This is a genomic window from Pseudooceanicola antarcticus (assembly GCF_900215355.1).
GTDB classification, from domain to species: domain Bacteria; phylum Pseudomonadota; class Alphaproteobacteria; order Rhodobacterales; family Rhodobacteraceae; genus Pseudooceanicola; species Pseudooceanicola antarcticus.
Genome location: NZ_OBEA01000002.1, coordinates 499,136 through 554,486 on the forward strand (window position 1 = coordinate 499,136; position 55,351 = coordinate 554,486).

General features: G+C 66.7%; 55 protein-coding genes (2 of these 55 cut by a window edge). 34 read left to right on the forward strand and 21 right to left on the reverse strand.

Going from position 1 to position 55,351, the window contains the following annotated elements; translation table 11 throughout:
- The 4 genes from CRO50_RS06980 to CRO50_RS06995 all read left to right on the forward strand — a co-directional run.
- Window positions 1–954, forward strand: partial view of a transglutaminase family protein gene (locus tag CRO50_RS06980; protein ID WP_097145155.1) — the final stretch only. 2,466 nt of this gene lie to the left of the window's left edge; the window shows 954 of its 3,420 coding nt (coding positions 2,467–3,420); its start codon lies beyond the left edge, outside the window; its stop codon occupies window positions 952–954.
- A 120-nt stretch (window positions 955–1,074) separates the two neighbouring features.
- Window positions 1,075–3,597, forward strand: coding sequence for a circularly permuted type 2 ATP-grasp protein (locus tag CRO50_RS06985; protein ID WP_097145156.1), 2,523 nt, complete (start codon window positions 1,075–1,077; stop codon window positions 3,595–3,597).
- Window positions 3,598–3,599: 2 nt separating this feature from the next.
- Window positions 3,600–4,475, forward strand: a complete 876-nt coding sequence (locus CRO50_RS06990; RefSeq protein WP_097145157.1) for a transglutaminase family protein — start codon at window positions 3,600–3,602, stop codon at window positions 4,473–4,475.
- Window positions 4,476–4,548: 73 nt separating this feature from the next.
- Window positions 4,549–5,958, forward strand: a complete 1,410-nt coding sequence (locus CRO50_RS06995; protein WP_097145158.1) for a pyridoxal phosphate-dependent decarboxylase family protein — start codon at window positions 4,549–4,551, stop codon at window positions 5,956–5,958.
- 6 nt (window positions 5,959–5,964) lie between these two features.
- On the opposite strand, the gene CRO50_RS07000 is transcribed toward CRO50_RS06995, so the two are convergent.
- Entirely contained in the window at window positions 5,965–6,528 is a 564-nt protein-coding gene (locus CRO50_RS07000) for a TlpA disulfide reductase family protein (RefSeq protein ID WP_097145159.1), read from the reverse strand.
- A gap of 19 nt (window positions 6,529–6,547) precedes the next feature.
- Between CRO50_RS07000 and argH the strand changes: the two genes are divergently transcribed.
- From argH to CRO50_RS07025, 5 genes are read left to right on the forward strand one after another with little or no spacing between them, the layout of a single operon-like run.
- Window positions 6,548–7,939, forward strand: a complete 1,392-nt coding sequence (argH, locus tag CRO50_RS07005; RefSeq protein WP_097145160.1) for an argininosuccinate lyase — start codon at window positions 6,548–6,550, stop codon at window positions 7,937–7,939.
- Entirely contained in the window at window positions 7,918–8,115 is a 198-nt protein-coding gene (locus CRO50_RS07010; RefSeq protein ID WP_097145161.1) for an argininosuccinate lyase, read from the forward strand. The genes argH and CRO50_RS07010 overlap by 22 nt, the downstream gene beginning before the upstream one ends.
- A gap of 4 nt (window positions 8,116–8,119) precedes the next feature.
- Window positions 8,120–8,434 carry a DUF2834 domain-containing protein gene (locus tag CRO50_RS07015; protein ID WP_097145162.1) on the forward strand — a complete coding sequence of 105 codons (315 nt, stop codon included), beginning with the start codon at window positions 8,120–8,122 and terminating at the stop codon, window positions 8,432–8,434.
- A 50-nt stretch (window positions 8,435–8,484) separates the two neighbouring features.
- Window positions 8,485–9,750, forward strand: coding sequence for a diaminopimelate decarboxylase (gene lysA, locus CRO50_RS07020; protein ID WP_097145163.1), 1,266 nt, complete (start codon window positions 8,485–8,487; stop codon window positions 9,748–9,750).
- Between the two features lie 33 nt (window positions 9,751–9,783).
- The gene (locus CRO50_RS07025; RefSeq protein ID WP_097145164.1) at window positions 9,784–12,399 is read left to right on the forward strand and encodes a TIGR02302 family protein; all 2,616 of its coding nucleotides are present in this window, start codon (window positions 9,784–9,786) and stop codon (window positions 12,397–12,399) included.
- Window positions 12,400–12,649: 250 nt separating this feature from the next.
- Here CRO50_RS07025 and CRO50_RS07030 read toward each other — a convergent pair whose 3' ends face one another.
- Window positions 12,650–13,591, reverse strand: a complete 942-nt coding sequence (locus tag CRO50_RS07030) for a zinc-ribbon domain-containing protein (protein WP_097145165.1) — start codon at window positions 13,589–13,591, stop codon at window positions 12,650–12,652.
- A 171-nt stretch (window positions 13,592–13,762) separates the two neighbouring features.
- On the opposite strand from CRO50_RS07030, the gene CRO50_RS07035 reads away from it, so the two are divergent.
- The 4 genes from CRO50_RS07035 to CRO50_RS07050 are packed head-to-tail and all read left to right on the forward strand — an operon-like array spanning window position 13,763 to window position 16,663.
- Complete coding sequence (locus CRO50_RS07035; RefSeq protein ID WP_097145166.1) at window positions 13,763–14,440, forward strand: cell division ATP-binding protein FtsE; 678 nt, start codon at window positions 13,763–13,765, stop codon at window positions 14,438–14,440.
- Complete coding sequence (locus CRO50_RS07040) at window positions 14,437–15,336, forward strand: cell division protein FtsX (RefSeq protein ID WP_097145167.1); 900 nt, start codon at window positions 14,437–14,439, stop codon at window positions 15,334–15,336. Before CRO50_RS07035 ends, CRO50_RS07040 begins: the two co-directional genes overlap by 4 nt.
- On the forward strand, window positions 15,333–16,061 hold the full coding sequence (locus tag CRO50_RS07045) for a lysophospholipid acyltransferase family protein (protein WP_097145168.1): 729 nt from the start codon (window positions 15,333–15,335) through the stop codon (window positions 16,059–16,061). The genes CRO50_RS07040 and CRO50_RS07045 overlap by 4 nt, the downstream gene beginning before the upstream one ends.
- Complete coding sequence (locus CRO50_RS07050; protein WP_097145169.1) at window positions 16,058–16,663, forward strand: pyridoxamine 5'-phosphate oxidase family protein; 606 nt, start codon at window positions 16,058–16,060, stop codon at window positions 16,661–16,663. Before CRO50_RS07045 ends, CRO50_RS07050 begins: the two co-directional genes overlap by 4 nt.
- Here CRO50_RS07050 and CRO50_RS07055 read toward each other — a convergent pair whose 3' ends face one another.
- The 10 genes from CRO50_RS07055 to sucC form a co-directional block, all read right to left on the reverse strand.
- A complete protein-coding gene (locus tag CRO50_RS07055) occupies window positions 16,664–17,488 on the reverse strand; it encodes a glycosyltransferase family 2 protein (protein WP_097145170.1) in 825 nt (274 codons plus the stop codon). It abuts the gene before it with no gap.
- 125 nt (window positions 17,489–17,613) lie between these two features.
- On the reverse strand, window positions 17,614–19,008 hold the full coding sequence (gene lpdA, locus CRO50_RS07060) for a dihydrolipoyl dehydrogenase (RefSeq protein ID WP_097145171.1): 1,395 nt from the start codon (window positions 19,006–19,008) through the stop codon (window positions 17,614–17,616).
- Window positions 19,009–19,144: 136 nt separating this feature from the next.
- Entirely contained in the window at window positions 19,145–19,564 is a 420-nt protein-coding gene (locus tag CRO50_RS07065; RefSeq protein WP_097145172.1) for an MAPEG family protein, read from the reverse strand.
- Window positions 19,565–19,573: 9 nt separating this feature from the next.
- Entirely contained in the window at window positions 19,574–19,963 is a 390-nt protein-coding gene (locus tag CRO50_RS07070; RefSeq protein WP_097145173.1) for an MAPEG family protein, read from the reverse strand.
- Window positions 19,960–20,289, reverse strand: coding sequence for a nucleotidyltransferase family protein (locus CRO50_RS19900; protein WP_143516867.1), 330 nt, complete (start codon window positions 20,287–20,289; stop codon window positions 19,960–19,962). The genes CRO50_RS07070 and CRO50_RS19900 overlap by 4 nt, the downstream gene beginning before the upstream one ends.
- A 1-nt stretch (window position 20,290) precedes the next feature.
- Entirely contained in the window at window positions 20,291–21,799 is a 1,509-nt protein-coding gene (gene odhB, locus CRO50_RS07075) for a 2-oxoglutarate dehydrogenase complex dihydrolipoyllysine-residue succinyltransferase (RefSeq protein WP_097145174.1), read from the reverse strand.
- A 5-nt stretch (window positions 21,800–21,804) separates the two neighbouring features.
- Complete coding sequence (locus CRO50_RS07080) at window positions 21,805–24,765, reverse strand: 2-oxoglutarate dehydrogenase E1 component (RefSeq protein WP_097145175.1); 2,961 nt, start codon at window positions 24,763–24,765, stop codon at window positions 21,805–21,807.
- Window positions 24,766–24,868: 103 nt separating this feature from the next.
- Window positions 24,869–25,345 carry a DUF805 domain-containing protein gene (locus CRO50_RS07085; protein WP_097145176.1) on the reverse strand — a complete coding sequence of 159 codons (477 nt, stop codon included), beginning with the start codon at window positions 25,343–25,345 and terminating at the stop codon, window positions 24,869–24,871.
- A 174-nt stretch (window positions 25,346–25,519) separates the two neighbouring features.
- Window positions 25,520–26,401 (reverse strand): succinate--CoA ligase subunit alpha, encoded by an 882-nt coding sequence (sucD, locus tag CRO50_RS07090; protein WP_097145177.1) that lies wholly within the window; start codon window positions 26,399–26,401, stop codon window positions 25,520–25,522.
- 4 nt (window positions 26,402–26,405) lie between these two features.
- Window positions 26,406–27,599 carry an ADP-forming succinate--CoA ligase subunit beta gene (gene sucC, locus CRO50_RS07095; RefSeq protein WP_097145364.1) on the reverse strand — a complete coding sequence of 398 codons (1,194 nt, stop codon included), beginning with the start codon at window positions 27,597–27,599 and terminating at the stop codon, window positions 26,406–26,408.
- Between the two features lie 298 nt (window positions 27,600–27,897).
- Between sucC and CRO50_RS07100 the strand changes: the two genes are divergently transcribed.
- Window positions 27,898–28,731, forward strand: coding sequence for a glycosyltransferase family A protein (locus CRO50_RS07100; protein ID WP_097145178.1), 834 nt, complete (start codon window positions 27,898–27,900; stop codon window positions 28,729–28,731).
- Between the two features lie 48 nt (window positions 28,732–28,779).
- Here the strand turns inward: CRO50_RS07100 and mdh are convergent, their stop codons facing one another.
- Complete coding sequence (mdh, locus tag CRO50_RS07105; protein ID WP_097145179.1) at window positions 28,780–29,742, reverse strand: malate dehydrogenase; 963 nt, start codon at window positions 29,740–29,742, stop codon at window positions 28,780–28,782.
- 355 nt (window positions 29,743–30,097) lie between these two features.
- Window positions 30,098–30,379: a hypothetical protein gene (locus tag CRO50_RS07110; RefSeq protein ID WP_097145365.1), complete on the reverse strand. Its 282-nt coding sequence runs from the start codon at window positions 30,377–30,379 to the stop codon at window positions 30,098–30,100.
- A gap of 431 nt (window positions 30,380–30,810) precedes the next feature.
- On the opposite strand from CRO50_RS07110, the gene CRO50_RS07115 reads away from it, so the two are divergent.
- The 9 genes from CRO50_RS07115 (at window position 30,811) to CRO50_RS07155 (ending at window position 37,716) form a co-directional block, all read left to right on the forward strand.
- Window positions 30,811–31,659 (forward strand): HpcH/HpaI aldolase/citrate lyase family protein, encoded by an 849-nt coding sequence (locus CRO50_RS07115; RefSeq protein ID WP_097145180.1) that lies wholly within the window; start codon window positions 30,811–30,813, stop codon window positions 31,657–31,659.
- Window positions 31,660–31,702: 43 nt separating this feature from the next.
- On the forward strand, window positions 31,703–32,254 hold the full coding sequence (locus CRO50_RS07120) for an NnrU family protein (protein WP_157791728.1): 552 nt from the start codon (window positions 31,703–31,705) through the stop codon (window positions 32,252–32,254).
- Window positions 32,255–32,261: 7 nt separating this feature from the next.
- Window positions 32,262–32,465 carry a DUF1737 domain-containing protein gene (locus CRO50_RS07125; protein WP_097145182.1) on the forward strand — a complete coding sequence of 68 codons (204 nt, stop codon included), beginning with the start codon at window positions 32,262–32,264 and terminating at the stop codon, window positions 32,463–32,465.
- A complete protein-coding gene (locus tag CRO50_RS07130) occupies window positions 32,466–33,494 on the forward strand; it encodes a MaoC family dehydratase (protein WP_097145183.1) in 1,029 nt (342 codons plus the stop codon).
- 357 nt (window positions 33,495–33,851) lie between these two features.
- Entirely contained in the window at window positions 33,852–34,241 is a 390-nt protein-coding gene (gene sdhC, locus CRO50_RS07135; RefSeq protein WP_097145184.1) for a succinate dehydrogenase, cytochrome b556 subunit, read from the forward strand.
- Between the two features lie 14 nt (window positions 34,242–34,255).
- Window positions 34,256–34,660 carry a succinate dehydrogenase, hydrophobic membrane anchor protein gene (gene sdhD / locus CRO50_RS07140; protein ID WP_097145185.1) on the forward strand — a complete coding sequence of 135 codons (405 nt, stop codon included), beginning with the start codon at window positions 34,256–34,258 and terminating at the stop codon, window positions 34,658–34,660.
- Between the two features lie 16 nt (window positions 34,661–34,676).
- Window positions 34,677–36,482 carry a succinate dehydrogenase flavoprotein subunit gene (gene sdhA / locus CRO50_RS07145; RefSeq protein ID WP_097145186.1) on the forward strand — a complete coding sequence of 602 codons (1,806 nt, stop codon included), beginning with the start codon at window positions 34,677–34,679 and terminating at the stop codon, window positions 36,480–36,482.
- On the forward strand, window positions 36,482–36,925 hold the full coding sequence (locus CRO50_RS07150; RefSeq protein ID WP_097145187.1) for a DUF3052 family protein: 444 nt from the start codon (window positions 36,482–36,484) through the stop codon (window positions 36,923–36,925). Before sdhA ends, CRO50_RS07150 begins: the two co-directional genes overlap by 1 nt.
- 11 nt (window positions 36,926–36,936) lie before the next feature.
- On the forward strand, window positions 36,937–37,716 hold the full coding sequence (locus CRO50_RS07155) for a succinate dehydrogenase iron-sulfur subunit (protein WP_097145188.1): 780 nt from the start codon (window positions 36,937–36,939) through the stop codon (window positions 37,714–37,716).
- Between the two features lie 65 nt (window positions 37,717–37,781).
- Here CRO50_RS07155 and CRO50_RS07160 read toward each other — a convergent pair whose 3' ends face one another.
- Window positions 37,782–38,207 (reverse strand): PACE efflux transporter, encoded by a 426-nt coding sequence (locus tag CRO50_RS07160; protein WP_097145366.1) that lies wholly within the window; start codon window positions 38,205–38,207, stop codon window positions 37,782–37,784.
- 181 nt (window positions 38,208–38,388) lie between these two features.
- Here CRO50_RS07160 and CRO50_RS07165 point away from each other — a divergent pair, with 181 nt between their 5' ends.
- The 5 genes from CRO50_RS07165 (at window position 38,389) to CRO50_RS07180 (ending at window position 42,482) form a co-directional block, all read left to right on the forward strand.
- The gene (locus CRO50_RS07165; protein WP_097145189.1) at window positions 38,389–39,153 is read left to right on the forward strand and encodes a hypothetical protein; all 765 of its coding nucleotides are present in this window, start codon (window positions 38,389–38,391) and stop codon (window positions 39,151–39,153) included.
- A gap of 150 nt (window positions 39,154–39,303) precedes the next feature.
- Window positions 39,304–39,462: a hypothetical protein gene (locus tag CRO50_RS20085; RefSeq protein ID WP_157791727.1), complete on the forward strand. Its 159-nt coding sequence runs from the start codon at window positions 39,304–39,306 to the stop codon at window positions 39,460–39,462.
- Window positions 39,463–39,585: 123 nt separating this feature from the next.
- A complete protein-coding gene (locus CRO50_RS07170) occupies window positions 39,586–39,810 on the forward strand; it encodes a hypothetical protein (RefSeq protein WP_097145190.1) in 225 nt (74 codons plus the stop codon).
- Between the two features lie 300 nt (window positions 39,811–40,110).
- Window positions 40,111–41,289, forward strand: a complete 1,179-nt coding sequence (locus tag CRO50_RS07175) for a type III PLP-dependent enzyme (protein ID WP_097145367.1) — start codon at window positions 40,111–40,113, stop codon at window positions 41,287–41,289.
- Between the two features lie 350 nt (window positions 41,290–41,639).
- Window positions 41,640–42,482: an urea carboxylase-associated family protein gene (locus CRO50_RS07180; protein ID WP_097145191.1), complete on the forward strand. Its 843-nt coding sequence runs from the start codon at window positions 41,640–41,642 to the stop codon at window positions 42,480–42,482.
- Window positions 42,483–42,486: 4 nt separating this feature from the next.
- Here CRO50_RS07180 and CRO50_RS07185 read toward each other — a convergent pair whose 3' ends face one another.
- From CRO50_RS07185 to CRO50_RS07195, 3 genes are all read right to left on the reverse strand, one after another.
- Window positions 42,487–43,479, reverse strand: coding sequence for an aldo/keto reductase (locus CRO50_RS07185; protein ID WP_097145192.1), 993 nt, complete (start codon window positions 43,477–43,479; stop codon window positions 42,487–42,489).
- On the reverse strand, window positions 43,476–44,180 hold the full coding sequence (gene deoD / locus CRO50_RS07190; protein WP_097145193.1) for a purine-nucleoside phosphorylase: 705 nt from the start codon (window positions 44,178–44,180) through the stop codon (window positions 43,476–43,478). Before deoD ends, CRO50_RS07185 begins: the two co-directional genes overlap by 4 nt.
- 138 nt (window positions 44,181–44,318) lie before the next feature.
- Complete coding sequence (locus CRO50_RS07195) at window positions 44,319–46,298, reverse strand: methylmalonyl-CoA mutase family protein (RefSeq protein WP_097145194.1); 1,980 nt, start codon at window positions 46,296–46,298, stop codon at window positions 44,319–44,321.
- Window positions 46,299–46,635: 337 nt separating this feature from the next.
- On the opposite strand from CRO50_RS07195, the gene ccrA reads away from it, so the two are divergent.
- From ccrA to CRO50_RS07215, 4 genes are all read left to right on the forward strand, one after another.
- Window positions 46,636–47,931 (forward strand): crotonyl-CoA carboxylase/reductase, encoded by a 1,296-nt coding sequence (gene ccrA, locus CRO50_RS07200; RefSeq protein WP_097145195.1) that lies wholly within the window; start codon window positions 46,636–46,638, stop codon window positions 47,929–47,931.
- A 107-nt stretch (window positions 47,932–48,038) separates the two neighbouring features.
- Entirely contained in the window at window positions 48,039–48,317 is a 279-nt protein-coding gene (locus tag CRO50_RS07205; RefSeq protein ID WP_143516868.1) for a hypothetical protein, read from the forward strand.
- Window positions 48,318–48,623: 306 nt separating this feature from the next.
- On the forward strand, window positions 48,624–50,165 hold the full coding sequence (locus CRO50_RS07210) for an ATP-dependent DNA helicase (protein ID WP_097145197.1): 1,542 nt from the start codon (window positions 48,624–48,626) through the stop codon (window positions 50,163–50,165).
- On the forward strand, window positions 50,162–50,881 hold the full coding sequence (locus CRO50_RS07215) for an SDR family oxidoreductase (protein WP_097145198.1): 720 nt from the start codon (window positions 50,162–50,164) through the stop codon (window positions 50,879–50,881). The genes CRO50_RS07210 and CRO50_RS07215 overlap by 4 nt, the downstream gene beginning before the upstream one ends.
- 58 nt (window positions 50,882–50,939) lie before the next feature.
- On the opposite strand, the gene CRO50_RS07220 is transcribed toward CRO50_RS07215, so the two are convergent.
- The gene (locus CRO50_RS07220; protein ID WP_097145368.1) at window positions 50,940–51,815 is read right to left on the reverse strand and encodes a 3-hydroxybutyryl-CoA dehydrogenase; all 876 of its coding nucleotides are present in this window, start codon (window positions 51,813–51,815) and stop codon (window positions 50,940–50,942) included.
- 149 nt (window positions 51,816–51,964) lie between these two features.
- Between CRO50_RS07220 and CRO50_RS07225 the strand changes: the two genes are divergently transcribed.
- On the forward strand, window positions 51,965–52,801 hold the full coding sequence (locus CRO50_RS07225) for a DUF6473 family protein (protein WP_097145199.1): 837 nt from the start codon (window positions 51,965–51,967) through the stop codon (window positions 52,799–52,801).
- A 376-nt stretch (window positions 52,802–53,177) separates the two neighbouring features.
- Here the strand turns inward: CRO50_RS07225 and CRO50_RS07230 are convergent, their stop codons facing one another.
- Entirely contained in the window at window positions 53,178–54,104 is a 927-nt protein-coding gene (locus CRO50_RS07230; protein WP_097145200.1) for an electron transfer flavoprotein subunit alpha/FixB family protein, read from the reverse strand.
- Complete coding sequence (locus CRO50_RS07235) at window positions 54,104–54,862, reverse strand: electron transfer flavoprotein subunit beta/FixA family protein (protein WP_097145201.1); 759 nt, start codon at window positions 54,860–54,862, stop codon at window positions 54,104–54,106. The genes CRO50_RS07230 and CRO50_RS07235 overlap by 1 nt, the downstream gene beginning before the upstream one ends.
- A 379-nt stretch (window positions 54,863–55,241) precedes the next feature.
- Between CRO50_RS07235 and CRO50_RS07240 the strand changes: the two genes are divergently transcribed.
- Window positions 55,242–55,351, forward strand: the beginning of a protein-coding gene (locus CRO50_RS07240) for a GcvT family protein (protein WP_097145202.1). It continues 2,383 nt past the right edge of the window; 110 of the gene's 2,493 nt are visible here — the first part of the coding sequence; its start codon is at window positions 55,242–55,244; its stop codon lies off the right edge, out of view.

Below are 55,351 nucleotides of genomic sequence, written 5' to 3' on the forward strand. Positions count from 1 at the left end.
GCACCGGGGCAGGGGCCCGCGCCGCTGCCCTGGCTTACCGACCGGCTGCTGCGCAACCTGCTGACTGATGTCACCGGCAATACGCACCGGGCCGAGATCTGCATCGACAAGCTCTTCTCGCCGGACGGGCCGACGGGCCGCCTGGGCCTGGTCGAGTTCCGCGGCTTCGAGATGCCGCCCGATCCGCGCATGAGCCTGGCCCAGCAACTGCTGATCCGCGCCCTGCTGGTGCGCTACTGGAATGCACCCATGGGCGGCGAGTTCACCCGCTGGGGCACCACCCTGCATGACCGCTTCATGCTGCCGCATTTCGTCTGGGAAGACTTCATGGACGTGCTGGGCGACCTGCGCCGGCATGGCTTCGACTTCCGCCCCGACTGGTACGAGGCCCAGCAGGAATTCCGCTTCCCCTTCTGCGGCGAGGTCGAATACGAAGGCGTCCACCTGGAGCTGCGCCAGGCGCTGGAGCCCTGGCACGTGCTGGGCGAGACCGGCGCCATCGGCGGTACGGTGCGCTACACCGACAGCTCGACCGAGCGGCTTCAGGTCAAGCTGACCACCGCCGATCCGGGCCGCTACGTGGTCACCTGCAATGGCCGCCGGATGCCGATGGTCAAGACTGCCACCTCGGGCACCTCGGTGGGTGGGGTGCGCTACAAGGCCTGGCAGCCGCCCGAGGCGCTGCACCCGGTGGTCGATGTCCATGCGCCGCTGACCTTCGATATCTTCGACAGCTGGTCGGGCCGCGCCCTGGGCGGCTGCACCTACCACGTCGCCCACCCCGGCGGCCGCAACTACGATACCTTCCCCGTGAACGCCAACGAGGCCGAAGCCCGCCGCCTGGCACGCTTCCAGCCCTTCGGCCACAATCCCGGTGCCTACCTGCCGCCGCAGGAAATTTCTCATCGTGAATTCCCGATGACCCTTGATCTGCGGCGTCCGCCGGGCATTTAGAAGGTGCAGAGCGCCCGGCGATGAGGCTGGACGGCATGACACGGGGAGGACGGGCCAGATGACGAGGCCCCGACGACACCAACGGCGCAACTTCGGCACAGGCCGGGGAAGGGCAGAGCCATGACCGGCGCCGAGAACCCGGACAAGGACCTGCCGCCCGAGGAAGCGGGCTCGCAGTCCCAATCCCAAGGCCAGTCCGAGGGCCAATCCCAGGCGCAGACGCAGGAGCCGGTGCCCGAGGGCGCCGCAGAGCCCGCCCGTGATCCGCTGGCCGAGCTGCTCAGCGGCTACGCGCCCTTCGAGGGCGTGCCGGACGAGCTGATGGACGACCAGGGCAATGTCCGCCCCGTGTGGAAGGACTTCCTGGATCGGCTCGCCGCGGCGCCGGACGAAGAGATCGACCTGGCCTGTGCGCGGGGCAGCCAGTACCTGCGCGACGCGGGCGTCTTCTTCCGCCACTACGGCCCCGACAGCCACGAAGAGCGGGACTGGCCGCTGTCGCATCTGCCCCTGCTGATCGACGAGGCCGAGTGGCAGCAGATCGCCGCGGGCCTCGTGGAACGCGCCGACCTGCTGGAGCAGGTCATGGCCGATGTCTACGGGCCGGGCCAGCTGGTCGAGGGCGGGTTGCTGCCGCCCGAGCTGATCGCCGGCAATCCCGAGTGGCTGCGTCCCATGGTCGGCGTCCCGCCGCGCTCGGGGCATTACCTGCACATGCTGGCCTTCGATATCGGCCGCGGCCCCGAGGGGCAGTGGTGGGTGCTGGGCGATCGCGCCCAGGCCCCTTCGGGTGCCGGTTTCGCGCTCGAGACCCGCATGGCCACCGCGCGCTCCTTCCCGGCGCTGATGGCAGAGACCAACGTGGCCCGGCTGGCGGGGTTCTTCCGCGGCTTCCGGGATGCGCTGCTGGCCCTTCGCGCCGAAGAGGACAGCCGCGTGGCGATCCTGACGCCGGGGCCGATGAACGACACCTATTTTGAACACGCCTATATCGCCCGCTACCTTGGCTTCCTGCTGGTGCAGGGCGAGGACCTGGTGGTCCGCGATGGCCGGCTGATGGTGCATACCGTGGGCGGGCTGCGCCCCATCTCGGTGCTCTGGCGCCGGCTCGATGCCGAGTGGCTCGATCCGCTGGAGCTGCGCGAGGACAGCCAGATCGGCACCGCCGGCCTGCTCTCGGCGCTGCGCTCGGGCGGGTTGACCATGGTCAATGCGCCGGGCTCGGGCGTGCTCGAGACCCGCGCCCTGATGGCCTTCATCCCCGCCATCGCCCGCCATTTCCTGGGCCGTGACCTGGCCCTGCCCAATATCGCCACCTGGTGGTGCGGCTCGGAGGAGGCGCAGGACTACGTGCGCGAGAACGCGGGCCGCATGACCATCGACCGGGCGCTCTCGACCAGCCTGCCCTTCGATCACTCCCCGGATGCGGTGATCGGCGGCAAGCACCTGGATGGCAGCGCATGGGACCCCGATGTGCTGGCGCGCGAGGGCGGCAGGCTGGCGGCGCAGCAGATCGTCTCGCTGTCCACAGCCCCGGCGCTGTCCGAGCGCAAGCTCGTTGCCCGCCCGGCCTCGCTGCGGGTCATCCTGACGCGCACCTCGCAGGGCTGGCAGGTCATGCCGGGCGGCTTCGCCCGCATTGGCCAGTCGGGCACCTCGGCGGATGTCTCGATGCAGCGCGGCGGCTCGGTCTGCGATGTCTGGGTGGTGGGCCAGCAACAGGCCCCCGATGACACGCTGCTGGCGGCCACCACCGACGCCCGCCCCTCGCTACCGCAGTTGGCGGCCCTGCCGACAAGGGCGGCGGACAACCTGTTCTGGCTGGGGCGCTACTCGGACCGGGTGGAGCAGAAGATCCGCCTGCAACGGGCCTACCACCTGCGCATGGCCGAATATGGCCGCGCCGACATGCCGCTGATCGAGATGCTGGCAGGGTATCTCGACAGCATGGGGGTCGAGGCCGCGAAACCGCTGCCCGAGGGGCTGATGGCGGATCTCGAGGCGGCCATGGGCAGCGCCGGGCGCGTCCGTGACCGCTTCTCGACCGATGGCTGGAACGCACTGACCGACCTGAAGCGGACCGCAGACAAGCTGGCACCTCGGCTCAAACCCGGCGACGACGCGGCGCGGGCGCTCTCCGTGCTGCTGCGCAAGATCTCGGGCTTCTCGGGCCTGGTGCACGAGAACATGTACCACGCCACCGGCTGGCGCTTCCTGTCACTGGGCCGCGCGATAGAACGCGCCTGGACGACCTCGGGCGTGTTGGCGGCCTTCTCGGACCCCGCCGCCCCGGTCGGGGCCTACGAGATCGCCATCGAGGCCGGTGACGCGGTGATGACCCACCGTATGCGCTTCTCGGCCACCTTCACCCGCGAGACGGTGCTGGATCTGCTGCTGCTGGACGAGAACTACCCGCGTTCGGTGTTGGCCCAGCTCGACGATATCCTGACCCACCTCGACTGGCTCGAGAAGCTCACCGCCGACTTCTCGCGCAAGCCCTCGCCGATCCGCCGCGCGGTGATGAAGCTGCAGACCGAGCTTGCCACCGCCCGCCCCGAAGAGATTCCGCCCGAGCGCCTGGTCCAGATCGCCGCCGCCTGCGCCGATCTCTCGGGGCTGCTGGCCGAGACCTACCTGAGGTAGCCATGCTCTATTCGATCCGCCTGCGCATCAGCTACGATTACGACAGCCCCGCCGACGTGGGCCGCCACCTGCTGCGCATCATGCCGGCCTCGATCCCCGGCGTGCAGGAGGTGCAGGAGGCCCGTCTGCTCTGCCGCCCGGTGCCCGCCGAACAGCTCGAACGGGTGGATTTCTTCGGCAACACCTGCACCGAGATCGCCTATCGCACCCCGCTGGAAGAAACCGTCTTCGAGATGGAAGCCAGGGTGGAGCGGCTGCCCTCCGAGCCCGGCCTCGATGTCTCGCCGCCGCCCGAGAGGCTGGCGCAACAGATTGCCGAGGTGCCCTCGGTCGCCGGTCATGCGCCGCAGAGCTACCTGCCGGTCTCGCCCCGCGTGCGGCAGAACGCCGAGATCGCCGCCTGGGCCGCAGGGGTGGTCGAGGGGGCAGAGACGGTGCTGGCGCAGGTCATGGCGGTGACCCGCGCCCTGCACCGCGACATGGCCTTCGATGCCACGGCGACCATGGTGGACACGCCGCTGGACGAGGCCTTCGCCCTGCGCCGCGGCGTCTGCCAGGATTTCACCCATATCCAGATCTGCGCCCTGCGCAGCCTGGGCATCCCGGCGGGTTATGTCTCGGGCTTCCTGCGCACCCTGCCGCCCGAGGGGCAGGAGCGTCTGGAGGGCGCCGATGCCATGCATGCCTGGGTCCGGGCCTGGTGCGGCAAGGACATGGGCTGGGTCGAGGTCGACCCCACCAATGACATGCCGGCAGGCACCGATCACGTGGTCATCGCCCGTGGCCGCGACTATTTCGACGTGGCGCCGGTCAAGGGGTCGATGCGGCTGGCGGGCGGGCAGCGGACCTCTCAGGCGGTCGACATGGAGGCGGTCTGACGCGGGCACCGGACCGCAGGGGCGGTTGCGGAAAGCGCTTCTCAGGTGCCGGGGGATCGGTTACCGATTGCCCATGGACATGAACGACTTTGAAGACTGGTCGGCCCGCGCCGCGAAATGGGGCGCCGCCTACCGCAAGAGCCTGCGCGACCTGCCGGTCCGCCCCCGTACCGCCCCCGGAGAGATCCTGCGCCGGATTCCCGAAGCTCCGCCCGAGGCGGGTGAGGGGATGGAGGCGATCTTTGCCGATTTCGAGCAGATCATCGCGCCGGGCATGACCCATTGGCAGCACCCCCGCTTTTTCGCCTATTTCCCGGCCAATGCGGCGCCGGTCTCGGTGGTGGCGGAATACCTGGTCTCGGCCATGGCGGCGCAATGCATGCTCTGGCAGACCTCTCCGGCGGCGACCGAGCTCGAAACCCGCATGATGTCCTGGCTGCGCGCCGCGCTTGGCCTGCCCGAGGGCTTCACCGGGGTGATCCAGGACAGCGCCTCGACCGCGACACTGGCCGCGGTGCTGGTGATGCGTGAACGCGCCACCGCCTTCGGGGCCAACCACAAGGGCCTTCGGGCCTTCCCGCAACTCAGGATCTATGCCTCGGAAGAGGTGCATAGCTCGATCGACCGGGCGGTCTGGATTTCCGGCATCGGGGTCGAGAACCTGGTGAAGATCCCCTCTGCCGGGCCACGTCACGCCATGGACGCGCAGGCCCTGCGCGCCGCCATCGAGGCCGACATCGCCGCCGGGCACCAGCCCGCGGGCGTCATCGGCTGCGTCGGCGGCACTTCAATCGGCGGCTGCGATGACCTGGCGCAGGTGATCGCCGTTGCGAAGGAGTTCGACCTCTACACCCATGTGGACGCCGCCTGGGCGGGCTCCGCGATGATCTGCCCCGAGTTCCGGCATTTCTGGGCCGGGGTCGAGGGGGCCGATTCGGTGGTCTTCAACCCGCACAAGTGGCTGGGTGCGCAATTCGACTGCTCGGCTCATTTCGTCAAGGATCCCGAGGCGCTGGTGCGGACGCTGGCCGCCAAGCCCGAGTACCTGAAGACGCCGGGCGCCGAGGATATCGTCAATTACTCGGAATGGTCCGTGCCGCTTGGCCGCCGCTTCCGGGCGCTGAAACTCTGGTTCCTGCTGCGCTTCCACGGGCTAGAGGGGCTGCGCGGGATCATCCGCAACCATGTCACCTGGGCCGAAGGGCTGTGCGAGCGCCTGCGCGCCGAGCCGGGCTTCGAGATCGTGACAGAGCCCTTCCTGTCGCTCTTCTCGTTCCGCCCCGTGGCGCCCGAGGGCGTGGACCCGGACGCCCATACCCTGGCGTTGCTCGAGGCGATCAATGCGGACGGGCGGATCTACCTGACCCAGACCCGCGTCGCGGGGGATCTGGTGATCCGCTTCCAGGCGGGCAGCTTCGAGATGACCGAAGCCGATGCCGAGACCGCCTTCGAGGTGATCGCCGAATTGGCGAGAGGGCTCTAGGAGCCCTCACCCATGAAGCATGAAGGCGTCATAGACCGCGTGGGCCTCGGGTGAGTTCCAGTCGGCGCCGCCGATCAGCCGCGCGACCTCGCGGCCCTCGGGGTCGACCAGCAGGGTCACGGGCAGGCCAAAGACGGCAGAGGCGCGGGCCTGGGCGCTCTTCGGGTCGCGGAAGTGGGGAAGGGCGGCAGCACCCTCCTCTTCCAGGAACTGGGCCACCTTCTCGGGGGCATTGGGGCCGGAGGCCAGGGTGATGACGGCGAAATCCTCTCCCTCGCGGGCCTCCTGAAGGGCGGCAAGGGTCGGCATCTCTTCCCGGCAGGGGGCGCACCAGACGGCCCAGTAGTTCAGCACCACCCATTTGCCTGTGTAATCGCCCAGGCTGACCGTCGCGCCGGTGTCGTCCCAGGAGATCGTCGTATCCAGCGGTTTCGGCGCCTCGAGCACCTGCAGCTTGCGCATCTCGCCGGTCAGCAGTTCCTCGATCCCCTCGGGGGCGGCCTGAACGGGACCAGAGATTGCGCCCAGCAGGGCTGCGGTATAAACCAGCGCGGACAGTAATTTCTTCATCTTTCCTCCGAGGGTCCCGATGACCGATAGCCAAGCGAACCAGATGTGGGGCGGCCGTTTCGCCGAAGGCCCCGATGCGATCATGGAGGCGATCAATGCCTCGATCGGTTTCGACAAACGCCTGGCCCGACAGGACATCGAGGGCTCGCGCGCCCATGCCGCCATGCTGGCCGCACAGGGCATCATCTCGGATAAAGACTCCAGGGCCATCCGTGAAGGCCTTCTCACCGTTTTGTCAGAGATCGAAAGCGGCACGTTCAATTTCTCGACCGCGCTGGAAGACATCCACATGAACGTGGAAGCGCGCCTGAAAGAGGTGATCGGAGAGCCCGCGGGCCGTCTGCACACCGGGAGAAGTCGCAATGACCAGGTGGCGACCGACTTCCGCCTCTGGGTGCGCGACCAGGCCGATGCGGCCATCGGCGGCCTTCAGGCGCTGATCAAGGCGCTGCTGGTGCAGGCCGAAGAGGGGGCCGAGTGGGTCATGCCCGGCTTCACCCATCTGCAGACCGCCCAGCCCGTGACCTGGGGCCACCACATGATGGCCTATGTCGAGATGTTCTCGCGCGATCTTGGCCGCTTCACCGATGCCCGTGCACGGATGAACGAATCCCCCCTGGGCGCGGCCGCGCTGGCCGGCACCTCCTTCCCGCTGGACCGCGAGATGACCGCCAAGGCGCTTGGCTTCGACCGGCCCATGGCCAACTCGCTGGATGCGGTGTCGGACCGTGATTTCGCGCTGGAATTCCTCGGCGCTTCGTCGATCTGCGCCATGCACCTGAGCCGCTTCGCCGAAGAGCTGGTGATCTGGTCCTCGGCGCAGTTCCGCTTCGTGGTGCTGAGCGACCGTTTCAGCACCGGCTCGTCGATCATGCCGCAGAAGAAGAACCCCGATGCGGCAGAGCTGATCCGCGCCAAGATCGGCCGGATCTTCGGCGCCAATGTCGCCCTGATGACCGTGATGAAGGGCCTGCCGCTGGCCTATTCCAAGGACATGCAGGAAGACAAGGAACAGGTCTTCGACGCCGCCGACAACCTGATGCTGGCGCTGGCCGCGATGACCGGCATGGTCTCGGACATGAAGGCCAATGTCCCCGCGCTGGAAGCCGCCGCCGGTGCCGGTTTCTCGACCGCCACCGATCTGGCCGACTGGCTGGTGCGGGTGCTGGGCATGCCCTTCCGCGACGCCCACCACGTCACCGGCTCGCTGGTGGCGCTGGCCGAGAGCAAGGGCTGCGACCTGCAGGACCTGTCCATGGACGAGATGCATTCGGTCGAACCGCGCATCAACCAGGAGGTCTATTCGGTTCTGGGGGTGCATAACTCCGTGGCCTCCCGTATGTCTTTCGGGGGCACCGCGCCCGAACAGGTACGCAAGCAGGTGGCGGCATGGAAAGCACGTCTGGACTGAAACGGCTGGCGGCCGCAGGGCTTCTGGCCCTGCTGGCGGGCTGCGGCGTCGATGGCGCTCCGCAACCCCCCGGTGACGCCGCATGGCCCGGCCCCGGCCTTGACCGCTCGGGCGCCGAGACCACCGGCATCGGTGTCTCGGGCGAAACGCTCTATGGCTCCCAGGCCGAGGCTTGATCGCATGACTCCGCTCCGCATTCTCTTCCTTGCCCTGGCGGTCTGGGGCAGCCTGCATCCGCTGGCGCTGATCTTCCTCTGGTTTGCCGAGAACGGCATCAGCCTGACCGGGCTGATCGCCGCCTGGCGGTCCGGCTGGGCCAGCGCGGCGCTGTTCTGGGATCTGGTGATTTCTGCCATTGCGCTGACCGCCTGGATCCTGGCCGAATGCCTGCCCCGCCGCGATCGCATCGGCCTTCTGGCCATTCCGGCCACCTTCTGCATCGGCGTCAGCTGCGGCCTGCCGCTCTATCTTTTCCTGCGCTCGCGCAGGGTGTAAGGCCGATCCCGGCGTGGCCGCGCCGCTGAACCCGACCCAAGGAGGGACCCATGGATCACTTTCTCTACCGTGACGGCATGCTGCATGCCGAAGATGTCCCCCTGAGCGAAATCGCGGCTGAGGTCGGCACACCCTGCTACGTCTACTCCACGGCCACGCTGACCCGGCATTTCCGTCTCTTCGACGAGGCGCTTGCGGGCATGGACCACCTGGTCTGCTACGCCATGAAGGCGGCCTCGAACCAGGCGATCCTGAAGCTGATGGCCAGCCTCGGGGCGGGCATGGACGTGGTCTCGGGCGGGGAATATGCCCGCGCCATCGCCGCCGGCGTGCCGGGCGAGAGGATCGTCTTCTCGGGCGTCGGCAAGACCCGCGAAGAGATGACGGCGGCGCTGAAAGGCGGCGTGCGCCAGTTCAACCTGGAAAGCGAACCCGAGATGGAGGCGCTGAACGAGGTCGCCCTGTCGCTGGGTGTGGTGGCCCCCGTCACGGTGCGGGTGAACCCCGACGTAGACGCGAAAACCCACGCCAAGATCGCCACCGGCAAGAGCGAGAACAAGTTCGGCATCCCGATTGCTCGCGCCCCCGAGGTCTATGGCCGCATCGCCCAGCTGAAGGGCCTGAAGGCGGTCGGCATCGATGTGCACATCGGCTCTCAGCTGACCGATCTGGAACCCTACCGCCTGGCCTTCACCAAGGTGAAGGAGCTGACCCAGCTGCTACGCGACCAGGGCCACGACATCATTCGTCTGGACCTGGGCGGCGGTCTCGGCATTCCCTACGACCGTGGCAACTCTGCCCCGCCGCTGCCGGTGGAATACGGCGCGCTGGTGAAAGAGGTGCTGGGCGAGACCGGCTGCGAGATCGAGATCGAACCGGGCCGGCTGATTGCCGGCAATGCCGGGATCATGCTGTCCAAGGTGATCTACGTGAAAGAGGGCGAGGGCCGGAACTTCCTGATCCTCGACGGGGCGATGAACGACCTGATCCGCCCGGCCATGTACGAGGCGCACCACGATATCGTGCCCGTCGTCGAACCCGCGCCCGGCGCCGAGCAGAGCCCCTATGACATCGTCGGCCCCGTCTGCGAGACCGGAGACACCTTCGCCAAGGCGCGCAACATGCCGCATCTGGGCGCGGACGACCTGGTCGCCTTCCGCTCTGCCGGAGCCTATGGCGCCGTGATGGCCAGCGAATACAACACCCGCCCCCTCATTCCCGAGGTGCTGGTCAACGGGGATCAATTCGCCGTCATTCGCTCCAGACCCTCCTATGAGGAGATCATTAACCGCGATACGATACCCGAGTGGATGTAGCGCGACCCCCGCGCTGCACGCACGGGACGGAGCATGGCTGACCAGACGCGATACACCGAGACGATGCGCCGCCTTCGCTGGCCGCTGATCCTGACCTGGGCCGGGATGCTCTCGGAACGTGTGGCGCGGGCCTTCTGGCCGCTCTGGACCCTGCTGTTGCTCTGCGCCGCCGGGCTGATGCTGGGGCTGGGGCAGATCCTTTCGACAGATGTGCTCTGGGCGCTTGCGGCCCTCTCGGGCCTGGCGGCGCTGGTGCTGCTGGCGCGCGGGCTCTGGCGGCTGCGCATTCCGCGCCGGGAAGAGGCCTTCCGCAGGCTGGACGGAACGCTGAAAGGTCAGCCATTACAAACACTTCGTGACGACCAGGTGATGGGCCAGAACGACGCTGGTTCGGCCGCGCTCTGGGCGGCGCACCGCGACCGGATGGCCCGACAGGCGGCCTCGGCGCGGGCCGTTGAGCCGGATCTGAAGCTCTCGACCCGCGATGTCTTCGGCCTGCGCTACGTGGCCCTGATGCTGCTGCTGGCGGGGCTGCTCTTCGGGTCGATCTGGCGTCTGGGCGACATCGGTGGCGCGTTGCCGGGCTCGGCCCAGGCCGCCGTCGGTCCCTCGTGGGAGGGCTGGATGGAGCCTCCGCTGCATACCGGCCTGCCGACGGTCTACCTTGGCGATATCGACGGCGAGGTGCTGCATGCGCCGCAGGGCGCGTTGGTCACCTTGCGATTCTATGGCCCCGAGGGGCGGCTGGAACTGGCCGAAACGGTCTCGGGCCGGGTGGGTGAGCTGCCTTCCGCCAGTGCCCCTGCACAGGATTTCACCATCCGCCAGGCCGGGCAACTGGCCGTTGAGGGCCCCGGCGGGCGCGAATGGCGCGTGGCGCTGATCCCCGACCGTGCCCCCTCTGTCAGCATCGAAGGGCCCGGCGAGGCTGATGTGGAGGGGCTGTTCTCCATGCCCTTCTCGGCCCGTGACGATTATGGCGTGGCGGCGGGCAAGGCGCTGATCTCGCTCGATCTGGCGGCCATCGACCGGCGCTATGGCCTGGCACTTGAGCCCGAGCCGCGCGCGCCGCTTGAGATCGTGCTGCCGATGCCTCTCACCGGCTCGCGTGCCGATTTCACGGCCGCCCTGGTCGAGGATTTCTCGCAGCACCCCTGGGCCAACCTGCCGGTGACGGTCTCCCTCACGGTCGAGGATGCCCTGGGCCAGTCTGGCCGGAGCGAGGGCTACGACATGCTGCTCGACGCGCGCCGGTTCTTCGATCCGCTGGCGGCAACCCTGATCGAGATGCGCCGCGACCTGTTGTGGAACCGCGAGAACGCGCAGCGGGTGACCCAGGTCCTGCGCGCGGTGCGCTGGTACGGCGAGGGGCTATTCCCCAATGAAACCATTGCGATGCGGCTGGACAGGCTGATCGGCAAGATCGAGACGATCCAGCGCTTCCGCCCCCTCTCGGACGATCAGGTTGCGCGGGTGACGCAGGCGCTTTGGGATATGGCCATCGAAATCGAAGAGGGCGACCTGGCCGATGCCCGCGACCGGATGGAGCGCGCCAGGCAGAGGCTGGAAGAGGCGATGCGCAACGGTGCCTCTGACCAGGAGATCGCCCGCCTGATGCAGGAGCTGCGCGACGCCACCCAGGACTACATGCGTCAGCTGGCGCAGCAGCAGGCCCGCGAGCAGGGGCAACAGCAAGGCCAGCAACAGGGTCAGCAGGACATGGAAAACGCCATGCGCATGACCCAGGACGACATCCAGCGCATGATGGATCGCATCCAGGAGCTGATGGAAGAGGGCCGCATGGCCGAGGCGCAGCAGGCGCTGGAAGAGCTTCAGCAGATGCTCGAGAACATGCAGATGACCGAAGGCCAGGGCGGCGAGGGCCAGCAGAGCCCCGGCGAACAGGCCATGGAGGGCCTCGGGGAAACCCTGCGCAACCAGCAGGAGCTTTCGGACGAATCCTTCCGTGACCTGCAGGACCAGTTCAACCCCAATGGCCGCTCCGGCGAGCGCAACCAGGGCGAGCCGGGCGAGGGCCAGGAGCAGGGTCAACAGCAACAGGGCGGCCAGGGCCAGCAGCAGGGCGAAGAGCCCGGCCAGCAACAGGGCCAGGGTGGCCAGCCGGGGCAGGGCGGCGACCAGGGCTCTGCCGATGCAGAGGGGCTGGCCGAGCGCCAGCGTGCCCTGCGCGACGAGCTTGAACGCCAGCGCGGCAATCTGCCGGGCGCGGGCACCGAGGCCGGGCGCGCGGCCCGCGAGGCGCTGGAGGAAGCCGACCGTGCCATGCGCGGCGCCGAGGACGCCCTGCGAGAGGGTGACCTGGCCGAGGCCATAGACGAGCAATCCCGCGCCATGGATGCGCTGCGCGAAGGCATGCGCAACCTGGGCGATGCCATGGCGCAGCAGGACCGCGAAATGGCCGGGCAGCAAGGCGAGGCCGAGGGCGACAATCCCGGCCAGCGCAACGATCCGCTGGGCCGCAACGCGGGCACCAACGGCGCGCTTGGCAACGAACGCGAGATGCTCAGCGATGAAGAGGTGCGCCGCCGGGCCCAGGACCTTCTGGACGAGATCCGCCGCCGCTCGGGCGAGAACGCCCGCACGGCAGAGGAACGCGACTACCTGCGTCGCCTGCTGGATCGGTTCTGAGAGGCCCGCGGGACGGGGCGGCCAGCTTTCGCTGACTTGGCAGTGCCGCTGGCCTTGGGGCTTCCGTCGGACAAGCGATCAGGACGAACAGGTCATGCGTCGGGACGGTCGCTGAACGAGCTGCGGGCCCTGCGGCGCTGAGGCACGGGTCGCGCTCCCAGCGTGGCCCGCACGCGATATCTTACAGACAGCAAATGCGACTGATCGCGGGTGTTCCCCGATGCCGGCCTCACGGCGCATCCTCCGGCGCTCAGGCCTCGGAGCCGGTCTTTTCCTCGATCCAGACGATCAGCCGGCGGACGTTCACGTCCAGCCAGACCCGGCCCTCATCCACGGTGCCGACGTAGCTGCGCATGGCCGGTTCGGCCTGGGGAAAGCGCTCGGCGATGCGGGGCGCATTGAGGTAGAGCAGCACGCTGATGGCGCCGAGGAAGATCGGCAGGGTGAAGCCACGGCGGAAACTGCGCCGCGCCACGGGATCGGGGGCCTCGAAGACATCTTCCTCTTCGACCTTGTGACCACGGCTGCGGAGCGAGGAGTTGATCTCTTCGATATCCGGCAGGAGGTCGCGGCGCGAGGTCTGGCCGCCGTCTTCCGCCGGGGCCGTGGCACCACCGCGCAGGCGGGCCATGCGGGCGCGGGCCTCCCGCTCGCGGCGGTCGCTTTCGCTTTCGGGATCGGCCAGGCCCAGCTCGGGCTGGCTCTCCAGCGCGCCGCTTTCGCGCGCCCGGACACGGGCCTCATGCTCGGCTTCCTGCCGCAGGACGTCGCGGATCGAAGGGTCCAGCTCGCGGCGGCGCGGAGCAGGGGCGGCGGTGGCAGGGGCGTCGTCTTCGCCGTCGTCCGGATCGTCGAAACTCTCTTCGGCCGAAGTGGCCTGGGTCTCCGCAGCTTCCGGCACCTCGAAGGCCGGTGGCTCTGCGAACTCATCGGCCAGGACCGAAAGGTCGGGCTCTTCGCTGGCCGCCTCGGTCGCGGGCGGGGTTTCGGGCTCGGTGCGGGGGGGCGTCTCGGGGGCGCGCGGCGGACGGCGGGGTGTCACCCGCGCTGCGCCCGAGGCCTCTTCCGCGCCGGGATGGGCCTGGAACCAGGTGTCGCCGCAGTTCGAGCATTGCACATCGCGGCCCGCCTGCGGGATCACCGCATCGGGCACCTCGTATTGAGCTCCGCAATTCGGGCAGGTTAGTCGCATCTGGCCCCATCCCAGTGACGAGCCGGAACACCCGTCTGGCACCGGCCCCTTGGTTCTGGCCGCTACCATATGTGGATCGGAGGAAGCGGAAAAGTGCTATTTCCGCCCTGTGCCGCGATTGCATCGGCGGGTGCGATCCTGCAAAAGGATAAGGCAGTCGAGGGGGCCTACGTGATCGAACTGGACAATCTCGCCTATTCCTATGGCGGGGGAGAGTTGCTGAGCGACATCTCCCTGCGGCTGACGCCGGGTTCCTTTCATTTCCTGACCGGACCGTCTGGGGCCGGCAAGACCACCTTCCTGAAGCTCTGCTACGGTGCGCTGGTGCCGACCGCCGGACATGCGCTGCTGTTCGGCAAGGACGTGCGCCAGATGACCCGTGACGAGATCGCGGAAATCCGCCGAAGGGTGGGGGTGGTGCACCAGGATTGCCAGTTCCTGGATCACCTGACCGTGTCCGAGAATATCGCCCTGCCGCTGATGGTCTCGGGGCGGGATGTCTCGTCCGAGGCGCATAACCTGAAAGAGCTGATCGCCTGGTGCGGTCTCACCCACAGGGCCGATGCCCGCCCGCCCGAGCTTTCGGGCGGCGAGCGCCAGCGTGCGGCACTGGCCCGCGCGGTGATCATGTCGCCCGATATCATCCTGGCCGACGAACCCACGGGCAACGTGGACTGGGAGATGTCCGAGCGCCTGCTGTCGCTTCTGGTCGAGCTCAACCGCATGGGCAAGACGGTGATGATCGCCACCCATGACCTGGCCCTGATCCGCGCCGCCAAGAGCCGCGTGCAGGCGCGGGTGCTGCGCATCGCCAAGCGGCGGTTGCAGCTGGCGGGGGCGGACCTGTGAGCTTCCTTCAGCTTTCGACCCTGCTGCGTGGCGAACCGCAGGCGGACCGCGTGGTCCCGCCCACCGGGTTCACGGCCCGGCTGACCCTTTTCGCTGCCGCCGCCATGGCCTTCCTGGCGGTCTTCGCCCTGGCGCTGTCGCTGGCCACCGGCCGGCTGGCCTCGAACTGGAGCGAGGAGCTGGCGCGCAGCTCGACCCTGCGCATCTCCGCCCCGGCGGAACAGGTGGCGGCGCAGACCGAGGCGGCGCTGCAGGTGCTGGCCACGACCTCGGGCGTGGCGCGGGCGCGGGCGCTTTCGCGCGAAGAGCAACAGGCGCTGCTGGAGCCCTGGTTCGGCCCCGACCTGCCGGTCGACAGCCTGCCCATTCCCCAGCTCATCGAGATCATTGAGGATGGCGAGGGCTACGACCCCGACGGGCTGCGCCTGCGGCTTGCGGCAGAGGTGCCCGGAGCGGTGCTGGACGACCACGGGCGCTGGCGGCGACCGCTGGTCAAGGCGGCGGGGCGCATCCGGGCGCTCGGCCTGCTTTCGCTCCTGCTGATCGGAGGCGTCACGGCGGCGATGATCACCCTGGCGGCCAACTCGGCCCTGGCGGCCAATGCCCAGGTCATCGCGGTGCTGCGCCTGGTTGGCGCGCGGGATGACTTCATCGCCCGCGCCTTCGTCCGCCGCTTCACCTTCCGCGCCTTCTGGGGCGCCTCGCTTGGCATGGCTCTGGGCCTGGCCGCGCTGTTGGCGCTGCCCGAGGCGCAGGCCGAGGGCGGCTTCCTGACGGGCCTGGGCCTGCGCGGCTGGCACTGGGTCTGGCCGCTTGTCCTGCCCTTCGTGGCGGCATTCGTTTCCTTCCTGGCCACCGGCGGCGCAGCCCGCCGCATGTTGCGGAGACTGGCATGAGCCTTGCCTGGCAATATTTCAGATCGGTGATCTTCGTCATCCAGATGTACCTGGCCATGGCGCTCTACGGGCTGGTCTTCCTGCCCTGGACGCTCTTTGACCGCCGTGGCGCCTATGTCGGCGCCCGCAATTACTGCCACTACGTGCGCTTCACCCTGCGCCTGATCTGCGGCACCCGCACCGAGGTGCGCGGAGAAATCCCCCAGGGCGAGATCCTGATCGCCTCGAAGCACCAGAGCTTCCTCGACATCATCCTGATCGTCTCGGTGGTGTCGCATCCGAAGTTCATCATGAAGGACAGCCTGCGCTATGCGCCGGTGCTGGGCTTCTACGCGCAGCGTTTGGGCTGCGTGCCGGTGAAACGGGGCCGCCGCTCGGATGCGATCCGCGACATGATGGGCCGGGTGACCTCGGGCGATGCGCCGGCCGGGCAGCTGATCATCTATCCCCAGGGCACCCGCGTGGCGCCGGGGGTCGAGGCCGAATACAAGGTCGGTGTCGCCGCGATCTACGAGCAGACCGGCCAGAGCTGCGTGCCTGCCGCCACCAACGTGGGCCTCTTCTGGCCGCGCCAGGGCGTGCTGCGCAAGCCGGGCCTCGCGGTGGTCGAGTTCCTGCCCGCCCTGCCGCCCGGCCTGCCGCGGGAAGAGTTCCGCAACACCCTGCGCGAGGTGATCGAGGCGCGCTCGAATGCCCTGATGGCCGAAGGGGGGATGACCCGGTGAAGTTCATCGAAACACCAGAAGAGCTGTCGCAGGTCTACGGCACGCCCGCAGCCGCCGCGACGCGGAAGGTGGCCCGGCAGATGACGCCGGATTACCGCACATGGATCGAGCGGGCGCGCTTCTGCGTGGTCTCGACCGTTGGCCCCGAGGGGGCCGATGGCAGCCCGCGCGGCGATGATGGCCCCGTGGTCCGCGAGCTCGACCCCGGCACCCTGGCGCTGCCCGACTGGCACGGCAACAACCGGGTCGATACGCTCCGCAATATCGTCCGCGATCCACGCATGGCGCTGATGTTCATGGTGCCCGGCTCGAACAACGTGGTGCGGGTGAATGGCCGGGGGCGGGTGACCACCGACGCCGATCTCTGCGCCAGTTTCGCGCGTGGCGGCAAGCAGCCGCGCAGCGTGGTGGTCATGCAGATCGACGAGATCTATTTCCAATGCGCCCGCGCCGTGATGCGCGCCGGCCTCTGGGCCGGTCGGGATGAAAGCGAGGGCCTGCCCAGCCCCGGCCAGATCCTGGCCGGCATGACCGAGGGCAAGGTCGGCGGCGAGCGCTATGACCGCGAGTGGCCAGAACGCGCCGCCAAGACCCTGTGGTGATCAGCGCCGCGCGGGCTCTGCCCGTGCAAGGCGTTCTGCAATGAAGCCGTAGAAGCTCTGACCGGGCCGGGCCTCGCGGCCATAGGCGGTGTTGAGCCGTGCCTTGGCACGGAAGACCTCTGCGCAGGGCGCGCGCATCGCCTCGGGCAGATCGCCGGCGCCTGCCAGTATCTCGGAAACATGGCAGGCATAGGCCCGCGCGACCCTGTCCGAGAAATCCGTCTCTGCGGTGACCGAGCTTTCACTGAGCCTCAGCTGGTAGGCCACCGGGGCCAGGGGCGCGCTGCCCCCCAGCCGGGCCAGAAGCTCGGCGGCGTGGCGGACATCCTGCGAGGGATGAGAGGTGAAGGGGCGGGCCTGCGCACGGGCCAGCAGTGGGTGGAAGCTGCCGCCGTAGTGGCCCAGATCCTGCAGCCGAAGCCTGTCGGCCCCTTGCGGCATCCGCAGGATCTGCTGCCCCGCGTCCAGCACCGAGGTCTGCCCGAAGGCCGCGCCGTGGCGGCGTGCCAGTGGCAGCAGGGCGGCGAGGTAGCCGGGCTCCCAGCTATCATCGGCATCGAGGAAGGCGTAGAAACGCCCCTGCGCCTGGGCCAGCGCCCGGTTGCGGGCGGCGCCGGGGCCGGTGCGGACGGGGCCCAAGGGCGTGGCCGAAACCCTCAGGCCATCGGGGGCCAGCTCGCGGTAGTCGGTGCCGTCATCCGAGGCCAGCACGACCTCGACTTGATCAGGCGGCATGCCAGAGGCCATGACCGAGGCCAGCGCGCGGGGCAGGGTGACCTCTGCCCGGTAGACCGGGATGATGACCGAGATCTCTGGCCGTTCCATATCCGCCTCAGCTTGCCTGGCCACAGCATAGAGCCTGCCGCGCGCGAGGAAAGCGTGGCGTCCCGGCAAAGGCAAAACGCCCGCCCCCTTTCGGGGACGGGCGCCTTGAGACCGGGTAACCGGGATCACATGTGGATCGGGCCGTCGCCGCAGGCCAGGGCCGCTTCACGCACCGCTTCCGAGAAGGTCGGGTGGGCGTGGCAGGTCAGGGCCAGGTCCTCGGCGGAGCCGCCGTATTCCATGGTCACGCAGACCTCGTGGATCAGGTCGCCGGCTGCCGGGCCGATGATATGGGCGCCCAGCACGCGGTCGGTCTCCTTGTCGACGATCAGCTTGACGAAGCCGTCGCCGGCGAAGACCGCCTTGGCACGGGCGTTGCCCATGAAGGAGAACTTGCCGACCTTGTAGGCGCGGCCCTCTTCCTTCAGCTGCTCTTCGGTCTTGCCGACCGAGGCGACCTCGGGGTGGGTGTAGATGACACCGGGGATCACGTCGTAGTTCACGTGACCGGCCTTGCCGGCGATGACCTCGGCGACGGCCATGCCCTCGTCCTCGGCCTTGTGGGCCAGCATGGGACCGGCGACCGCGTCACCGATGGCATAGACGCCCTTGACCGAGGTGGCCCAGTGGGCGTCGGTCTTGACGACGCCGCGCTCGGTCATCTCGACGCCCAGCTCCTTCAGGCCCAGCCCGTCGGTGAAGGCGCGGCGGCCGGTGGCGACCAGCACCACGTCGGCATCCAGCTGATGCTCGCTGTCGTCCTTCTTCAGCTTGTAGGTCAGCTTGGCCTTGGTCTTGGTGGCCTCGGCGCCCTGGACGGCGGCGCCCAGGATGAAGTTCATGCCCTGCTTCTTCAGCAGCTTCTGCAGGTTCTTCTGCACTTCGCCGTCCATGCCGGGGGTGATCTTGTCGAGGAATTCGACCACCGTCACCTCGGCGCCGAGACGCGCGTAGACAGAGCCCATCTCCAGGCCGATCACGCCGGCGCCGACGACGATCATCTTCTTCGGCACCTTGGGCAGATCCAGCGCGCCGGTGCTGTCGACGATGACGCCCGCGTCGTTGTCGATCTCGAGGCCGGGCAGCGAAGAGGGCACGGAGCCCGAGGCGACGATGATGTTCTTGGCCTCATGGACCTCGTCACCGACCTTGACCTTGCCGGCCTCGGGGATCGAGCCCCAGCCCTTGAGCCAGTCGATCTTGTTCTTCTTGAACAGGAACTCGATGCCCTTGGTGTTGCCGTCGACAACGTCCTGCTTGTAGGCCTTCATCTGGTTCCAGTCGACGGAAGGCGACTTGCCCTTCAGGCCCATGGTGGCGAAGTTGTGCTCTGCCTCGTGCAGCTGGTGCGTGGCGTGCAGCAGCGCCTTCGAGGGGATGCAGCCCACGTTCAGGCAGGTGCCGCCGAGGGTCTCGCGGCCTTCGACACAGGCGGTCTTGAGGCCAAGCTGTGCGCAGCGGATGGCGGCGACATAGCCACCGGGGCCTGCACCGATGACGATCACGTCGTATTGGGCCATGGGGATCTCCTTCTAGCGTATGGCGCATCGGGCGCCGGGAGTTTTGTCGTTTCGGGCCGGGGGTGAGGGCTCTGCCCCCGCCGCTGTCGCGGCTCCCCCCAGTAATTAGGGCGCAGTATTCAGGGTCGCCGGATGATCAGAAGAGCGTGGCGAGGATCATCAGCGCGGATGCGATAAGTCCCGTCAGCCACAGCAGCGAGCGCCAGGGCACCCAGCCGAAGGCATAGGCGGGGACATAGAGAATGCGGGCGCCGAGATAGATCCAGGCGCAGGTCGCGGTGAGCGGAGAGGAGGCCTGCCCGAGGGTCACCACCGCCACGGCTATGGTGAAGAGGATCAGCGCCTCGAAGTGGTTGTCCATGGCGCGGAAGATGCGCCCGGTGCGGGCGCTGACCTGCTCGACCAGCGGTTTGCCGAGGCGGCCGGGATCGCGCGGTCCAAGGGTCTTGCTCTTGTCCAGCTCCAGGTTCGCGGTCACCGACATCAGGCCGATCTGGCAGACCTGCAAGAGGCCGGCGAGGGCGAGGACGGTGACTTCGGTGGGAAGGGTGCTCATCTCAGGGCCTCAGAAAAATGCGGCGACATACATGGTGATCGTGGCGATGAGCCCGACCATGTAGATGACGGACCGCCAGGGCGCCCAGCCGAAGGCATAGGCAGGGATATAGAGCGCGCGGGCACCGGCATAGGTCAGCGCGGCCACGGCGGTGATGGTCGAGGCGCTGTCCGACAGCAGAACCAGCACCACGGCGCCGATGAAGAAGGGGAAATTCTCGGTATGGTTGTCCAGCGCCCGGCGCAGGCGGCCGGTCTGCCTGGACAGCGGCGGCAGGTCGTCGCGCGGGCTGGCATTGGCATCCGAGCCGACATCGCGGGTCAGCAGTGTCTGTGACCACATGACGAGGACGAGATGTTCCAGGGCGACGAGGGCGAGGGCGATGAGTTCTGGGGTCATGGAGCTGGTTCCCTTTGGAAAATCAAAATTCCATCACGTTGAACACCAGGTTTGACGAATTCGTCATCGTCCAGCGCGACCTGCAAGTCTAAAGGCGCAAACCCATCTAGAAGTAGTCGCAAGCCTTCACGCCAAGCTTCTGCGTTATCAATCCAGTGCATTGATGCGATCTCAGAGTCATCTCCAAGTTCGATTGCAATATCCAGATCGCTTTCGTCGCGCGCCTCATTTCTTGCTCTAGACCCGTAGATCCAGGTTCTGGTCACGACCGAAGTTTGCTCACTCCAGTGTCGAAGTTTCGCAACTACCTCGGTCGTGACCTGCATCTTACAGATCCATCAGCAGGCGGCGGGGATCTTCCAGCGCTTCCTTGACGCGCACGAGGAAGGTCACGGCGCCCTTGCCGTCGACGATGCGGTGATCGTAGCTGAGGGCCAGGTACATCATCGGGCGGATCTTGATCTCGCCGTTGATGACCATCGGACGGTCCTGGATCTTGTGCATGCCGAGGATACCCGACTGCGGGGGGTTCAGGATCGGCGAGGACATCAGCGAGCCGTAGACACCACCGTTGGAGATGGTGAAGGTGCCGCCCTGCATTTCCGCCATCGACAGCTTGCCGTCACGGGCGCGGGCGCCCTTGTCGGCGATGGCCTTCTCGATATCGGCGAAGGACATCTGGTCGGCGTCGCGGATCACCGGAACCACCAGGCCCGTGGGCGTGCCGGCGGCAATGCCCATGTGGACGTAGTTCTTGTAGACCACGTCGGTGCCGTCGATCTCGGCGTTGACGTCGGGCACTTCCTTCAGCGCGTGGACGCAGGCCTTGGTGAAGAAGGACATGAAGCCAAGCTTCACGCCGTGCTTCTTCAGGAACAGGTCCTTGTACTCGTTGCGCAGGGCCATCACCTCGGTCATGTCCACCTCGTTGTAGGTGGTCAGCATGGCGGCGGTGTTCTGGCTTTCCTTCAGGCGGCGGGCGATGGTCTGGCGCAGGCGGGTCATCTTGACCCGCTCTTCGCGGGCAGCGTCATCGGCAGCCACCGGCGCGCGGGGCGCGGAGGCCGGTGCGGCGGGCGCGGACTTGGCTGCGGACAGGGCCTTGGCCACGTCTTCCTTCATGATGCGGCCATCCTTGCCGGTGCCGGTGACCTGGTCGGGCGACAGACCCGCTTCGGCCATGGCCTTCTTGGCAGAGGGCGCGTCCTCGACATCCTTGCCACCCGAGGCGGCAGGGGCCGCGGCGGTCGCGGCCTCGGACTTCGGAGCGGCGGCTGCGCCACCCTTGCCCGAGGTCATCTCGGCCAGCTGGCCGCCGGCCTCGACGGTTTCGCCTTCCTTGGCCAGGATCTTGGTCAGGGTGCCGGCGGCAGGCGCGGGGACCTCGACCGAGACCTTGTCGGTTTCCAGCTCGCAGAGCATCTCGTCTGCCTCGAAGCTTTCGCCTTCCTTCTTGAACCAGGTGGCCACGGTGGCCTCGGTCACGGATTCACCCAGGGTGGGGACCATGACCGGAAGGGTCTCGCCGCCGGATGCGGCGGGCTCTTCGGAGGGGGCGTCGACGTGGCGCGGCGCGGGCTCTTCCGGGCCTGCGTTGCCCTCTTCGGCGATGTAGCCCAGCAGGGCGTCGACGCCGACGGTTTCGCCTTCCTTGGCGACGATGTCACCCAGCACGCCAGAGGCGGTGGCGGGGACTTCGACTGTCACCTTGTCGGTTTCCAGCTCGCAGAGCATCTCGTCGACGGCGACCGCATCGCCGGGCTTCTTGAACCAGGTGGCGACGGTGGCTTCGGTAACGGATTCCCCAAGCGTGGGGACGCGGATCTCGGTGCTCATGGGACTTAGTTTCCTTCGATGGTCAGCGCTTCGTCGACAAGCGACTCTTGCTGGGCTTTGTGCTGTTTGGCCAGGCCGGTTGCGGGCGAGGCAGAGGCGACGCGGCCCACGTAACGCGGGCGTTCATGGGTGGCGCCGATACGCTGCAGGCACCACTCGACGTTGGGTTCGATGAAGGACCAGGCGCCCTGGTTCTTCGGCTCTTCCTGGCACCAGAGCATCTCTGCCCCCTTGAAGCGCTCGAGCTCCTTGACCAGCGAGATCGCCGGGAAGGGATAGAACTGCTCGATCCGCATCAGGTAGACATCGTCGATGCCGCGGGCGTCACGCTCTTCCAGCAGGTCGTAGTAGACCTTGCCCGAGCACATGACGACGCGCTTGATCTTGTCGTCCGCCACCAGCTTGGTGTCCGAATTGCCCATCTCGGCATCGTCCCACAGGACGCGGTGGAAGCTGGAGCCGGTGGTGAATTCGCTGGCCTTGCTGACCGCCAGCTTGTGGCGCAGCAGGGACTTCGGCGTCATCATCACCAGCGGCTTGCGGAAGCTGCGGTGCAGCTGGCGGCGCAGGATGTGGAAGTAGTTGGCAGGCGTCGTGCAGTTGGCAACGATCCAGTTGTCCTGGCCGCACATCTGCAGGAAGCGCTCGAGGCGTGCCGAGGAGTGCTCGGGGCCCTGGCCCTCGTAGCCGTGCGGCAGCAGCATGACGAGGCCCGACATCCGCAGCCACTTGGATTCACCCGAGCTGATGAACTGGTCGAACATGATCTGCGCGCCGTTGGCGAAGTCGCCGAACTGGGCTTCCCACATCACCAGGGCATTCGGTTCGGCCAGCGAGTAGCCGTACTCGAAGCCCAGCACCGCGTATTCCGACAGCATCGAGTCGATGACCTCGTAGCGGGCCTGGCCGGGCTTGATGTTGTTCAGCGGGTAGTAGCGCTCTTCGGTCTCCTGGTTGATCAGGGCCGAATGGCGCTGCGAGAAGGTGCCGCGGGTGGAATCCTGGCCCGCCAGGCGCACCGGGTAGCCCTCGGCCAGCAGCGAGCCGAAGGCCAGGGCCTCGCCCGTCGCCCAGTCGAAGCCTTCGCCGGTCTCGAACATCTTGGACTTGGCGTCCAGCAGGCGGCCGACGGTCTTGTGCATCGGGAAGCCATCGGGGGCGCTGGTCAGCGACTTGCCGACCTCTGCCATCAGCTCTTCGCTGATCGCGGTCTCGCCGCGCTGGTAGTCTTCCTTTTCGCGCTCGAGACCCGACCACTTGCCGTCCAGCCAGTCGGCCTTGTTGGGCTTGTATTCCTTGCCGGCCTCGAACTCTTCGTTGAGGTGGGCCTGGAAGGCGGCCTTCATGTCCTCGATCTCGCCCTCGGGGATGAGACCGTCCTTGACCAGGCGATCAGTGTACAGGCTCAGGGTCGTGCGGTGACCCTTGATGTTCTTGTACATGATCGGGTTGGTGAACATCGGCTCGTCGCCTTCGTTGTGACCGAAGCGACGGTAGCAGAAGATGTCGATCACCACGTCCTTGTGGAACTTCTGGCGGAACTCGGTGGCCACCTTGGCGGCATGCACCACGGCCTCGGGGTCGTCGCCGTTGACGTGGAAGATCGGCGCCTCGACCATCAGCGCGATATCCGTCGGATAGGGGCTGGAGCGCGAGAAATGCGGCGCGGTGGTGAAGCCGATCTGGTTGTTGACGACGATATGGATGGTGCCGCCGGTGCGGTGGCCCACCAGGCCCGAGAGGCCAAAGCACTCGGCCACGACGCCCTGGCCCGCGAAGGCCGCGTCACCGTGCAGCAGCACGGGAATGACCGAGGTGCGGTCGGCGTCGTTGTTCTGGAACTGCTTGGCGCGGGCCTTGCCCAGCACCACCGGGTTCACGGCTTCCAGGTGCGAGGGGTTGGCGGTCAGCGACAGGTGCACGGTGTTGCCGTCGAACTCGCGGTCCGAGGAGGCACCGAGGTGGTACTTCACATCGCCCGAGCCATCGACGTCCTCGGGCTTGAAGCTGCCGCCCTGGAATTCGTTGAAGATGGCGCGGTAGGGCTTGCCCATCACGTTGGCCAGCACCGAGAGGCGGCCGCGGTGCGGCATGCCGATGACCACGTCGCGGGCGCCCAGGTTGCCGCCGCGCTTGATGATCTGCTCCATCGCGGGGATCAGCGCTTCGCCACCGTCGAGGCCGAAACGCTTGGTGCCCATGTACTTGACGTGCAGGAACTTCTCGAAGCCCTCGGCCTCGACCAGCTTGTTCAGGATGGCGCGGCGGCCCTCACGGGTGAAGGTGATCTCCTTGCCGTAGCCCTCGATGCGCTCCTTCAGCCAGGCGCTTTCCTCGGGGTTCGAGATATGCATGTACTGCAGCGCGAAGGTGCCGCAGTAGGTGCGGCGCACGATGTCCACGATCTGGCGCATCGAGGCGATCTGCAGGCCCAGCACGTTGTCGATGAAGATCGGGCGATCCATGTCGGCATCGGTGAAGCCATAGGACTTCGGATCGAGCTCGGGATGGGCGACCGGGTCCTTCATGCCCAGCGGATCGAGATCGGCGGCCAGGTGGCCACGGATCCGGTAGGCGCGGATCAGCATGATGGCGCGGATCGAATCCAGCACCGCGCGCTTGATCGCCTCGTCCGAGACCTCGACGCCCTTGGCGGCGGCCTTGTCCTTGATCTTCTTGCCCGCGTCCTTGGCCTCGGCCGGGGCCGGCCACATGCCGTCCAGCGCTGCCGTCAGCTCGTCGTTCGGGGCCGGCGGCCAGTCGGCGCGCTTCCACGAGGGGCCAGCGGCCTCTGCCTTGGCGTCGCTCTCGCTGTCGCCCAGGCTGCCGAAGAACTCGGCCCAGGCGTCATCGACCGCAGAGGGGTCATTGGCCCAGCGGGCATAGAGCTGCTCGAGATAGGCAGCATTGTGCCCCTGCATGAAGCTGGAGGCGTGGAAAAGGTCGTTCGGGCTCTGATCGTTCATCTGGTCACCTGAAGGGCGGAAACGGGGGGCAACTTGTCGAAGGCGGCGGGGTGGTGGCGGCGCCCTGGCGGCGCGGCAGAGGGCGGAGAATATCCTTCGGGGATCATGCGGCGGCCCTCCTGGTGGGGACGGGGCCCCAGTGGTTGGAGGCCGGCTGCGTCGGGCGGGTCAGCCAGAAGATCACGATGAGGGGCGAGAGGGCGCAGACCAGCACCGCGAGGGCCAGGATCAGGCCCGCGAGCCCGTCGAACTGGTCCGCAAGCCCGTCTGCCATCATCGTGTCGAAGCTGAGCCCGCCGATGAAGGCGGCGTAGCTCATCGTGCCCAGCACGGCGATGATCGGATAAAGCAGGTAAAGTCCGCTGCGGCCCGTGTCATGCATGCGCCGCCAGCCCGCGGAAAGCGTCGGCAGGAAGAGCGCCAGCGAAAAGAGCGAGGACAGCGCATCGGAGATCGCGCCCAGGACAAGGCCGCCCAGAAAACCGAAGAGGATGAAATACCAGTACTCGGGCCGCGAGGCACGTCCCGAGAAGGTGACGTACTTGCGGAAACAGGCGCGGACAGCGTCGGAGAAGCTCATTGGCATGGCTCCTCTGGCGGGCACGGTTCCGGCAATGCTTGCGCGCGTGGCATTTTTCTCGCTTCCCCTCATGAGGGGGGCCTCTGATGGGGTGGCAAGGGCCGCACCGCGGATCTAGCGGTGCGGCCCACGCCGATTACGTGGTGGCCCGGGCTTGCGCCCTGGCCCTTGGCATCAGCCGATGGCCTTCAGCACGGCCTCACCGAGACCGGCGGGGCTGTCGGCGACAACGATACCGGCCGACTTCATGGCCTCGATCTTGTCTTCGGCACCGCCCTTGCCACCGGCGACGATGGCACCGGCGTGGCCCATGCGGCGGCCCGGAGGGGCGGTACGGCCGGCGATGAAACCGGCGGTCGGCTTCCAGCGGCCCTTCTTCTTCTCGTCGGCCAGGAACTGCGCGGCTTCCTCTTCGGCCGAGCCACCGATCTCGCCGATCATGATGATCGACTCGGTTTCCGGGTCCTTGAGGAACATTTCCAGCACTTCCAGGTGCTCGGTGCCCTTGATCGGGTCGCCGCCGATGCCGACAGCCGAGGACTGGCCGAGGCCCGCGTCGGTGGTCTGCTTCACGGCTTCATAGGTCAGGGTGCCCGAACGCGAGACGACGCCCACGGAGCCACGCTTGTGGATGTGGCCGGGCATGATGCCGATCTTGCAGGCGCCGGGGGTGATGACACCGGGGCAGTTCGGGCCGATCAGGCGGGACTGGCTGTTCCGCAGCGCGGCCTTCACCTTCATCATGTCCAGAACCGGGATGCCTTCGGTGATGCAGACGATCAGCGGGATCTCTGCGTCGATGGCTTCCAGGATCGAGTCGGCCGCGAAGGGCGGCGGCACGTAGATCACGGAGGCATTGGCGCCGGTGCGCTCGACCGCTTCGGCCACGCCGTCGAAGACGGGCAGGCCGAGGTGCTCGGAACCACCCTTGCCGGGGGTCACGCCGCCGACCATCTTGGTGCCGTAGGCGATCGCCTGTTCAGAGTGGAAGGTGCCCTGCGAGCCGGTGAAGCCCTGACAGATGACCTTGGTGTTTTCGTCAACGAGAACTGCCATTGTCTTAGCCCTTCACTGCTTTCACGATTTTCTCGGCGCCGTCGGACAGGTTGTCTGCCGCGATGACGTTCAGGCCGGAGGAGGCGATGATCTCCTTGCCCTTTTCGACGTTGGTGCCTTCCAGGCGCACGACCAGCGGAACCTCGAGGCCCACTTCCTTCACCGCGGCGATCACGCCCTCGGCGATGACGTCGCAGCGCATGATGCCGCCGAAGATGTTCACCAGGATGCCCTTAACGTTGGGGTCGGAGGTGATGATCTTGAAGGCCTCGGTCACTTTCTCCTTGGTGGCGCCGCCACCGACGTCGAGGAAGTTCGCGGGCTCGGCACCGTAGAGCTTGATGATGTCCATCGTTGCCATGGCCAGGCCTGCGCCGTTCACCATGCAGCCGATCTCACCATCCAGCGCGATGTAGTTCAGGTCGTACTTGGAGGCCGCCAGTTCTTTGGCGTCTTCCTCGGTCTCGTCGCGCAGGGCGGCGATGTCCGCGTGGCGGTAGACCGCGTTGCCGTCGAAGCCGACCTTGGCGTCCAGGACCTTCAGGTTGCCATCGGGCATGACGATCAGCGGGTTGATCTCCAGCTGTTCCATGTCCTTCTCCATGAAGGCACGGTAGAGATCGCCGATCAGCTTGACGCACTGCTTCATCGCGGCGCCCTTCAGGCCCAGCGAGAAGGCGACCTTGCGGCCGTGGAACGGCGCGTAGCCGGTGGCCGGGTCGATGGAGAAGCTGAGGATCTTCTCGGGGGTGGCAGCTGCCACTTCCTCGATGTCCATGCCGCCCTCGGTGGAGCAGACCACGGAGACCGAAGAGGTCTGACGGTCGACCAGCAGAGCCAGGTACAGCTCGCGTTCGATGTCGGAACCGGCTTCGATGTAGATGCGGTTGACCTGCTTGCCGGCGGGGCCGGTCTGGTGGGTCACCAGGGTCTTGCCAAGCATCTTCTTGGCTTCTTCTTCGGCTTCCTCGACGGATTTCGCCAGGCGGACACCGCCTTTTTCACCGGCGCTTTCCTCGACGAACTTGCCCTTGCCGCGGCCGCCTGCGTGGATCTGAGCCTTGACCACCCAGAGCGGGCCGTCCAGCTCGCCCGCGGCGGTCTTGGCCTCATCGGCCTTCAGGACCGCGCGGCCGTCCGAGACCGGCGCGCCATATTCGCGAAGGATCGCCTTCGCCTGATATTCATGGATGTTCATGAATTCCAACCCTCGTTTGCTACGATTGTCATCGGTAGTGGCACAGTCTTACCTGCCGATGAACCTATTTTTGCAGGCCCCGGACAAATTCCGCCGATTTTCTTGAGTTTGTGATCACGCGCGGAATTCGTGTGATCACAAAGCTGCGCCGCCTGCATTTCCAGCTCCCTTTCGGCCTCGTCCGGGATTCGGTCTGCCACCATCTTGTAATGAACTGCCCCGAAATCTAAGACCTTTTGAAACCCGAATGGCGCCCCTGTTCCGCAGGGGCAGGCAAGAGCTGACGTCGAGACCCCGCATGCATGTCATAAGCCTGTCTTCGATCCCGCCGCGCTTCGGCGCGCTAGCGGAACAGCTGCAGGCCCTGCTTGCGCAGCGGCGGCCAGCCGAGGAGATCCGGCTCTATATCCCCAGGCGCTACCGCCGCTTTCCCGACTGGGACGGGCGGCTGCCCGAGGTACCGCGGGGCATCCGCATCTGCCGCGCGGAAGAGGACCTGGGCCCGGCGACAAAGGTGCTCTTCGCCGCTGAGGAGTTGCGGGGGCAGGACCTGGGGCTGCTCTATTGCGACGACGACAGGACCTATGCGCCGGAATGGAGCCACCGCTTGCTGCGCGCCTGGCGCCGCCGCCCGCAGGCGACGATCGCCAGCTGCGGCTGGGACCTGGACCACCTGGGCCTGCCGCTGCCCGAGGCGGACCCGCAGCCGCGGTTCGGCTTGCAGGTGCGGCGCATGGATCCCGAATACCGCTACCTGCGGACCCGGCAGCGGATCGGGCGGCTCTTCGGCAGGGCGAAGGGGCCGAAACCGCAGCGCAACCTGATCGGCCGCTCGGGCCATTGCCACGTGGCCGAGGGCTTTGGCGGTGTGCTGATCCGTCCCGACTGGCTGCCGCAAGAGGCCTGGCAGATTCCGCCGGTGCTCTGGGCCGTCGATGATGTCTGGCTTTCGGGGCATCTGACCCGCACGGGCCATGCCCCCTGGCTGCCGGCGCGGGCGCACCGGCTGCGCACGGGCGGGGTCTCGGACGTGGCGGCGCTGGCGGATGCAACGCTCGATGGCGCGGGCAGGGCCGAGGCCAACCTGCGCTGCGCCAGGCACTTCATCGAGACCTACGGCATCTGGAAATGAAAAGGGCCGCCCCGAGGGCGGCCCTTTCCGTCAGAACTGTGCTGTGGCTCAGGCCAGCGAGCTGTCGATGCCCTTGCAGGCTTCGACGAGGCCCTTCACGGCGGTCACGGACTTGTCGAACATCTCTTGCTCTTCCTTGTTGAGCTTGATGTCGATGATCTTCTCGATGCCGCCGGCGCCGATCACGGTGGGCACGCCCACGTACATGCCCTTGACGCCGATCTCGCCGTCGCAATAGGCGGCGCAGGGCAGGACGCGCTTCTGGTCCTTCAGGTAGGCTTCCGCCATCTCGATGGCCGAGGTCGCGGGGGCATAGAAGGCCGAGCCGGTCTTTAGCAGGCCGACGATCTCGGCGCCGCCGTCACGGGTGCGCTGCACGATGGCGTCCAGCTTCTCCTGGGTGGTCCAGCCCATCTCGACCAGGTCGGGCAGCGGGATGCCGCCAACGGTGGAGTAGCGCACGGAGGGCACCATGGTGTCGCCGTGGCCGCCCAGCACGAAGGCGGTGACGTCCTTCATCGAGACGTCGAATTCGACCGACAGGAAGTGGCGGAAGCGGGCCGAGTCCAGCACGCCGGCCATGCCGCAGACCTTGTGGGCGGGCAGGCCAGAGAACTGCTGCAGGGCCCAGACCATCGCGTCGAGCGGGTTGGTGATGCAGATGACGAAAGCGTCGGGCGCGTTGTCACGGATGCCTTCGCCGACGGCCTTCATGACCTTCAGGTTGATGCCCAGCAGGTCGTCACGGCTCATGCCCGGCTTACGCGGCACACCAGCGGTCACGATGCAGACATCCGCGCCGGCGATGTCGGCGTAGGATTGGGTGCCCTTCAGCTTGGCGTCGAAGCCTTCCGAGGGGCCGGATTCGGCAATGTCGAGCGCCTTGCCCTCAGGGGTGCCTTCGGCGATGTCGAAGAGGACGACGTCGCCCAGTTCTTTGAGGGCTACGAGATGGGCGAGCGTGCCGCCGATCTGGCCCGCGCCGATCAGGGCAATCTTGGGTCTGGCCATTGGATCTGTCTCCGGTCCGGTTGAAACGTCGAAGACGGCGTAGGCGCTTTGGGGGTCGGACGCAAGGGTGGAGGGGCCCTGCGCCCCCGCGTTTCCCCGCGTGCAATGCTGAAAATCCCCTTCAAATCAGTCAGGTAACGCGCTGCCGACACCATCGGGGGGAGGTGGCGCAAAGGCCTGCAGGGCAGGGCAACTGCCACCTGCATGGGCATGTTAGCGCACCAAGTGACGCGGGCGCCGCGATTCTTTCCACAGGGGGCCGGGCGCCGAAGGGCAGGTTGCAAGCGGCAACCGACCTAAGGGTAAACGCCCTGTCCCCCGAGTCGACACGGTGCGGCCCGGCCCATGGCCCGGATCAGGCGTCCTGGTCGTCGCCCGGCAGGGCCTCGAACAGCGACTCGAAGGCCTGCCCGCTGGCGATCAGGCAGGTGATCCCCTGCGGCGAGGTCATGGTGATGGTCCAGGTGCCGCTGTCATCCGAGGCGAAGACCTCGACCATGGCGTTGTTGGAGCCGATGCCGATCGAGCGGCGCGTCTCGCCGTAGCCTTCGGCAAGGCGGTTCACCACCACCTCGCGCGGGGCACAGGCCTGGCGGCTGCCCTGGGCGCTGGCCGAGAGCGGCAGCAGTGCCGACATCACGGACAGCAGCAAGGCGATAGCGGCGGATGGGGCAGAGCATGGGGCCAATCTCGGGCCCGGCATCCGGGCAGGAGCGGAGCGGACGGCCTGGCGCAGCAGGCGGCTGGTGTCGGACAATTTCATCCGAAATCCCTTTCTGGCTGGGTCCGGCCCGGAGGAAGGGCAGGATGGACCGTTGCGATCTGGGCGGTCTCTGCGCCCGGCTCGACAATCCCCGATGCCTGCGCGGACCTGTCCCGGCCCTGCGCCCCCTCACCATGAGCGACAACCTCCTGCCTTTCGGTTAACATCCCGGTCCAGGCCCGTGCCTTTCCCCGATTTCGCCGCGTCGCAGCAGAAAATTCGGGCCGGGAGCTGAATTCCCCTTGAATTAATCCGTTGAAAAATGCCATCCCTGCGCAAGAATATTACTCGCTTGAGGTTTCGCCATGACATCGACCACGCGCCCCTTCCGCTCGCTGCTCTATATTCCGGGCTCCAAGGAGCGTGCGCTCGACAAGGCGCGCGCGCTGCCGGTGGATGCCATCCTCTTCGACCTGGAAGACGCCGTGATGCCCGAGGCCAAGGTCGAGGCACGCGCCACGCTGCTCGCCGCCCTCGGCGAAGGCGGCTACGGCAAGCGGGCGAAGATCGTGCGGATCAACGCGCTAGATACCGAATGGGGCGAAGGCGATGTGGCGGCGCTGAAGGGGGCCGATATCGACGCGATCCTGCTGCCCAAGGTCAATTCCGCCAAGGACATCGACCGGCTGGCGGCGCTTTGCGACGTGCCGATCTGGGCCATGATGGAGACCCCGCTGGCCATCTTCAACGCGCTCGAGATCGCGGCGCACCCCCGGATCGAAGGTTTCGTGGCGGGCACCAATGACCTGGCCAAGGAGCTCAACTGCCGCACCCGCCCGGACCGGCTGCCGATGCAGATGGCGCTGCAGACCATGCTGATGGCGGCCCGTGCCCATGGGGTGGTGGCGACCGATGGCGTCTACAACCAGTTCAAGGACGAGGCCGGGCTTGAGGCCGAATGCGAGCAGGGCCGGGACCTGGGCTTTGACGGCAAGACCCTGATCCACCCGGCCCAGGTCGAGATCGCCAACCGCGTCTTCGCCCCCTCCGAGGCCGAGATCGACCTGGCCCGCCGCCAGATCGAGGCCTTCGAGGCGGTGCTGGCCTCGGGGCAGGGGGTTGCCGTGGTCGATGGCAAGATCGTCGAGAACCTGCACGTGGAAACCGCGAAAAAGACCCTGGCCCAGGCCGAAGCCATTGCGGAGGCCGGTTGAGAGGCCCAGTCTGGCGGCGATTCACTTAGGCAAAGGCACCCCCATGGCACTTATCCTGCTCGGCCTCATCCTCTGGACCTGGCCCCACCTGATGAAGGAATACACCCCCGGCCTGCGCGGGGGGCTCGGAGAGAGCACCGCCAAGCCGATCGTCGCGGTCGCGGCGCTGCTGGCCATCGTGCTGATGGTGCTGGGCTATCGCTCGGCCGACTATATCCACATCTACACGCCGCCCGCCTGGGGCCAGCATCTGAACAACCTGCTGATGCTCTTCTCTGTGGCGCTCTTCGGCGGTGCCCATTCCAAGGGGCGCATCAAGCAGGTCGTCCGTCACCCGATGTTCGCGGGCACCATCCTCTGGGCGGTGGCGCACCTGCTGGTGCGCGGCGATGCGGCCTCGGTGCTGCTCTGGGGCGGGATGATCGTCTGGGCCGTCGCCGGCTGGGTGGTGACCAACCGTCGCCAGCCCGGATATGTCCGACCCACGGGCGGGACGCTGAAGGGGGATCTGATCCTCGCGGCGATCACCATTGTGGTCTACATCGTCATCGTGCTGATCCACTCGCTGGTCGGCCCCAATCCACTTCCGATGTGAGGACCCGATGAAACTCTACCGTTTGCTGACCGAAGACGACACCTCGGCCTTCTGCCACAAGGTGACCAAGGCGCTGAATGCCGGCTGGGAGCTGCATGGCTCGCCCACCTACGCCTTCGATGCCGCCAATGGCACCATGCGCTGCGGCCAGGCCGTGGTGAAGGAGGTCGAGGGCACCTACACCCCCGACACCAAGCTTGGAGAGCACTGAATGAAGACCAATCCGGGCCGTTTCTTCGAGGACTACAAGCTGGGAGAGGTGATCTCCCATGCCGTGCCGCGGACCGTTTCGGGCGGGGAGCGGGCGCTGTACCATGCGCTCTATCCCGCGCGGGGTGCGCTCTATTCCTCGGATGAATTCGCCCGGAGCTGCGGTCTTCCGCAAGCGCCGCTGGATGATCTGGCGGCCTTCCACCTGGTCTTCGGCAAGACGGTGCCCGATATCTCGCTGAACGCCGTGGCCAACCTGGGCTATGCCGAGGGCCGCTGGCTGGCGCCGGTCTATCCCGGAGACACGCTTGCGGCGCGGTCCACGGTGATCGGGCTGAAGCAGAATTCCAACGGCAAGTCCGGCGTGGTCTGGGTGAAGACCGAGGGGGTGAACCAGCGCGGCGAAGTGGTGCTGAGCTATGTCCGCTGGGTCATGGTGCGCAAGCGTGACCTCGATGCCGAGGCGCCGATGACCACCATCCCCGACCTGGCCCCCGCCGTTCCGGCCTCTGACCTCGTGGTGCCCGAGGGGCTCGACTTCACCGGCTATGATTTCACCCTGGCGGGCGAGCCGCATCGCTGGGGCGACTACGAGCCGGGCGAGCGGATCGACCATGTGGATGGCGTCACCGTGGAAGAGGCCGAGCACATGCTGGCCACGCGTCTCTGGCAGAACACCGCCAAGGTGCATTTCGACGCCACCTTCCGGCCCGACGGGCAGCGGCTGATCTATGGCGGCCACGTGATCTCGATGGCGCGGGCGCTGTCCTTCAACGGGCTGGCCAATGCGCAGATGGTGGTGGCGCTGAACGGTGGCGCCCATGCCAACCCCTGTTTCTCGGGCACCACGGTGAAGGCCTGGAGCGAGGTCCTGGACCGGGCCGAGACCGCGGCCCCCGGTGTCGGTGCGCTGCGGCTGCGGCTGGTGGCGACCTCGGGCGGAGAGCCCTTCACCCTGAAGGGCGAGGGCGGCAAGTATCTGCCGCATGTGCTTCTGGATCTGGACTACTGGGTGCTGGTGCCGCGCTAGGGGCCGGTCCGAAGGCGCAGGCCCGAGCGCCCCGCACCCCGTTCCGGGGCGGCGGAAAGGGGCACGCGCCGGGTGGCAGATCCTTCTGCGTCAAGCGGTTGCAAGCGATCCCGGCCGTGCCGCCAGGCGCGTCCCTTCGGGCGCGAGGGGCGCAGAATCAAGGCGAAAAACCAAGCAAATCAGTCGGATTTTGTATCCGCGCAAAACGTGATCACAGCGCGAAAATCCGTGATCACATTGGTCAAAAGATATCATTGGTTTTGTCAAATTCTTGGGGGTGCGACCCCGGAGAAGGATGACAAGCCCCCCTGATCTGGTAGAAGCTGGGTCCAAGGGAAATCCGGAAAGGACATGCCGATGGCCGATGTGAACCGGGGCAACCGCCCGCTCTCTCCATTCATGCTGGGCAAGCACTACAGGTTCCAGCTGAACTCTGTCACCTCGATCCTGACGCGGATCACCGGCAACGCGATGATCGTCGCCGCCATCCTCGTCGCCTGGTGGCTGCTGGCGGCCTCCTCCGGCCCCGACTACTTCGCCACGGCGGATTACGTCCTGACCTCCTTCATCGGTGACGTCGTGATGACGCTCTCGGCCCTGGGCCTGTGGTATCACACCCTGGCCGGTGTCCGTCACCTGCTCTGGGACAACGGCTACTGCCTGGACGTTGCCACCTCCGACAAGCTCGGCTGGGGTATCCTGGGCGGCTCTGTCGTCCTGACCCTGCTGACCATCATCATCGTCTGAGAGGAATGCCAGCCATGCGTTACCTGACCGACCGCAAGCGCGCCGTGGGCATGGGTGCCTCGAAGACCGGCACCGAACACCATTGGTTCATGCAGGTTACCTCCTTTGCCCTGCTGCCGCTCGTCGTTCTCTTCGTCTTCACCTTCGGCTGTGCCCTGGGTGGAACCTACGAAGAGGTCGTCGCCTATTATTCCCGTCCCTTCCCGGCGATCATCGCCCTGCTGACCCTCTGGGTCGGCATGATGCACTTCAAGTCCGGCGCCCAGATGGCGATCGAGGACTACGTGCACGGCCTGAAGGGCCGCCTGACCATCATCGCCGTGACCTGCCTGTCCTATGCCGTGGCGGCCACCGGTACCTATGCCCTGATCAAGCTCGCGCTCTCCGGCGCCGGAGTGATGATCGAGATCGACGTCTGAGACCCGAGGTTCCCCAATGGCTGCTTACGAATACGAAACGCATGAATACGATGTGGTCGTGGTCGGCGCCGGTGGCGCGGGTCTGCGCGCCACCCTCGGCATGGCCGAGCAAGGCCTGCGCACCGCCTGCGTGACCAAGGTCTTCCCGACCCGCTCGCACACCGTCGCCGCACAGGGTGGCATCGCCGCCTCGCTGTCCAACATGGGCCCCGACAACTGGCAGTGGCACATGTATGACACCGTCAAGGGCTCCGACTGGCTGGGTGACACCGACGCCATGGAATACCTGGCGCGTTCCGCCCCCAAGGCCGTCTACGAGCTTGAGCACTACGGCGTGCCCTTCTCGCGCACCGAGGAGGGCAAGATCTACCAGCGTCCCTTCGGCGGCCACACCACCGAATTCGGCGAAGGCCCCGCCGTGCAGCGGACCTGTGCTGCCGCCGACCGGACCGGCCACGCCATCCTGCACACGCTCTACGGCCAGTCGCTGAAGAACAACGCGGAATTCTACATCGAGTACTTCGCCATCGACCTCATCATGAGCGACGACGGCGTCTGCACCGGCGTCGTCTGCTGGAAGCTCGATGACGGCACGATGCATGTCTTCAACGCCAAGATGGTCGTGCTGGCCACTGGCGGCTACGGCCGGGCCTACTTCTCGGCCACCTCGGCCCATACCTGCACCGGCGACGGTGGCGGCATGGTGGCCCGTGCGGGCCTGGCGCTGCAGGACATGGAGTTCGTGCAGTTCCACCCGACCGGCATCTACGGCTCGGGCTGCCTGATCACCGAGGGCGCGCGCGGCGAAGGTGGTTACCTGACCAACTCTGAAGGCGAACGCTTCATGGAGCGCTATGCGCCCCAGTACAAGGACCTCGCCCCCCGCGACTACGTCTCGCGCTCCATGACCATGGAGATCCGCGAAGGCCGCGGTGTGGGTGAGCATGGTGACCACATCCACCTGAACCTCAGCCACCTGCCCGCCGAGGCCCTGGCCGAGCGTCTGCCCGGTATTTCCGAGTCGGCGAAGATCTTCGCTGGCGTGGATGTCACCAAGGAGCCGATCCCGGTCCTGCCGACGGTGCACTACAACATGGGCGGCATTCCCACCAACTACCATGGTGAGGTGCTGAACCCTACCGCCGACAACCCGACCGCCGTGGTCCCCGGCCTGATGGCCGTGGGCGAGGCGGGCTGTGCCTCGGTGCATGGCGCCAACCGGCTTGGGTCCAACTCGCTGATCGACCTCGTGGTCTTCGGCCGCGCCGCCGCCCTGCGCGCCGGCGAGGTGGTCGACCGCGAAGCCTCGATCCCGTCGACCAACAAGGCCTCCGTCGAGAAGGCCTTCGACCGCTTCGACTACTTCCGCAACGCCAAGGGCTCGATCCCGACCGCCGAGCTGCGCCTCGAGATGCAGCGCACCATGCAGTCCGACGCCGCGGTCTTCCGCGCCTCGGACACGCTGAAGGACGGTGTCGAGAAGATGACCGAGATCGCCGGCAAGCTGCCCGACGTCCATGTCACCGACCGCAGCCTGGTCTGGAACAGCGACTTGATGGAAACGCTGGAACTGACCAACCTGATGCCGAACGCCATGGCCACCATCGTCGGCGCCGAAGCCCGCCACGAAAGCCGCGGTGCCCACGCGCACGAGGATTACGCCGAGCGTGACGACGAGAACTGGCGCGTCCACTCCATCACCCGCGTCGACGGTCCGAAGGTCGAGCTCAGCTACCGCCCGATCATCACCGATCCGCTGACGACCGAGGACGAGGGCGGCATCAGCCTGAAGAAGATCGCGCCCAAGGCACGGACGTTCTGATGGCCGCAGAGGCAGGATATTCCGGCACCCCTCTGGCCCGCAAACTGGGCCTGAAGGACGGACAGCGCGCGGTCTTCGTCGCGCTGCCCGCGACGCTGGAAGACCTTGCCTCGGCCCGCGCCTTTTCCGAGGTGGCGCAGACCGCCACCCCGGAAGAGATCTCGGGCGAGGGATGGGACCTGATCCATCTCTTCACCCGCGAGGCCCGGCAGCTGGATCAGCTGCCCCGGCTGCGCAGCCTGATCGCGCCCGATGGGATGATCTGGGTCTCCTGGCCCAAGAAGGCCTCGAAAGTGGCAACTGATGTGACCGAGGACGTGATCCGCGCCCGCGCTCTGGCCGACATCCTGGTGGACGTGAAGGTCTGCGCCGTGGATGCGATCTGGTCCGGTCTGAAACTCGTGATCCGGAAAGAGCACCGGGCCACACAGGCACATGCATAGAGGATAGAGAGATGGTTCAGCTTACTCTGCCCAAGAACTCCCGGATGACCACGGGCAAGACCTGGCCGAAGCCCGAGGGTGCCACGAACGTCCGCAAGTTCAAGATCTACCGCTGGTCGCCCGAAGAGGGCGGCAACCCCCGTGTCGACACCTACTTCCTCGACATGGACAAATGCGGTCCGATGGTCCTGGACGCGCTGATCAAGATCAAGAACGAGATCGACCCCACGCTGACCTTCCGCCGCTCCTGCCGCGAAGGCATCTGTGGCTCCTGCGCGATGAACATCGACGGGCAGAACACCCTGGCCTGTATCTTCGGCCTCGACGAGGTGAAGGGCGACGTGACGATCTACCCGCTGCCGCATATGCCGGTGGTGCGTGACCTGATCCCCGACCTGACCCACTTCTACGCCCAGCATGCCTCGATCATGCCCTGGCTGGAAACCAAGACCAACCGCCCGGCGAAAGAGTGGAAGCAGTCCATCGAGGACCGCAAGAAGCTCGACGGTCTCTATGAATGCGTCATGTGCGCCTCCTGCTCGACGTCCTGCCCCAGCTACTGGTGGAACGGCGACCGCTACCTTGGACCGGCCGCGCTGCTGCACGCCTACCGCTGGATCATCGACAGCCGCGACGAGGCCACCGGCGAGCGTCTGGATCAGCTGGAAGACCCCTTCAAGCTCTACCGCTGCCACACGATCATGAACTGCGCCAAGACCTGCCCCAAGGGCCTGAACCCGGCCGCAGCCATCTCGCACATCAAGCAGATGATGGTCGAACGCACGGTGTAAGCACCGCCTGCCTGGACATCGCAAGGCCCCGGATCGCAAGGTCCGGGGCTTTTTGCTGCCGGGGCTCAGGCCTCGCGCCACTCCGGCAGCGGGAAGAGCTTGTCGTAGAGCCAGTTAAAGCCAAGCGCATAGACCATGTAGAAGGCGGCGAAGGACAGGTCCATGACCAGCGCTTGCCAGAGCGTGACGCCAAGATACCAGGCGATGAAAGGCATCAGCACCATCAGCAGGCCGATCTCGAAGAGGACCGCGTGCAGCACGCGCTGCGCGGGCGTTTTCGCCGTGGTGCCCTGAAGGTGCTTCATCACCCTGTCGAAGCCATGGTTGAAAAGCATGTTCCAGATCGTGGCGAGCGTCGCGCTGACAAGGGCCACGACGCCCATGTGCTGCATGGGCATGTGGAACGCCAGTGCCCCCAGGGGCACGACAAGGAAAAACGCCAGGATCTCGAAGAGCAGGGCGTGGCGCAGGCGGTCAAGGGGGGTGCGCATGGGGACCTCCGTGGTCATGCCGGGTCGTCCCGGCTGTTGTCCGTCCTGGGGAGGTCGTCCTCGCTTGCCGATATCTTGCACCCCCGGGGGCGGCTTTCAAGGGGCGGGTCCGCGTCTGCTCATCCGATCTTAATCCTGCCCTGCAAGGATGCCGGCGACCGAACGCGTAGGACCTTCGCGCATGTGCTGGTGGCAGAAGCCCCTGATCCTTCTCGTCTTGCCGCTCCTTCTGCCGGTGCAGGGGGTGCAGGCCTATTCCCTGTTGCCCGAAGGGGGCTCGGCGGTCCGGCCTGATCCAAGGCTCAGTGCGGATCACCAGCGCCGCCAGGCCGCGGCCCTGCTGCCGCCGGGGGAGGGCGCGCAGGGCGGCCCCTCGCTGTTCCTTGGCCGCAAGGGCAGCTCCTTCTTCCGTCCCATGCCGCCCCGCGTGCGCGCGGCCCCGGCACGTCCCGTGCCGCGCGGTGGCAGCCTGACAGAGCGTCTTCGCCACCTGATCGCCAGCGTCGAGGCCGACCCGGACAGGGGCTATGACTCGGTGCAGTTCCAGGCGGTCATCAAGCCGCCGAAACCGCCCACCCGGATGACCCTGGACGAGATATTCGCCTGGATCAAAGCCACCCCCGGACAGCAGCATGCCATCGGGCGCTACCAGATCGTGCCGAAGACCCTGCGCGGCCTGATGCACCGCATGGCTCTGCCCGGCAGCACCCGCTTCACCCCGGCCCTGCAGGATGCCATGGCCGATCAGCTGCTCGAGGACGCGGGCTATGCGGCCTTCCTGGATGGCCGGCTCGATCGGACGGGCTTCATGAACAACCTCGCGCGGATCTGGGCTGCCCTGCCCAATTCCTCGGGCAAGTCGCATTACCACGGCATCGCCGGCAATCGCGCCGCGCTGAGTTGGGCGCGCTTCGACGGGCAGATGCAGGCGATCTTCGCCCGCTAGCGCTGCTACTCCCGCATCGGACCGGACGCGCCGCTACGTCACCTTTGCACGTGCAGCATAGCGAGATTTCCCACTTGCCTCATCTCACCGGCGCCCGGCCATGCCATATAGACCAGCAGGGAGGGGCGACAGACAGATAAGGCCAAGCCGATGACCACCACGACCCCCAAGACCGAAGATCTGCGCCGCGCCCAGGCTGCGCTGGACGCATTGAACGCCGCATATGAATATTTCACCCCGCTGCCCCGCCTGGTCTCCGAGACCCGCGAGACCCAGCAGGACTACGCCCCCTACACCGCCGCCGCCTGAATGGGCCGCGACATGGTGAGATGAAAGCGCGCGGTGCCTCCCTCGGGCCGCGCGCTTGTCATTTCCGGGCCGCACCTGCCGCGCCCCCTTGCCTTTCCCGCCGCCGGAAGACAGACCCCTCTCATGGTTCTTCTCATCCCCATCGGCATCGCCATCTTCCTGATCTACATGTGGATCTATGGCCCTTCGCCCACCAAGGGCTGCCGCTGGCGCATGGACCGCAGCCGCGACCGCGACGGCAAGAGCTTCTACCAATGCCCCCTCTGCGGCATGGAAACCTATACCGCCGACGGCAAACCTCCGCGCATCTGCGGCGCGCGTCCGACACAGGGCTCGAAGCGGGGCTGAGGCAAAAAATCGAGCCACGTCAGAACCTTGAAAATTTGCTCAAATTTCAAGGGGATTCAGCGGAAATCCGGCTCGGAAAAAATCTGCCCAGGCCGAAAAATTACCCCTTGAACGAATCTTTGTTTCGCCCGATATGCGCGGCCAAGACGCCAACGCACGCGCCTCTGGCGAAAGGGCAGCCTCTGGGTCGAACGGTCTGCGGACCGCGAACCTAGGCGAAACCTCTACGGTTATGTAGCGACGGTAACGTCTCCCTTGGAACTGAGCGGTCATATATGGCCGGGTCTATTGGAGATGACCATGAACGCTTTTGTTGCCGATTTCTCGGCCCGCGCCTCCGTGCGCACTCAAAACCGTGTCGAAGCTTTCATTCGGCAGAACGACTTCGAGCGCCCGACGCTGGTGCTGGACATTGCCCGCGTGCAATCCCAATACCACGCCCTGGCAGAGGGCCTGGGCCGTGCGCGCATCCACTACGCGGTGAAAGCCAACCCCCAGCGTGAGATCATCGAGCGCCTGGTCTCGCTGGGATCGGGCTTCGACGCGGCCTCCCGTGCCGAGATCGAGCTCTGCCTGTCGCTGGGGGCCCACCCCGACCACATCTCCTTCGGCAATACCGTCAAGAAGCCGCGCGACATTGCCTTCGCCTGGCAGGCCGGTGTCACCCTCTTCGCCGCCGATGCGCCCGAAGAGCTCGAGAAGATCGCCGAGCATGCGCCCGGTGCGCAGGTCTACATCCGCCTGATCGTCGATGCCTCCCAGGCCGACTGGCCGCTGTCGCGCAAGTTCGGCATCGCCCGCGAAGGCGCCATCAGCCTGATGGACCGTGCGGTCGAGCTGGGCCTCGAGCCGGTCGGCATCTCCTTCCACGTGGGCTCGCAGACCCGCCGCGCCGAGATGTGGACCGCCACGCTCGACCAGGTGGCCGCCGTCTGGCATGCCGCCCGCGAGGCCGGTCACGACCTGACCCTGCTCAACATCGGCGGTGGCTTCCCGGCCTTCTACGGTGAAGAGATCCAGGGCCCGACCGCCTATGCCGCCCGCGTGATGGAGCTGATCGGCGAGCGCTTCGGCGACGTGCCCCACGTGATGGCAGAGCCGGGCCGCGGCCTGGTGGCCGAGGCCGGTGCCATCGCCGCCGAGGTGCTGCTGGTCTCGCGCAAGTCGGAAAACGACCTGCACCGCTGGGTCTACCTGGACATCGGCAAGTTCTCGGGCCTGGCCGAAACCATGGACGAGGCGATCCGCTACCAGTTCCTGACCGAGCGCGATCACGAGGGCCACGGCCCCTGCATCCTGGCAGGCCCCTCCTGCGACTCTGCCGACGTGCTCTACGAAAAGCGCCCGGTCGACCTGCCGCTCGGCCTGCGCTCGGGCGACAAGTTCATCATCCGTAACTGCGGTGCCTATACCTCGACCTATGCCTCCATCGGTTTCAACGGCTTCCCGCCGCTGGACGTGGTGGTGCTGGGCGACTGATCCCGGCCCGACAGGGTTGTGACTGCGAGGGGCGCTCTTCGGGGCGCCCCTTCCTTTTTGTGCCGGCAGGGTGGGGGGCTCTGCCCCCGTCTCCTGCGGAGACTCCCCCGGAGTATTTTCAGCCTGGTGATGATGCGGGACGGTGCCGGAAAGGCGGCCTACTTATGCCTCCGGGAGCGTGCACGCTCTCCATGGCGAAAGTCCGCCGCTTCCTATGGCCCTGTCCCGCATCATCACCAGGCTGAAAATACTCCCGCCGGAGGCTGCCGCCCGGCACGGGCAAAATCCGGGGCGGCTCCCCTTGCAAAACCGGGCCGGGGCGGGTTCCTTGCCCTGAAAGGAGATCTCCCATGACCATACCCCCCGACGCCGAGGCCCGCCGTGCCGTGAAGCCGGTGATCTGCTATCCGAACGAGACACTGCCGATGCCTGACCTGGCCCTCTACGCGGCGGCGCTGGAAGGGGCAAAGGTGACCGGCACGGTGATCGCACCGCCGCGCGAGGCCGGGGTCTTCGAGGTGCCGGCCGGGCATTTCTTCCGCATCCGGTCGGTCGAGGGGCCGCAGGTCGGCGATCTCAACCTCTGGAACGCCCAGGACATCTCCGAGCGCTTCTATTCCGGCAAGACCCGCGCCCTGCATGGCACCCATGTGACGACGGGCGAGCGGCTCTGGTCCTCTTTCCCGAACCTGCGCCCCATGGCGACCATCGTCGAGGATAGCCTCGGCTGGTACGGGATCGACCAATATGGCGGCTCGGTCCATGACGTGATCGGCACCCGCTGCGATCCCTATACCGGCAACCTGCTGGCGGGCAGCCAGTACCACCACTGCTGCCATTCCAACCTGACCCGCGCGCTGGCGCAGCACCTGGGCGTTTCGGCCGAGGCGGCAGAGCCGCATGTGCATGATGTGCTGAATGTCTTCATGTGCACGGGCTTCACCCGTGACACCGGCCAGTACTTCATGAAGGCCAGCCCCGTGCGCCCCGGCGACCACCTGACCTTCTTTGCCGAGATCGACCTTCTGGGCGCGCTTTCGGCCTGTCCCGGCGGCGATTGCTCTTCCGAGCACAGCTCGGACGAGGCGGCCTGCTATCCCATGGAGATCGAGATCCTGGCGCCCGAGCCCGGCGCGCTGGATGGCTGGCAGAGCCCGCAGCGGTCGGGATACGACCGAAGCCACGGGCTCTGACCCTTCAGCAGTAGCGTTCCACGGCGACCATCTGCTTGTCGCCGTAGCGATCGCCCCAGGCCCAGCCCGCGGGCAGGATCGCCTCGATCTCGGCCAGCGTCGCCGCGTCCATCTCGATCTTCTGCGCATCCAGCCATTCGTTCAGATGGGCGGCGGTGCGGGTGCCGGGGATCGGGATGACGTGATCGCCCTGGGCCATGACCCAGGCCAGTGCCGCGCCCGCGACCGAGACGCCACGGCCATGGGCCCATTGGCGGAACTCCTCCACCTTGGCCAGGTTGTGGCTGTAGTTCGGCTCGGTGAAGCGCGGGTTCGAGAGGCGGAAGTCCCCCTCGCGCATGTCGGCGCGATCGACGGAGGTTTCGCCGAACATGCCGCGCGCCACGGGCGAGAAGGCGACGAAGCTGACGCCCAGCTCGGCGCAGCTGCGGATCAGGCCGAGCTCGGGCAGGCGGGTCCAGAGCGAATATTCGTTCTGCACCGCCGTCACCGGGCGCACCGCATGGGCGCGGCTCAGCGTGTAGGGCGCGACCTCGGAAAGGCCGTAGCCCTTGATCAGACCCTCGTCGATCAGGCGGCCCATGGTCTCGGCCACCTCCTCGATGGGGGTCTCGGGGTCGTGACGGTGGGCGTAGAAGAGCTCGACCGAGCTCAGGCCCAGCTTCTCGAGCGAACCTTCCAGCTCGCTGCGCAGGTAATCATAGCTGTTGTCGATCCGCCGCGGCGGGCCGGGGATGATCGAGGCCTTGGTGGCAATGGTGATCCCTTCGGGCTTCTTCGCCGCCAGGTAGTGGCCCAGCACGGTTTCCGAAACCCCCATGCCGTAGATATTGGCGGTGTCCCAGAAGGTGATGCCCGCCTCGATGGCGGCATCGAGACAGGCGTGGCTGGTCTCTTCATCGGTGGGGCCGAACATGCCGCCGAAGGACATGGCGCCGAAGGCCAGCTGCGGCACCATGATGCCGGTGCGGCCCAGTTCTACTTGCTTGAAACTCATGCGAAGGCTGCCTCGAGCGCGATTTCCACCATGTCACCGAAGCTCTTTTCACGGTCTTCCGAGGGCAGGGCCTCGCCGGTCTGCAGGTGGTCGGACACCGTCAGGATGGCCAGCGCGCGGCAGCCGTAGCGATGCGCGAGGTTGTAGAGCTCCGCGGCCTCCATCTCGACACCCAGGATGCCATGGCGGGTCATCTGCTCGTTCAGGTCGGGGCGCTCGTCGTAGAAGACATCCGAGGAATAGATGCCGCCCGCATGGGTCGGCGTGCCCTTGGCGGTGGCCGCCGCATGGGCCGCGGCAAGCAGCCCGAAATCGGCGCAGGGGGCGAAGTTCAGCTCCTTGAAGATGCCGGCCGAGGGGGTCGAGAGCGACGAGGCGGTCATCGCCAGGATCACGTCGCGGATCTTCACCTTCTCCTGCATGCCGCCGCAGGAGCCGATGCGGATCAGGGTCTTGGCGCCGTAATCCTTGATCAGCTCGTTGGCGTAGATCGACAGCGAGGGCATGCCCATGCCCGAACCGTGGATCGTCACGCGGTTGCCCTTCCAGGTGCCGGTGAAGCCCAGCATGCCGCGCACCTCGTTCACCAGCTCGACATCCTGCAGGTAGGTCTCGGCGGCCCAGCGGGCGCGATAGGGGTCACCGGGCATCAGCACGGTTTCGGCGATCTGGCCGGGGGCGGCTCCGATATGAACGGTCATGTCTCTGTCCTTCGATGGGCCGCGCGGGTGCCCGCGCGGGGTCGGCGACAGAGTAATGTCTTCGCGCCTGAGGGCAAGACGCGCCTCGGGTCACTGGGCGGGCGGCCGACCCGGGGCCTCCCCTCCGGGGGGGCCGGCTCAGGCGGCGACCTCGTCGGGCGCGGCCAGGGTGATCACATCGGACATGATGCGGTTCAGCGCGAAGTCCTTGGGCGTGTAGATCCGCGCCACGCCCATCGAAAGCAGCGCCTTGGCATCGGCATCGGGGATGATGCCGCCGAGGATCAGCGGCACATGCGCCATGCCGGCATCCTTCATGCGGCGCAGCACCTCTTCGACCAATGGCATATGGCTGCCCGAAAGCACCGAGAGGCCCAGCACGTGGACGCCCTCGTCGCGGGCGCGGTTGACGATCTCTTCCGGGGTCAGGCGGATGCCCTCGTAGTGGATCTGCATGCCGCAGTCGCGGGCCCGGCAGGCGATCTGCTCGGCGCCGTTGGAATGGCCGTCGAGGCCGGGCTTGCCGATCATGAAGGACAGGCGCCGCCCGAGACGGGCAGAGACCGCATCCACCGCGCCGCGCAGCTCTTCCAGCCCCTCGGCGCGATTCGAGATGCCGGCGGCGACGCCTGTTGGGCCACGGTACTGGCCATGGACCTCGCGCATGCATTCGGCCCATTCGCCGGTGGTGACACCCGCCTTCGCCGCGACGATGGAGGCCGGCATGATGTTCGCCCCGGCGCGGGCCGCTTCGCGCAGCCCATCGAGGGCCGCGCGAACCGCGTCATCGTCGCGCGCCGAACGCCAGGCATCGAGGCGCGACACCTGGTCCGCTTCGACCGCAGGGTCGACACGCATGATGCCACCGTCCTCGCCCAAGAGGGGCGAGGGCTCGGCTTCGGTCCAGCGGTTGACGCCGACGACCACGGTTTCCTCGCGCTCGATCCGGCCAAGGCGCGCGGCATTGCTCTCGACCAGGCGGGACTTCATGTAGGAGATCGCGCCGATGGCCCCGCCCATGCCGTCCAGCTGCTTCAGCTCGTCGCGCGCGCCTGCCTTCAGCGCCTCGACCTTCGCGGCCACCGCCGGGTTGCCGTCAAACAGGTCACCGTATTCCAGCAGGTCGGTCTCATAGGCCAGGATCTGCTGCATCCTGAGGGACCACTGCTGATCCCAGGGGCGGGGCAGACCCAGGGCCTCGTTCCAGGCCGGCAGCTGGACGGCGCGGGCGCGGGCCTTCTTCGACAGCGTCACCGCCAGCATCTCGATCAGGATGCGGTAGACGTTGTTTTCCGGCTGCTGCTCGGTCAACCCGAGCGAGTTCACCTGAACGCCATAGCGGAAGCGTCGGTATTTCTCTTCTTCTACCCCGTAGCGCTCACGGCAGATCTCGTCCCAGAGATCGGTGAAGGCGCGCATCTTGCACATCTCGGTGACGAAGCGGATGCCCGCGTTGACGAAGAAGCTGATCCGCCCGACCAGCGCCGGGAAATCGGCCTCGGCCACGCGGGGGCGCAGCGCATCCAGCACCGCGATGCCGGTGGCCAGGGCATAGGCCAGCTCCTGCTCGGGCGTCGCGCCGGCTTCCTGCAGGTGGTAGGAGCAGACGTTCATCGGGTTCCACTTCGGCACCTCGCGGTAGCAATACTCGGCCACGTCCGCGATCATCCGCAGGCTGGGCTCGGGCGGGCAGATATAGGTGCCCCGGCTGAGGTATTCCTTGATCAGGTCGTTCTGCACCGTGCCCTGCAGGGTGGCGGGATCGGCCCCCTGTTCCTCGGCCACGGCGATATAGAGCGACAGCAGCCAGGGCGCGGTGGCGTTGATCGTCATCGAGGTGTTCATCTCGGCCAGGGGGATCTGGTCGAAGAGCGCCCGCATGTCGCCCAGGTGGCAGACTGGCACGCCGACCTTGCCGACCTCGCCCCGCGCCAGCAGGTGATCGCTGTCGTAGCCGGTCTGGGTCGGCAGGTCGAAAGCCACCGAAAGCCCCGTCTGCCCCTTGGCGAGATTGGCGCGGTAGAGCGCATTCGAGGCCGCCGCCGTCGAATGACCCGAATAGGTACGGAAGAGCCAGGGCCGGTCCTTGGCCGGGGGCGTCTCGGTCTGTCGGGTCATCTTGGCTCTCCTCCTCGCTGCATGCGACGCATGGGTAATTTAATTACCTGGGGCTGTAGATATGGGAAAGAATGTGGCGTTGTCAATTCGCCGCATCGCGGCGTCCCGCTCAGAGGCCGGGAAACCGGCGGCGTGGGCCGGGGCGGGGGGGCTCTCGCACGGCGGGCCCTCTGCATGCCTAGTGTTTCTTAGTCGGCTCGCACCGCAAAAAGTTTCCAGAGCGACATAAAATTACAAAATGACGATCAAATGGATTGCAAAGTTACGCGCTGAAATGTATCCCTCCGTCATGCCCCGCGATTCTGCGTCGCGGCGAAACGGGTTGGAGGAGGCCAAAATGGCACTGGATACGGAGACAGGGATCGCCCCCTACACGGCACCGGAGAAAGAGCTTTACGAGATCGGTGAGATGCCGCCGCTCGGCTATGTGCCGGCGAAGATGTACGCCTGGGCGATCCGCCGCGAGCGTCACGGCGAACCCGAGCAGAGCTTCCAGGTCGAAGTGGTCGAGACGCCGAAGCTGGACAGCCACGAGGTGCTGGTTCTCGTCATGGCGGCGGGGGTCAACTACAACGGCATCTGGGCCGGTCTCGGTCAGCCGATCTCTCCCTTCGATGGCCATGGCGCGCCCTATCATATCGCCGGTTCCGATGCCTCGGGCGTGGTCTGGGCCGTGGGCTCCAGCGTGAAGAACTGGAAAGTGGGCGATGAGGTCGTGATCCACTGCAACCAGGACGATGGCGACGACGAGGAATGCAACGGCGGCGATCCGATGTATTCCCCCAGCCAGCGGATCTGGGGCTACGAGACCCCCGACGGTTCCTTCGCGCAGTTCACCCGCGTGCAGGCGCAGCAGCTGCTGCCCCGTCCCAGGCATCTCAGCTGGGAGGAATCCGCCTGCTACACTCTGACCCTGGCCACCGCCTACCGCATGCTCTTCGGCCATCATCCGCATGAGCTGAAGCCGGGCCAGAACGTCCTGGTCTGGGGCGCGTCGGGGGGTCTCGGCTCCTTCGCCATCCAGCTGATCAACGCGGCGGGGGGCAATGCCATCGGGGTGATCTCGGGCGAGGACAAGCGCGAGTTTGTCATGAGCCTGGGCGCCAAGGGCGTGATCAACCGCAAGGAATTCGACTGCTGGGGCCAGCTGCCCACCGTGAACACGCCGGAATATGCCGCCTGGTTCAAGGAGGTGCGCAAGTTCGGCAAGGCGATCTGGGACATCACCGGCAAGGGCAACAATGTCGATATCGTCTTCGAGCATCCGGGCGAGGCGACCTTCCCGGTCTCGACCTTCGTCTGCAAGAAGGGCGGCATGGTGGTGATCTGCGCCGGCACCTCGGGGTTCAACTGCACCTTCGACGTGCGCTATCTCTGGATGCACCAGAAGCGCGTGCAGGGCAGCCACTTCGCCCATCTCAAGCAGGCCTCGGCGGCGAACAAGCTGATGATCGAACGCCGGATCGACCCCTGCATGTCAGAGGTCTTCCCCTGGGAAGAGATCCCGCGCGCCCATACCAAGATGCTGCGCAACGAGCACAAGCCCGGCAACATGGCGGTGCTGGTGCAGGCCCCGCGCACCGGGTTGCGGACGGTCGAGGACGTGCTGGAAGCGGGCGGGAGCGCCAGCTGATCTTTACCGCTTCTTAGGGTGTCGTCCCCAGAATGGCAGGCGAGTCTCCGGACTTGCCTGCCTTGTCTTTGCGGGGCGGCACCGGGCAGAGCATGCGGGAGATCGAGATGCGACAAGAGGGTCAGGGAAGGTCCGGCCGGGCCAGCGATGCGGCGGCTGCCGATGCGATGCTGTCGAAGCTCAGCGCGGACCAATGGATCATCGACGTGCTGGCCGACCTGCAGGAAGCCGCGCGGGACCGGGAGCTCTACACCTCTTCCGAGAAGCTCGCCCAGGTCAGCCGTGTCGTGCAGGATGAGATCACGCGCAAGCGGATCGACCGGATGCGCTCGGCCTTCCAGACCTCCTACGAGCAGGGCAAGATGCCCTCCCTGCGCGAGCACTAGGGCCGGGCAGTAGGGCCCGGCGGTAAGGGCACGGGGTAGGGTGGATGCTGATCCACCTTTGCAGAGGGCCGGACCAGCGCAGGTTGGGCAAGCCGGGGCAGTCGGACAAGCCGGGGGAGGCCGACAAGCTGGGGAAGTCGGGCAAGCCGGGGAAGTCGGGCACCCCGGGGAAGATGGCTTGGCACCCGCCCCACGCCTGCGGCCGCTGTCGCCTTTCGAGCTGCCTCCGGAAATTCTGTCGCCGGGGTCTTCTCTCGGCCTCTCGGGCTCTGGCGCTCTGCCACGCCTCGGGATAGCGTCTCGCCCATGACTGTCCCCGCGCTTACATTTTCCGACGACCAGGCCGAGGCCTGGGACCGTATCTCCGAGACCCTGAAGGGCGCCGGGATCGACCTGCTTGAGGGCACCACCGTGCCGGCCATCGAAGGCCGCCAGCGCTCGCTCGCGGTGCTGGGCAAGGCGGGCTCCGGCAAGACCATGCTGCTGGCCCAGCTCTACAAGGCCTGCGAGGCCTCGGGAGTCTCCATCGTCTCGGGCGATTACGAGCCCAAGCGAGCCAAGGACGCCCGGACGCTTGCCATCCTCGCGCCCACCAACAAGGCCGCCTCGGTGCTGCGCCTGCGCGGGGTGCCGGCGACGACCATCCATCGCATCCTCTACAAGCCCGTCTACGATCCGATCTACGAGGCCATCGCCGAATGGCTCGAGGGCCAGGGCGAGAAGCCCGAGATCGAGGGCACCACGCCCGAGATGCTCGACCGCGCCAAGGCCAGCTACGAGATCAACAAATCGATCCCCGCCGCCCTGGCCGTCGCCGGGCTGCGCGGCTCTGACTTCATCACCGGCTGGAAACGCCGCGACGATCCGCTGGACGTGGGCTTCATCGACGAGGCCTCGATGCTGGACGAACGCCAGTACGACGACCTGCGCGAGATCTTCCCCAACCTCGTCCTCTTCGGCGATCCGGCGCAGCTCGCCCCCGTCGGCCAGTCCGGCAAGATGGTCTTCGAGGCGCTGCCCGAACCCGCCCTGCTGACCCTCGCCCGTATCCATCGCCAGGATGCCGACAACCCGATCCTCGACCTGGCCCATGCCCTGGCCGACCCGATGGTCGATTTCTACGCCTTCGAGCGCATGGTCGAAGAGAAGTCCCGCGCCGACGAGCGGGTCGTCTTCGCCGGCCGGGTCGAGGCCGGGCTGATGGCGCGCTCGCCCGTGCTGGTCTGGCGCAATGCCACCCGCATCCGCCTGATCAATGCCTTCCGCCGGGTCCATGACGCCCCCGAGGACGCCCTGCTGCCCGGCGAGCCGCTGATCTGCGACGGGATCGAACTGCCGATGAAGCACCGCAAGAAGCGCCTCGACCTCGAGGCGCGCGGGCTGATCAAGGGCGCCCAGGTGATCTACCTCGGACCGGGCAAGCGCGGCGGGTTCTCCCGGCTGCACGTGGTCGGGGCCGAGAACCCCCAGGTCTCCGCCGCCTCCATCGTCAAGATCGAGAAACCGGACGAGGAGGAGCCCTTCATCCCCTATGCCGCGCGCATGGGCGCCACCTTCCTGCATGGCGCGGCGGTGACGATCCACAAGGCGCAAGGGTCCCAGTGGCGCGACGTGCAGGTCTTCGCCCCGGATATCGAGGTCGCCTCGCGCATGGGCCGGATCGAGGCCGGCCAGCCGCTGTGGAAACGCCTCGCCTATGTGGCCATCACCCGCGCCGAAGAGCGCCTGCTCTGGGTCACCCGCAACCGGCTGTCGAAGCCGACCGAGCCGCTCTCGGTCGACGACCTGCGCGTCGCCGCCGCGCCGACGCTGACCCTGCAGGCCCAGACCGAGGGGGACTTCGCATGAGCACCATCCTGATCACCGGCGCCAGCGCCGGGATCGGCGCCGCCACCGCGCGCCACTTCCTGGACAGGGGCTGGACCGTCGGGCTGCTGGCTCGCAGCGAGGACAGGCTGCAGGCCCTGGCCGAGGGGCAGCCCCGTGCCCATGTGCTGCCCGCCGATGTGACAGACGAGGCCCAGGTCGAGGCGGCCTTCGCCAGTTTCACCGACCGCGCCGGGCGGCTCGACGTGCTGTTCAACAATGCCGGCATGTTCGGCACCCAGGCCCCGATCGACGAGATCCCGGTGGCCGAGTGGCGGCGGATCGTCGATGTGAACCTCACCGGCATGTTCCTCTGCGCCCGCGCTGCCTTTGCGCAGATGCGGCGCCAGGCGCCGCAGGGCGGGCGGATCATCAACAACGGCTCGATCTCGGCCCATGTCCCGCGCGAGGGCTCGGTCAGCTACACCGCGACCAAACATGCCATCACCGGGCTGACGAAATCCCTTTCCCTGGATGGCCGCCCCTTCGACATCGCCTGCGGCCAGATCGACATCGGCAATGCGCGGACAGAGCTTCTGGACGGGATCATCGCCCGCACCCCCGACAACCCGCCCCCGGTGATGGAGGTCGAGGAAGTCGCCGGGGCGGTGCTGCACATGGCCGAGCTTCCGCTTTCGGCCAATGTGCAGTTCATGACCCTGATGGCGACCAAGATGCCCTATATCGGCAGGGGCTGAGGCCCGTGGGGCGGGGTTCACCCCGCCGTCCCGGCCCCCTGAACCAATGCCCTGCTGCTCAGCGCGTCGGCACCGGCTCCTCGCCGCGGTAGTCGTAGAAGCCGCGGCCGGTCTTGCGGCCCAGCCAGCCGGCTTCGACATATTTGGTCAGCAGGGGGCAGGGGCGGTACTTGGTATCGGCCAGCCCGTCATGCAGCACGTTCATGATCGCCAGGCAGGTGTCCAGCCCGATGAAATCGGCCAGCTCCAGCGGGCCCATCGGATGGTTCGCCCCCAGGCGCATCGCCCCGTCGATGGACTTCACGTTGCCGACGCCTTCATAGAGCGTGTAGACCGCCTCGTTGATCATCGGCATCAGGATGCGGTTGACGATGAAGGCCGGGAAATCCTCGGCCGAAGAGGCGGTCTTGCCCAGCCGTTCCACGACCTTCAGGCAGGCCTCGTAGGTCTCTGAATCGGTGGCTATGCCGCGGATCAGCTCGACCAGCTGCATCACGGGCACCGGGTTCATGAAGTGGAACCCCATGAATTTCTCGGGCCGGTCGGTGCGCGAGGCCAGCCGGGTGATCGAGATCGAAGAGGTGTTCGAGGTCAGGATCGTGGTGGGCTTCAGATGCGGCAGCAGGTCGGCAAAGATCGCCTCCTTGACGTGCTCCTTCTCGGTGGCGGCCTCGATCACCAGATCGGTGGGGCCCAGGTCGGCCAGCACCATGGTGGTCGAGATCCGCGCCATGGCGGCGTCTTTCTCGGCCTGGGTGATCTTCTCGCGGCTGACCTGCCGGTCGAGGTTCTTGTTGATCGTCGCCAGCGCCCGGTCCAGTGCCTCCTGGCTGATATCGTTCAGCAGAACGTCGTACCCCGAAAGCGCGCAGACATGGGCAATCCCGTTGCCCATCTGGCCTGCGCCGATCACTCCTACAGAACGGATCTCCACGGGACCCTCCATCGCTGAATTCGTCGCGGGCAATGTGGACCGGGGCGGGCGCCGCCGCAAGCCCTGCCAGGGTCGCTGACCGGGCTTAGGCCTTTGGCAAGCTTTCACGGGCAGGATGTGCGGTGGGTGAGACATGCGTGGTGGGTACAATGACCTTTGATCAACTGGGCCGGGGTGGCCTTGACTATTTTCCGTGCCGTTACGGGCAGTCGAAGACCTTGTTCCGCGGGCCGAAGCGGCGCATCGACGGGCCCTTCACCGCCTTCCTCGGCGGGGCAGAGACCTACGGCAAGTTCATCGCCCATCCCTATCCGGCGATCCTGGAAGAGCGCCTGGGGGTCGCCTCGGTCAATCTCGGTTGGCCCAATGCCGGGGTGGATGCCTTCCTCTGCGATCCCGACCTGCTGCAGGTGGTGGCCAGGGCCCGTGCCGTGGTACTGCGCATTCCGGGGGCGCAGAACATGTCGAACCGCTTCTACAGCGTGCATCCGCGTCGCAACGACCGTTTCCTGCAGGCCTCCAGCCTGCTGCAGACGGTGTTCCGCGATGTCGACTTCACCGAGTTCCACTTCACCCGCCACCTGCTGACCAGCCTGAGGGACACGTCGGCCGAGCGTTTCGCCATGCTGCGCGAAGAGCTGCAACAGGCCTGGGTGGCGCGCATGGGGCAATTGCTGACCCATATCCCGGTGCCGGTGCTGCTCCTGTGGTTTGCCGACCACGAACCCGCCGCCGCCGAAGATGACGCGGCGCTGGACCGCGACCCGCTCTTCATCACGCCCCAGATGATCGACGCGCTGCGTGACAGGGTGAACGGGGTGATCACCTGCGTGCCTAGTGCGTCGGCCCGTGCCGAGGGCACGGCAGGCATGATCTTCAGCGCCATGGAAGCCCCGGCTGCCGCCGAACAGCTCTCCTCCGCAGCCCATGGCGAGGTGGCCGAGGCCCTGGCCGGCCCGCTCGAAGGCCTGCTCGCTCCCCACTGACGCGGCCCCGCTCCCCCCGGTCAAAAATCAATAGTCCCGGCCTCGGGTTGGAACAGGGTCTCTCTTCCCATCCGAGGGCCGAAAATACTGCGGGGGAGCCTCCGTCATGGAGGCGGGGGCAGCGCCCCCACTGCGCCCACCCCAAGGGCGCTGCCGTTGCAGCTGAGGACTTGTGGCCGTCAAACGGGGGCATTCCGGTTCCGCCCGGCGGCACCGGCCCTCCCTCATATCCGATGGCCGAAAATACTGCGGGGGGAGCGCGAAGGCGCGGGGGGCAGAGCCCCCGACCCCCTGCCTCAAAAGCAAAAGGCCCGCCATGTCTGACGGGCCTTCGCAAGTTCCGTAGGGTGGGGTTTACTCCACCACCCGTCGCGGCTCAGAGCTTCTCGATCAGCTCGGGCACGGCCTCGAAGAGGTCGGCAACCAGGCCGTAATCGGCAACCTGGAAGATCGGCGCCTCTTCGTCCTTGTTGATCGCCACGATGACCTTGGAGTCCTTCATCCCCGCGAGGTGCTGGATCGCACCCGAGATGCCGACGGCCACGTAGAGCTCAGGCGCCACGACCTTGCCGGTCTGACCCACCTGCCAGTCGTTGGGCGCAAAGCCCGAATCGACGGCGGCACGCGAGGCACCAACGGCGGCGCCCAGCTTGTCGGCCAGCTTCTCGATCAGCGCGAAGTCCTCTTCAGAGCCCACGCCACGGCCACCAGAGACGACGATGCCGGCCGAGGTCAGCTCGGGGCGGTCGCTCTCGGCCATCTTGTCCTCGACCCATTCCGACAGGGCGGGGTCTTCGGCAGTGGCGGTGGCTTCGACGGCGGCAGAGCCACCCTCGCCTGCGGCATCGAAGGTCGAGGTCCGGAAAGTGATGACCTTCTTCGGATCCAGCGACTTGACGGTCTGGATGGCGTTGCCGGCGTAGATCGGGCGCTCGAAGGTATCGGCGTCGATGACGGCGGTGACGTCGGTCAGGATCATCACGTCCAGCAGGGCGGCGACGCGCGGCAGGATGTTCTTGGCGTCGGTGGTGGCCGGCGCGACGATGTGGTCGAAGTCGGCCCCCAGCTTGGCAACCAGAACCGAGACCGGCTCGGCCAGGCGGTGGCCGTAAAGCGCATCCTCGGCGACCAGCACCTTGGAGACGCCGGCGATCTTGGCGGCCTCTTCGGCAGCACCCTGGGCGCTTTCGCCGACGCAGAGCACGGTCACATCGCCCAGTTTGCCGGCAGCCGAGACAGCCTTGGCGGTGGCATCCAGCGCCAGCGCGCCGTCGGAGATTTCAGCAAGCAGAAGAACGGCCATTACACGATCCCCTTCTCTTTCAGTTTCGCCACCAGCTCATCGACGGAGCCCACGATCTCGCCTGCCTGACGGGTCTCGGGCTCGGCGGTCTTGACGACCTGCAGACGCGGGGTCACGTCGATGCCGTAGTCTTCCGGGGTCTTGGTCTCGAGCGGCTTCTTCTTCGCCTTCATGATGTTGGGCAGCGAAGCGTAGCGCGGCTCGTTGAGGCGCAGGTCGGTGGTGACGATGGCGGGCAGCTTCACCTTGATCGACTGCAGGCCGCCGTCGACCTCGCGGGTGACCAGGGCGGCGCCGTCCTCGATCTTCACCTCGTTGGCGAAGGTCGCCTGGGACCAGCCCAGCAGGGCCGCCAGCATCTGGCCGGTGGCGTTCATGTCGTTGTCGATCGCCTGCTTGCCGGCGATGACCAGCTCGGGTGCTTCCTCGTCGATCACGCTCTTCAGCAGCTTGGCCACGGAGAGCGGCTCGATGTCGGTATGCACGTCATCGGCGGCGGTGATCAGGATGGCGCGGTCGGCACCCATGGCCAGCGCGGTGCGCAGGGTTTCCTGCGCCTTGGCGACGCCGATGGAAACCACGACGACCTCAGAGGCCGTGCCAGCTTCCTTCAGGCGGATCGCCTCTTCGACGGCAATCTCGTCGAAGGGGTTCATCGACATTTTCACATTGTCCAGATCGACACCCGATCCGTCCGCTTTGACGCGAACTTTCACGTTATAGTCGATCACGCGTTTGACAGGCACCAGCACCTTCATCTGCGGTCACTCCCTTTCTGTCTCTGGACCCTGGCGGATTCGTGCAGGGTCTTCCTTCTCTTGGAAGTTGATATAGGTGCAAGGCTGTTGGTGACAGGTCAAAAGGGACATTCCCCTGCGCTTCAACGTCACGTTTTTTTCCGCATCGCGGCGGAATTTCTGCAGTGCGGAATGTTTATGCGCCCCTACGGCAAGATCATTCGACCGACTCATAGGCGTTTGATCTTCTCATCATATCACCATCCGGCCGGAAAAGCGCCGCCATCTGCACAGAGGTCGCATTCGGGCGATTCTGCGTCGGCTGGACCCATCTCGAAATGGCGCACCTGATAAAGCTGTCCGAAACGCCCAAGCGGCTCGCATCAGGGAAAGGTCGCCTATGAAAACCCAGGTCAAAGCTCTCGTGGTCGGCGGCGGTGCCGTCGGCACCTCCATCGCCTATCACCTTGCGAAAGCAGGATGGAATGACGTGATGCTGCTGGAAAGGGA

What these genes read in the sequence shown, in the direction of transcription:
- CRO50_RS06985 (WP_097145156.1), top strand. Translation starts at nt 1,075, where the DNA reads ATGACCGGCGCCGAGAACCCGGACAAGGACCTGCCGCCCGAGGAAGCG.
- CRO50_RS06990 (WP_097145157.1), top strand. Translation starts at nt 3,600, where the DNA reads ATGCTCTATTCGATCCGCCTGCGCATCAGCTACGATTACGACAGCCCC.
- CRO50_RS06995 (WP_097145158.1), top strand. Translation starts at nt 4,549, where the DNA reads ATGGACATGAACGACTTTGAAGACTGGTCGGCCCGCGCCGCGAAATGG.
- CRO50_RS07000 (WP_097145159.1), bottom strand. Translation starts at nt 6,528, where the DNA reads ATGAAGAAATTACTGTCCGCGCTGGTTTATACCGCAGCCCTGCTGGGC.
- argH (WP_097145160.1), top strand. Translation starts at nt 6,548, where the DNA reads ATGACCGATAGCCAAGCGAACCAGATGTGGGGCGGCCGTTTCGCCGAA.
- CRO50_RS07010 (WP_097145161.1), top strand. Translation starts at nt 7,918, where the DNA reads ATGGAAAGCACGTCTGGACTGAAACGGCTGGCGGCCGCAGGGCTTCTG.
- CRO50_RS07015 (WP_097145162.1), top strand. Translation starts at nt 8,120, where the DNA reads ATGACTCCGCTCCGCATTCTCTTCCTTGCCCTGGCGGTCTGGGGCAGC.
- lysA (WP_097145163.1), top strand. Translation starts at nt 8,485, where the DNA reads ATGGATCACTTTCTCTACCGTGACGGCATGCTGCATGCCGAAGATGTC.
- CRO50_RS07025 (WP_097145164.1), top strand. Translation starts at nt 9,784, where the DNA reads ATGGCTGACCAGACGCGATACACCGAGACGATGCGCCGCCTTCGCTGG.
- CRO50_RS07030 (WP_097145165.1), bottom strand. Translation starts at nt 13,591, where the DNA reads ATGCGACTAACCTGCCCGAATTGCGGAGCTCAATACGAGGTGCCCGAT.
- CRO50_RS07045 (WP_097145168.1), top strand. Translation starts at nt 15,333, where the DNA reads ATGAGCCTTGCCTGGCAATATTTCAGATCGGTGATCTTCGTCATCCAG.
- CRO50_RS07055 (WP_097145170.1), bottom strand. Translation starts at nt 17,488, where the DNA reads ATGGAACGGCCAGAGATCTCGGTCATCATCCCGGTCTACCGGGCAGAG.
- lpdA (WP_097145171.1), bottom strand. Translation starts at nt 19,008, where the DNA reads ATGGCCCAATACGACGTGATCGTCATCGGTGCAGGCCCCGGTGGCTAT.
- CRO50_RS07065 (WP_097145172.1), bottom strand. Translation starts at nt 19,564, where the DNA reads ATGAGCACCCTTCCCACCGAAGTCACCGTCCTCGCCCTCGCCGGCCTC.
- CRO50_RS07070 (WP_097145173.1), bottom strand. Translation starts at nt 19,963, where the DNA reads ATGACCCCAGAACTCATCGCCCTCGCCCTCGTCGCCCTGGAACATCTC.
- CRO50_RS19900 (WP_143516867.1), bottom strand. Translation starts at nt 20,289, where the DNA reads ATGCAGGTCACGACCGAGGTAGTTGCGAAACTTCGACACTGGAGTGAG.
- odhB (WP_097145174.1), bottom strand. Translation starts at nt 21,799, where the DNA reads ATGAGCACCGAGATCCGCGTCCCCACGCTTGGGGAATCCGTTACCGAA.
- CRO50_RS07080 (WP_097145175.1), bottom strand. Translation starts at nt 24,765, where the DNA reads ATGAACGATCAGAGCCCGAACGACCTTTTCCACGCCTCCAGCTTCATG.
- CRO50_RS07085 (WP_097145176.1), bottom strand. Translation starts at nt 25,345, where the DNA reads ATGAGCTTCTCCGACGCTGTCCGCGCCTGTTTCCGCAAGTACGTCACC.
- sucD (WP_097145177.1), bottom strand. Translation starts at nt 26,401, where the DNA reads ATGGCAGTTCTCGTTGACGAAAACACCAAGGTCATCTGTCAGGGCTTC.
- sucC (WP_097145364.1), bottom strand. Translation starts at nt 27,599, where the DNA reads ATGAACATCCATGAATATCAGGCGAAGGCGATCCTTCGCGAATATGGC.
- CRO50_RS07100 (WP_097145178.1), top strand. Translation starts at nt 27,898, where the DNA reads ATGCATGTCATAAGCCTGTCTTCGATCCCGCCGCGCTTCGGCGCGCTA.
- mdh (WP_097145179.1), bottom strand. Translation starts at nt 29,742, where the DNA reads ATGGCCAGACCCAAGATTGCCCTGATCGGCGCGGGCCAGATCGGCGGC.
- CRO50_RS07110 (WP_097145365.1), bottom strand. Translation starts at nt 30,379, where the DNA reads ATGTCGGCACTGCTGCCGCTCTCGGCCAGCGCCCAGGGCAGCCGCCAG.
- CRO50_RS07115 (WP_097145180.1), top strand. Translation starts at nt 30,811, where the DNA reads ATGACATCGACCACGCGCCCCTTCCGCTCGCTGCTCTATATTCCGGGC.
- CRO50_RS07120 (WP_157791728.1), top strand. Translation starts at nt 31,703, where the DNA reads ATGGCACTTATCCTGCTCGGCCTCATCCTCTGGACCTGGCCCCACCTG.
- CRO50_RS07125 (WP_097145182.1), top strand. Translation starts at nt 32,262, where the DNA reads ATGAAACTCTACCGTTTGCTGACCGAAGACGACACCTCGGCCTTCTGC.
- CRO50_RS07130 (WP_097145183.1), top strand. Translation starts at nt 32,466, where the DNA reads ATGAAGACCAATCCGGGCCGTTTCTTCGAGGACTACAAGCTGGGAGAG.
- sdhC (WP_097145184.1), top strand. Translation starts at nt 33,852, where the DNA reads ATGGCCGATGTGAACCGGGGCAACCGCCCGCTCTCTCCATTCATGCTG.
- sdhD (WP_097145185.1), top strand. Translation starts at nt 34,256, where the DNA reads ATGCGTTACCTGACCGACCGCAAGCGCGCCGTGGGCATGGGTGCCTCG.
- sdhA (WP_097145186.1), top strand. Translation starts at nt 34,677, where the DNA reads ATGGCTGCTTACGAATACGAAACGCATGAATACGATGTGGTCGTGGTC.
- CRO50_RS07150 (WP_097145187.1), top strand. Translation starts at nt 36,482, where the DNA reads ATGGCCGCAGAGGCAGGATATTCCGGCACCCCTCTGGCCCGCAAACTG.
- CRO50_RS07155 (WP_097145188.1), top strand. Translation starts at nt 36,937, where the DNA reads ATGGTTCAGCTTACTCTGCCCAAGAACTCCCGGATGACCACGGGCAAG.
- CRO50_RS07160 (WP_097145366.1), bottom strand. Translation starts at nt 38,207, where the DNA reads ATGCGCACCCCCCTTGACCGCCTGCGCCACGCCCTGCTCTTCGAGATC.
- CRO50_RS07165 (WP_097145189.1), top strand. Translation starts at nt 38,389, where the DNA reads ATGTGCTGGTGGCAGAAGCCCCTGATCCTTCTCGTCTTGCCGCTCCTT.
- CRO50_RS20085 (WP_157791727.1), top strand. Translation starts at nt 39,304, where the DNA reads ATGACCACCACGACCCCCAAGACCGAAGATCTGCGCCGCGCCCAGGCT.
- CRO50_RS07170 (WP_097145190.1), top strand. Translation starts at nt 39,586, where the DNA reads ATGGTTCTTCTCATCCCCATCGGCATCGCCATCTTCCTGATCTACATG.
- CRO50_RS07175 (WP_097145367.1), top strand. Translation starts at nt 40,111, where the DNA reads ATGAACGCTTTTGTTGCCGATTTCTCGGCCCGCGCCTCCGTGCGCACT.
- CRO50_RS07180 (WP_097145191.1), top strand. Translation starts at nt 41,640, where the DNA reads ATGACCATACCCCCCGACGCCGAGGCCCGCCGTGCCGTGAAGCCGGTG.
- CRO50_RS07185 (WP_097145192.1), bottom strand. Translation starts at nt 43,479, where the DNA reads ATGAGTTTCAAGCAAGTAGAACTGGGCCGCACCGGCATCATGGTGCCG.
- deoD (WP_097145193.1), bottom strand. Translation starts at nt 44,180, where the DNA reads ATGACCGTTCATATCGGAGCCGCCCCCGGCCAGATCGCCGAAACCGTG.
- CRO50_RS07195 (WP_097145194.1), bottom strand. Translation starts at nt 46,298, where the DNA reads ATGACCCGACAGACCGAGACGCCCCCGGCCAAGGACCGGCCCTGGCTC.
- ccrA (WP_097145195.1), top strand. Translation starts at nt 46,636, where the DNA reads ATGGCACTGGATACGGAGACAGGGATCGCCCCCTACACGGCACCGGAG.
- CRO50_RS07205 (WP_143516868.1), top strand. Translation starts at nt 48,039, where the DNA reads ATGCGACAAGAGGGTCAGGGAAGGTCCGGCCGGGCCAGCGATGCGGCG.
- CRO50_RS07210 (WP_097145197.1), top strand. Translation starts at nt 48,624, where the DNA reads ATGACTGTCCCCGCGCTTACATTTTCCGACGACCAGGCCGAGGCCTGG.
- CRO50_RS07215 (WP_097145198.1), top strand. Translation starts at nt 50,162, where the DNA reads ATGAGCACCATCCTGATCACCGGCGCCAGCGCCGGGATCGGCGCCGCC.
- CRO50_RS07225 (WP_097145199.1), top strand. Translation starts at nt 51,965, where the DNA reads ATGACCTTTGATCAACTGGGCCGGGGTGGCCTTGACTATTTTCCGTGC.
- CRO50_RS07230 (WP_097145200.1), bottom strand. Translation starts at nt 54,104, where the DNA reads ATGGCCGTTCTTCTGCTTGCTGAAATCTCCGACGGCGCGCTGGCGCTG.
- CRO50_RS07235 (WP_097145201.1), bottom strand. Translation starts at nt 54,862, where the DNA reads ATGAAGGTGCTGGTGCCTGTCAAACGCGTGATCGACTATAACGTGAAA.